The organism is Pseudomonas sp. DR 5-09 (assembly GCF_001655595.1).
In the GTDB taxonomy this organism is placed as follows: Bacteria; Pseudomonadota; Gammaproteobacteria; order Pseudomonadales; family Pseudomonadaceae; genus Aquipseudomonas; species Aquipseudomonas pharyngis.
Map to the genome: position 1 here is coordinate 3,082,058 of NZ_CP011566.1, position 55,125 is coordinate 3,137,182.

Consider the following 55,125-nt stretch of genomic DNA (forward strand, 5'->3'; position numbering starts at 1 on the left):
CAGCGTCGCCACGGCCAACAGCCCCCAAAGCCAATAGCGCTCGCTGACCAGCAGCCCGACCAGCACGGCTTCCGATTGCAGCGGCAACAGCGTCGCCGCACCGAACGCGGCCAGGAACAGCCCGAGATAACCCGCCGTCATCAATGGGCCGGGTAATCCGCCACCACCACATCGGCACCGTCTTTCTTCAGGCCGATCACTTGATACGCATCACTCATGCCGTCCATTTCCATGCCCGGCGAGCCCATCGGCATGCCCGGTGCGGCAACGCCCAGCAGGTCGTCACGCTTGCTCAGGGCCAGCACCTGTTCCGCCGGAACATGGCCTTCGACGAATTTGCCGTTGATGATTGCCGTGTGGCAGGACGCCAGACGTGGCGGTACGCCGTGTTGCTGCTTGAAGCTGCTCATGTCGCTTTCGACGTGGTCTTCGACCTTGAAGCCATTGGCTTCCAGATGACTGATCCATTTTTTGCAGCAGCCGCAGTTGGCGTCGCGGTGGACTTCGATCGGAATAAGGTCGGCTGCTTGCGCCAGGGAGGAGATGAACAGGGCGCTCAGGGCGGCCAGACGCAGATGGTTTCGCATGGAGGGCTCTCGGCTTAGAGGAGAAACGGTCAAAAAAGGAAGGCATTTTGACCGGTTTTTCCTGCCGGGCATCAACGGAGTGTTTCCAAGTGATACGAGGCAGGCCTGCCAACATGATCGTAGATCAAAGCTGACAGGCCACTGAGCGCAAGATGACAAAACGGTCAGCGAACCTTGAACCGCCCCATGATCGCGCTGACCCGGCTGTTGGCTTCCAGCAACTGGCGGGTGTTGAGTTCGCTGGCCTGACCGCTTTCCACCAGCTCATCAACCATGTGGCGGATCTGCACCATGCTGCGGTTGATCTCTTCGGTGACCGCGCTCTGCTGTTCGGCGGCGGTGGCGATCTGGGTGCTGAGGCTGTTGATGTGGCTGACCGAACCGGCCATCTCGTCGAGGCCACTGTTGACTCGCGCCGTGGCATCGGCGGCCGACTGGCAGCTGGCCTGGGTGTTTTCCATGGCGCTGACCGACGAGCTCACGCCCTGGGTCAGACGGCTCAACATCTCGTTGATTTCCGAGGTGCTGGCCTGGGTGCGGGCGGCGAGGGCACGCACTTCGTCCGCCACCACTGCAAAACCGCGACCCTGTTCACCGGCCCGCGCTGCTTCGATGGCGGCGTTGAGCGCCAGCAGGTTGGTCTGGCCGGCAATGGCGCCGATCACGCCGAGGATTTCGGTGATGCGCTGGGCGTCCTGCTGCATGCTTTCGACCTTGTGGGTGGCGCTGGCCACTTCGTCGATCAACGCCACCACGCTGCCAGACGCTTCACCGACCACGACGCGCGAACGGTCGGCGTTTTCGTTGGCGCGCTGGGTGAAGGCGGCGGTTTCAGCGGCATTTTGCGCGACGCTTTCGGCGGTCGAGCTCATTTCGTTGATCGCGGTAACCGTCTGGTCGGTTTCCGAAGCGTGGCGCAGCAGAATCTGGCTGGTGTGCGCCGAGGTGCGTTGCAGGTTGTCGAGGCTTGAGGCCATGGCGCCGGTGGCCTGGGTGACCTCGCCGATCATGTTCTGCAGGTAGGCGATGAAGGTATTGACCGAGTGCCCGATGGCGCCGAGCTCATCTTCAGCGCGGATGGTGATGCGCCGGGTCAGGTCGGCATCGCCGCTGGACAGCGAATCGATGTTGGCTTTCAGCGCTTTCATGCGCGAAACCAGTTGGCGGATCGCGTAGACCTGCAACAGCACCAGCAGGATCACCAGCGGAATCTGCAACAGGCTCAGGCTGCTGAGCACGTCGTCACGCTGGGCGGTGAGCATTTTGGTCGGCAGCGCGGTGGCGAGGAACCACGGGGTGCCTTCGATCGGACGCATGAAGAACGTGCTGGCTTCACCGTTGTTGTCGAATTCGACGCGCTGCGCTTGCTCGCGGTTTTGCAGCCCGGCCTTGACCTGGCTGGCGAAGGTCGAACCGCCGGCCAGTTCACTGATGTTCTTCAGCACGATCGGGCCACTGATGCGCGAGCTGTTGCTGATGATCTTGCCGTCGGCCTCGACGATCAGCATTTCGGCGTTGAGGTCTTTTTCCTTGCGCGCCACCAGATCGTTGAAGAAGCCCAATGTCACGTCGATGGTCGAGACGCCCCAGGCGCTGCCGTTTTTCTGAATGGCCATGGCGCAGTTGGTGCGAGGTTCGGCGCTGGCGTCATCTTTATAGGCAGCAGCCCAGGCGCATTGGCCGCGCGGGGTCTGCATGCCGCCCTTGTACCAGCTCTGATCGTAATAGTTGGGCGCCGCGTCGCTGTTCCAGAAGGTGTTCACCGCCAGTTTGCCGGAGGCGTCGCGGTGCCAGAACGTACTGAACTTGTTGCGTCCGGCCTCACGCTGGCCGGGCAACGGCCAAATGCCGCCGCCGAACACTTTGAGCTCGCCGTATTGATCCACCAGCCCCGGCAACACGGTGTCGATGGCCGCGCTGTCGAGCAGCGGGATGGTCTGGGTGATGCTGCGCTGTTGCGCCTGGACCTTGTTCAGTTCGCCCTGGATCTGCTCGGCCACTTCAGCAATGCGATTGAGCACCACCTGTTCTTCGGTATGACGCAGCTTGGGCGCGACCAGCTGGCTGATGCCAACCACGGTCAGCACCGACAACAACAGAATGAACAGAACTAGAAACAGCGTGTAGCGAGCCTGAATGGTGCGGAATGCGGGCATGGAAACCGGTCCTTGAGCAGGGATTCTTATTGTGGGCAGGGGGAAAACAGCGCAGGTTTCCAAACGTATCGTCGCGACTTCGGGAAGCTTTAGGTACTTGCGTCCTAAAAGATGCAATCCCGACCGATGGAACGTATCCGGCCTGATACACAAGAACTAACTGTCCCGAACATTAGAGCGATAAACCCACTTTCATCACATTGTCATGAACGCTCTGGTCCCGTATTTCCGAGCTGTTATCGGTTTGTATCGTGAATGTACGAAAATTGTAAAAAAGTGCAGAAAGGAGTTGGTGCCATTAGTTTGCCGGCCGATACTCCGGGCAACTCAAAAGTCGTCCAACAAGGAATTTTTCATGTTTTCCTCGCAAGGAGCCTGCACATGACTATCGGCTATACCGGTGCCTGGCAACCCAAGGCGGGTTTGCTGGTTCGAGACACAGGAAGCTCGAGCAAACCGGTTTCCCAAAGCGTGAAGGTCAAGCAGATGCTGGCTCTGGTCGGCAACGACCCCAATGCAATCAGCATCGCCGAGATGGACAAGCAGGGTCTGCACAAGAACATCAAGGGTTTCGATCCCACCAATGTTTCGGCCAAACAATTGGGCAGCCTCAGTGCAATGCTGCGCAGCCGTGGCCTGATTTCCGAAGTCACGTCCATTACGCTGCTCAACGCCGGCGACAAGTTTGATCGCTTCGGCATTCAGAAGGATCCGGACGCCAAGTTCAATGCGCTGGAGTACTTCGCGACGCAACTGGATACCATCCAGAACAACAATCTCAAGGGCAACAAGTACGCCAATACGTTGATCCCCGAGTACAAGAAAGCCATCTATGTGCTGCAGAATCTGCAGACCTACGGTCAGGGTGGGGAGCGCAAGCCTCCTACCGACAAGGGTGTCAGCGCCAAGGCGTGATCAGGCAGGCCCGCCCCGGCAACGGAGCGGGCCTCGTCGTTTACGCAGCCTTGAGTTTGCGCTGTCGCGTGTCGTCCTGCAGAACCTGCATGCGCGGGCAGTGCAATGTCAGCGGTCCTGGTTGAAATCCGCGATGAAACAACGCCAGCCATCCGGACCCTTTTTCATCGGGTGCCAGCCCGGTGAAGGTGAAGTCCATGGTCGACAACTGGCGCCAGGCACTATCGAAACCCTGCGCGAGTCTGAGCCTGATCGAAATCAGCCAATGGTCCGGCAACTGCTGCAATTGCTTGAGCAATCCGTCGTCAAGCGCCTCCAATACGCAGTCATAGCGCCCCCAACGCTGATCCAGTTGGATGGGGTCGCCGACCCAGGGTGATGGGTTGTCCCGTGTCCCGAACATGTCGACCATCTGCTGCATGAACTCGCGGCAGCCATCCGGCCATGCGAGGCTTGGCAACGGTCGCTGGTATCCGTCGATCTGGAGATAGCCGAGCACCAACGACTCCGGCACCGGTTCGCCAAAGGGCGAAGGGGCATGATCGGGTAGCAGCCCAGTGTTGTGAAACCCCAGACGGGCGGCCATCCGTTGCGTGTAGAGATGATGGGTCATCTGCTTGATCGTCACGCCGTGGCATCCGAGCGCCTGGGCATGAATCAGCAATTGCCGGCTCAGTCGGGTGGCCACGTTCTGGCCCCGGCTCTGCGGATCAACCACGCTCAATGCGAGTTCGGCAATGCGCGACCCCTTGTCGCGAATCAATGCCGCGTGTCCCAGAATCTGCCCCTCCGACACCGCCACCAATGAATGCCAGCGACCGCCGACATGGTTCTGCGTAATCATGCGCGGCAGGTAAACATGGGGCTGAGCGTATTGGTTGCCGTAGACCTTTCTGAACAGTTGGCTGACGGCACGGGCGTCGCTGTTACGGTAACTGCGCAGGATCAGGGTTTCCATCAACGGTCCTCCCGGTGCAGATTGTCGTATACCCGCAGATCGACTACACGCTGCTGTTTACCTGACCGAGGATGGCGTGACAGTGACTGAATCGTGCAGCGCCGGATCTGCAATTCGAGCAAATGCCCGGTGCTCAATTCTTCGATCAATGGATAGGCTTCGATCAACGCACGGTGCAGTAACCGGTCTGCCTGCTCAGCCATCGCAGACAGGGCATCCGGTACCCAGCGCAGGCACAGAATATCCCTTGTGCCTTCCTGTTCGATCACCAGTTGCCAGTCTTCACTGCCGGTAATCCGCTGTACGGTTTGGCCGATGGCCTGAGGCAGGAGGGTCAGTATGCCGACACGAACCCGCTGACTGTCGGCACAGCGTCCCATCAAGGCGAATTTGCGCCGGGGAACATCACCGGGCTCTCGCCAACAGGCGCGATCGCCGACCGGATAGCGAATCAACGGCATCAAGCGACGGGTCATGTTGGTCACCACCAGTCGTCCCACCCGGTTGCACCCGTCAATCACCTCTCCGGTTTCTTCGTCGAGAATTTCCAGCACGCTATGGTTGTCCGCCGCATGATGTTCGCCCAACGCGCAATCCCGTTGACTGGCGCCGATGAAACCGGCGTCGACACTGGCATAGCCGAGAGACGCAATGCGCGCACCGGGAAAGACACGCCCCAATCGTCGCAGTTGTGCCGGAAAGAGACTTTCCCCGGCGTAGAGCAGGGTTTTCACGCCCTCGAGTACCCGCCCGTGCTGTTCCAGCCAGGCCGCGAAGGTCAGCAAATGGGCGGGCAGTCCGGCCAGCACATTGATCCGGTGTCGGGCGATGGCATCGGCGAGGATGAGCGAGTCGACATGACCGGTGAACGGAAATTCGACAATGTCCGTTTCCACCTGTGCCAGCGCATCGTGGGTGAAGATGAAACTGGCGTAGAGGTCGCCGGCGAAAAACAGGTTGGCGATACGGTCGCCCGCGCTCAACTGTCCGCCGAGACTGCGACCGAAGTCCGTTACCAGTGTTTGCCATTCCTTGCGCTGAAAAACCGAAAATTTGCCGGTGCTGGTGGTTCCTCCTGTCTTGAATACCAGTGCGTTTTCCAGAGAATCGGTCAGTACAGGCCAGTGGTCGAGATCCTGGCTGCCTACCCAGTAGGCAGCGGGATCGATCACCGGCAATTCAGCCAGCGAAGTGACGTGCTCGGGCACATCAGCGAAGTGGCCTGCGTAAAAGCTTGAATGGCGACGGGCAAACGCCACGAGCTCGTTCAACTCAATCCTTGTGTTCATGTTGCATTCCTTGCAAGTCAGTGGGCGGGACCACGCTGCGGTTGTCGATCACCTGCGGCGTCTTTCCGCTGTGTTTGTTTCGGGCGAACTGATCGATCGCACAGTGTTCTGCGTCCACCGTCAGCAGTCCCGTGCGGATGAGGGTCGCCAGCGTCGGGTAATCCAGCAGGCGGTCATGAACTTCGCGGGCGGGCAGCGAACTGCGAAACCGCATCCGCTCCAGCCCGTCGGGTGCGTGTTCCAGGATCAACTGGAATTCGACCTGCAGATGCCGAGCCAGTGTTTCCAGACAGATAAAGTCCGTGCCGATGCGCAGCAGCCGGCCGTGACGTTGCAGCAGCTCGAAGCGTGGAGCCGGCAGCCCGCATGGACACCGGCCGGGTATCCAGCGGCCGCTGTCGCCAAGGTCGTATCGCTGAACGTCCTGGCCTTGTCGTTCTATCGAGGTGAACACCAGACGGCCGATTTCATCGCCATTCACCGGCTGATCGGCTTCAAACGCGACGATTTCCAGGTGTTGAATAGCGCTCATCAGATGGAATACGCCATCAGACGTTGCCGGGCAGGCATGGCCGAGTGGTCCGGCGTCGACGCTGCCGTAAATGGCCGAACGGATCAGCCTGACGCCGCAGCTGCGCATCAACGCACGGCTCTGTTCGCCGGGATGCTCACCGCCGAGAAAGACCTTTTCGATGCCGCCATAGTCACGCAATCGCGACTGCTCGTTTAGAAACAGGCGATGCAGGGTGCTCGGCATGCCGACCAGTGTGGTGACGCGTTGTTCGATGATCAAACGGGCGATTTCGCGGTAATCGTCATCGGCTGGCGCCCCCATCGGCAGATGAGCGACACCCAGTAGCTCCAGCACTTTGGAAAAGCTGAAAAAACCACCATACAGCCCACCGCTGAAGAACAGGTTCATCACCCGATCCCGGGCCGGGTCAAGGCCTGCCGCAAAGAGCCCATCGGCGGCTGCGCGCATCTGCCGTTCAAAATCACGGTAACTGAAACCCGACAACACCGGAACGCCGCTGCTGCCCCCGGAGCGGAAGTACAGGCGGGCCGCCGGATTGATCGGTCGGGTGACAAACGTTTCCTTGTTCATGATCGGGCGAGCTGCGATGCACGGCGGTGCCGGTAGCGGATCAAGCGTGGCACAGGTAGACAGCGTCGCAACCGGCAGGCTGACCGACACCCGCCGACTCAGGCGCTGCAAGGCATAGACACCGTCGTGAGGTTCGCCCTCGTAACCTTCGTGAATCGATTCAACGGGGGCGATTCGCGTGACGCCTGCTGCGATCAGCATCTGCGAAAGTTCTGCTGTCTCGTGTTCGGAGCAGATCAGGGCGCAGCTTTGCAGCATGTTTCGCCAAGGCACGAGCGCCTCGATGACTTGCGTTCGTGGCAGTGGTTTGAGCAGCACACTGCGAAACAGCGGCGAGGGCGCGAGTTGCTGGTCATGCGTCCAGATCACCCGCCAGCCCGGTGCTTTCCAGACATGTCCGGGGTGCCCGACAAAACTCTGGGTCAACTGCGCGATCGCCGTGTCTGTGGTGATTTGCGACGCCTCTTGAAGTGACGGCATCAAGGCTGGCCAGTGCTGGGCCCGACGTTCCAACGCCTTTGCCAGGCCCGCGCCGATGATGCGCAGAACAGCTTCGTCATCGCTGTCCACCAGCAGCCATTGCGGGCTGGAACAGGCCTGTTGGTCGAGACGACAGACTTCATCCGCCACCGCGTCCAGCGCCTCTGGCGAGGCGGTCTCGGGAGTCAGGTAAACAAAACTGATCCGATGACCCCAGTCGATCCAGCGACAGCCGGCCGGGATCTGTCGGCGGATGGATTGAAGCGCCGATTCGCCGCCCCAGGCTGAAATGCCGTTGGCGCGTTCGCAGAGTTGGCCGATTTGCTCGGTCGTTGCTGGTATGACCGCGACGTGTCCTGCGATCTGGCCGGTGGCGTCGCACTGAGTCAGCGCATGGAGCAAGCGAGCGGTCAGGCCCTGGTCACTGCTGCTGGGACGCAGCCAGTTGACGTTGCCGGCCAGCAGGCTTTCGATCACGGCGCAGAAGGCCAGCAGCGGCGCATTGCCAGGGGTGATGTGCACCACCAGACCCAGCGAGCTCCAGCGTTCGAAGTGCGACTCGCGATAGTCGATGCGGCGCAAGGCATCCGGTTGCTCCCCCAGCTCACGTTGCAGTTTGTGCTGCAGGGCATCAGGCTGGCAGAACTCAATCAGGGATTGACGGTGTTCAGGTTCAAGAGGCAGATCCGGATCGTGCAGTCGGGTGGAGAAAACCGCGACCGCATCGAGGACTGTCCCACGCTGGAGTGCCGTGCCCAGTCGCTGTGGCAGGTCCAGATGAAGTTGCTCCAGTGCGGCGTCGAGCCGGTAGTCGGGGTGAAGCTGTCCATTGATCAGATACATGTCAATGCCTCCCCAGCAGTTCAGCGGCGGCCAGGGCGCAGCTTCTGCCGGCCGTGGTCGCGGCGCGGCCATGCAGTTCGAACCAGTCTGCAGATAGACCGCAGCCACAGCTGGCGCCTGGATGCAGGGTGGCCAGATCGCTCATGACCACGGCGTGGGCCGGACTCGATGAAATGTAGGGCGAGACGAAACTCAGCAAGCCTTGACGGCCATACGGCAGAACCGTGAAGTCGGACGGATTGCGCACGAAGACCTGCGAATAGATGGGCACATGGAAATGATGATGAGCACATTCAAGGTAAGGCACCGGATGCTCGACCGCGCCGTAACCGTCACGGCAGCGAGAGACCTCAAGGCCCAGTTGTCGGTGCATGCGCTCGTACAGTTGCTGACGGGGAATCTCCTGCGCGGCATCGGTTTTCCAGCCACCCCCGAAGAGAGCCAGCGAGTCCGGTGCCAGTTGCAGTTCGCGAACGCCGGTGGCCCGCATGCGTTCAAGGGTCTGCCAGAGAAAGGCGGGAAAGCCGAGAATCCGTACGGGCAAGCCTTCTTCGGCGAAGGATTGCAGGGCAACAATGACGCCGAAACTGTCGAACTCGTGGCCGCCGCCGGTACGGCGCAGGGCATAGGCCACTCGATTGACGGGCGCGAACCGGCACAGGAACTGGTCGGTAAAGGAGGTTCCCAGGCTGATCGTCTCTTCCGGCTCATAGCTCAAAAGCAAGTAGTTGCACGGGGTTTGCGGGTTGCTCCAGCCATAATGGTGAAAGATGCGTTCGACCATGTACTGAGCGGCGCCCAGGCTGCGTTCGTCGTAACGCATGCGACTTTTCTGACCGCTGGTGCCTGAGGATGTCAGCTCCAACGCGTGGGTACCGGTGGGGCTGAGCAATAGGTGCTGCTTGAAAAAACTGGCGAAAATCGGCGGTAGACGCGACCAGTCGTCGAGTCTGTCCAGATTGTCCACGGTCAGCCCGTTGGCGTTCAGCCAGCGTTCGTAGCCCGGGGTATGCAGGCTGTGGAAACGGCTGATCTCGACCATGGCCTGATCGAACAGCCCGTCCGGCACGGCGTCCGGGCAATAGGGTTGCGTCAACGCGCAGAGCTTGTCGCTGTGGGGGAAATGGAACATCAGACGTCCTTATCGTTATGGTGAACGGTCGGCCTTGCCGCAGCAGGCAAAAACCGGTTGAGCAGGGGCAGGCACAGCAGGCCGCCGACCGCGGCCCACAGCGCAAAGAAATCGAGGCGAAGACCGCCGCCGATGGCGGCAATCAACGCTCCACCGGCACCCATTACGGCAATCGAAATCATGCCGATCGCGGCCGAGACCAGTCCTTTGCTGTCATCGCTGCAAAACAGCGCCAGCCGATACAGGGCTGCGTTGCTCATGCCCAGCCCTACGGCGTACAGCGCGAGGCCGGCAATCAGTGCGGTGAGGGAGAGGCCTGTCATGGCCACGGCCACCAGGGTCAGCAGACCCAGGCAGTACGGCCACAGTGCCAGGCGAATCAATTGCGGCAATTCACGTGTGGGCAGCAACCGGTCGAGAATCAGATTGCCGAGAATGACCGCCGAGAAAACCGGAATCTGCCACAGGGCATATTCCCGCGTTGTCAGCCCCAGTGACTGGATCAGCAACAGCGGTGCAAGACCGATCCAGGCGATCAGCGGCAGGCTCATCAGGCCAAGTGCAACGCAGGTCCCGAGAAAGTTCTTGTTGCGCGACAACGCAAGGTATCGAGCACCGATCTGGCGAAGGGAAAAGGCTATAGGCGCTTGCTGAGTGCCATCACGACGGACCACTCCGATGGTTTCGGGCATGCAGGCGTACAGTCCGGTCCATGCAAGTACGGCAACCAGGGCCAGGCCGAGAAACAGTTCGCGCCAGCTGAGCCATTCCAACAACAGACTGCCCAGCAGGGGACCGATCAGCGGCGAAAGCAGCGCCACATTGCCGAGCAGCGCCATCAGGCGCACCGCATCGGCTTCGCAGAATACTTCCTGAAGCGCGGGATAGCTGACAGCCACCACAAACCCCAGCCCCATGCCCTGGATCAGCCTTAATGCGTTGAAAACTTCAATACCGGGCGTAAAGACTGTCGCTGCACACGTTGCACCGAACAGTGCGCAACCGGCCAGCAACAACGGGCGTCGACCGAACCGGTCGGCAAGCGGTCCGATCAGCCATTGCAGGCACACTCCGCCGATCAGGTAGAGATTGAAGGCGTTGGGGATATGACGGGCATCGGCTTCAAGATCCCGAGTGACGGTGAGCATCGCCGGCATGACCATGTCGCTGGCCATGTAGATCAGCCATTCGAACAGCATGATGGCGAGGCAGAAACCGAGCGCCTGCCGCGGCGAGAGATTGATGAGAGTCCTTTGCATACGCTTCCACGAGATTCGAGAGAGAGCGCAAAGGGTAGAGGCGGGGTAGGACTGTTCCTACGTCATTGCTGTGACGCTCTATGACGGGGGGTTGCGTGATGTTGCAGAAGTCGGGATGCCTACTCGCAAGAGCGAATTGCCTGACAAGATAATGGGGAGAGTCTTAAGAAAAATGCCCACATTCCTGTGGGCATTTCGGCTGACACTAAATCAGTTGTTGCATTTGAATGAATGGACGCTGGCATCCTTCTCGCGGCATGACTTAACGATGGTCGTAGTAGCCCGGACCTTGCGGCGTGTAGTGGCGATGATCGCCATGCCAGCCGCCGTGGGGGAAAATGATGCAGCCGCTCAGGGTGAGCAGTGCAAGGACAGGAATCAGCCAGGTGATTCGACGCAGCATTTCAAAGATCCTCATGGTTAAAGCCGCCTGAAGCCAAAGCTCTTCATCGGCTGTAACATGAGACCCCGTTTGCAGCGGCATATCCCCGTGAAAGGGTATGTGCATGGCATCGACGCCGATACAAACCCGATACATTCCAACGGTTCAGGAACCTGTAATGACCCAGAAGCAACGCTTGAAATATTCGATTCTGATCGCCCTCGCCGTACTGCTGATCATGCTTGGCCTGTCCTGGCTGCAAAACGCCGGCAAGCTCAGCGAGCAAACATTTCAGTACATAGCCATCGGTGTGGCGGTGGTGGTTGTGGTGATCAACGGCGTGATGCGCCGCAAGGTCAAGCCCTGACGGCATCTGCCGGGCGCTTCAATCGTGGTTGAGCACGGCGGCAGCCTGGGGATGGAGGCTGTAGCTCTTGTCGTCGTTGAACGTGATGACACCTTCGGCGCACAGGCGTTTGAGGACTTCGCGCACGCTGAGAAAGGACAAGGGAATGTCCAGATCCAGCAACTGGCTGTGAACACCACGCACACCCAGACGACGGTCGTCCTCGGCGGCGACCAGCAGGGTGTCGATGACTTTGAGGCGAATCAGGCTGGTGCGCAGGCCGAAGCTTTTAAGCAGCATACGGATGCGATCATTGCCGTGACGCTCGACCCGTTGCCCGAATACGTCGGCGTGTGAACCCATGGGCGCTCCTTGTGGGGTCTGGCTACCTTCCGATGGTAGTAGTGGGTTGTACATGCGATTACTCCTTTCAGAGCCTGATCAGGAAAGGTTTTTCGTGCTCTCTCTAAACAAGACGTTTCAGCCCGACAAATCATGAAGCGGAAAATGTAGAAAATTTGTCGTGGTTTTGTCTTTTCCCCGTGATTGCGGCACGAAACGGGTGTGTGACCGACTAAATTTTTTTCCCACGGCTTCGTTTTCTGGACAGGCTCATTGCGCGTGACGCGTGGGTGATTTCAGAGCGAGCCGGGTCCGACGTGTTCACGGAGGCGGGCGGTTCGCTCTTCGGCATTTCGATCAGGAGCGAGCGTGACTATTTCCAGGCAATTCACCGGACTGACCCTTGCCGGCCTGTTTCTCGGGCTGAGTCTGTCGGCGCAGGCGTTCAGCCCTTCCGGCCAGACCGGCGCCGATATCCGCCGCACCGGTTTTGGCGTACCGCACATCCGCGCGGAAAACGAACGTGGTCTCGGGTTCGGCATCGGTTATGCCTATGCGCAGGACAACCTGTGCCTGCTGGCCAACGAAGTCGTGACGGTCAATGGCGAGCGGTCGCGGTACTTCGGGCCGGAGCAACTGACAGTCGAAGAGCGCGAGAACCGCATCAGTGACGTGTTCTTCCAGTGGCTCAACACGCCGCAGGCAGTGAACGCTTTCTGGCAGGCCCAGCCGGTCGAAGTGCGTGATCTGGTGGAAGGTTATGCCGCCGGCTACAACCGTTATCTGGCCGAACGCCGTCAGCAGGGCTTGCCACAACAGTGCCAGGGTGAATGGGTGCGCGATATCGCCGCCGAGGACCTGGTGAAGCTGACCCGTCGTCTGCTGGTCGAGGGCGGGGTGGGCCAGTTCGCCGAAGCGCTGGCGGGTGCTACTCCGCCGCAGGCCACTGCGAAGATTGAAAACGATGCGCGGGCCTATCAACTGGCGGACACGCGCCTGCAACGCTTCGCACTGGACCGTGGCAGCAACGCGGTGGCGGTGGGCAGCGAGCGTTCGTTCAATGGCCGTGGGATGCTGTTGGCCAACCCGCATTTCCCGTGGGTCGGCGGCATGCGCTTCTATCAGATGCACCTGACCATTCCTGGCAAACTCGACGTGATGGGCGCGGCGCTGCCGGGCCTGCCGATGATCAACATCGGCTTCAATCAGCATCTGGCCTGGACCCACACCGTCGATTCGTCAAAGCATTTCACCCTGTATCGCCTGCAACTCGATCCGAAGGATCCGACCCGTTACCTGCTCGACGGCCAGTCCTTGCCGATGAACAAGCAGACGGTCACGGTGCAGGTCAAACAGGCGGACGGTCAGGTGGTGCCGGTCTCGCGGGATGTCTACAGTTCGCAGTTCGGCCCGATTGTGCAATGGCCCGGCAAGCTCGATTGGGACAATCAGTTCGCCTATAGCCTTCGCGATGCGAACCTCGACAACGATCGGGTGTTGAAGCAGTGGTACGCCATGAACCGCGCCGGCAATCTCAAGGATCTGCAGGATTCGGTGCACACGATTCAGGGCATCCCGTGGGTCAACACCCTGGCCGTGGATGACAAGGGCCAGACGCTGTACATGAACCTGTCGGTGGTGCCGAACGTCAGCGCCGACAAACTGGCCAGGTGCAGCGACCCGCGCGCCGGTCTGAAAATGATCGTGCTCGACGGCTCCAACAGCGCCTGCGCCTGGGACATCGACCCGCAAGCCGCACAGAAGGGCATTTACGCCTCCAGCCAGTTGCCGCAGCTGCTGCGCAAGGACTTTGTCCAGCACTCCAACGACTCGGCGTGGCTGGCCAACCCGGCGCAACCGCTGACCGGCTTCTCGCCGCTGATCAGTCAGGACGGCCAGCAATTGGGCCTGCGCTCGCGCTTTGCGCTGGCTCGTCTGGCGACGCTGAGCAAGAAAGGCTCGGTGTCGGTGCAGGATCTGCAACACATGGTGATGGACGATCAGGTATTCCTGGCGACTCAGGTGGTGCCGGACCTGCGAAAGTTCTGTGCTTCGCAGTCTGAGGCCGCGTTGAAATCGGTATGCAGCAGCCTGAAGGCGTGGGATGGTCGGGCGAATCTGGAGTCGGGCGTCGGCCTGGTGCATTTCCAGAACATCATGCAAGCGATGCAGGAATCGCCGCAGGCCTGGCGCGTGGCGTTCGATCCCAAGGATGCTCAGCACACCCCGCGCGGGCTGGCCGTTGAAAAACCGGAAGTGGCCAAGGCACTGCGCGAGGCCATGCTGGCGTCGGCCGAATCGGCGGTAAAAATGGGCCTGAACGCCAGCACCCGCTGGGGGGATGTGCAGGTGGTCAGCAGTGGTGGCCAGCAAACGCCGATTCACGGTGGCCCGGGCACGCTCGGCATCTACAACGCCATCCAGAGCGTGCCCCGTGAAGACGGCAAGCTGGAAGTGGTCAGCGGCACCAGTTACCTGCAAGTCGTGACGTTCGATGACAAGGGACCGCATGCCCAGGGCCTGCTGGCATTCTCGTTATCCAGTGATCCGGCGTCGAAGTATTCCCGGGATCAGACCGAGGCCTTCTCGAAGAAACAGTGGAGTGTGTTGCCGTTCACCGAACAGCAGATCGAGGCCGATCCGCAATATCAGGTGCAGACCGTGCGCGATGACCTGGAAAAAACGGGGAAAGTCGCGGCGCAGTAATCAGCTGTTCAACCTGCGGACAACCGCAAAAGCACAAGGCCGCTCCCTCACGGGAACGGCCTTCAGTTTTTTGGCGGTTGCTGCGGCATCGGGTTGATCACCGGGTTGCCGTCCTTGTTGCGGGTCAGGAAGACCGGCAACACTTTCGGCAAAGAACTGGCGAAGCTGTTCAGCTCCTTGATGTTGTAAATGCCGCCGACCCGGATCGAACCGGTGGCGTTGTCGGCCAGCATCAGGGGCTTGTCCAGGTAACGGTTGATCTGCGGCAACGCTTCGTTCAGCGGCAGGTTGTCGAGCACCAGTTTGCCGCTGCGCCAGGCCAGTGCGTTGTCGTTGGCATAGGTCTGGCTGATCTGCGGAGTGAAATCGCCATGCCTGTAGCGTGCCTGCATCGAAGGCCCCAGGCGCAGACCATCGCCGGGCAATTGAGTGTTGCTGGTGACCAGCACGGAACCCTCGATCAGGTTGACCTTTACCTGATCCTCATACATCCAGACGTTGAAGCGTGTGCCGGTGACGCGAATCCTGCCTTCGGCGGCCCTGACGACGAACGGGTGGCTCAGGTCGTGGCTGACTTCAAAGAACGCCTCGCCCTTTTTCAGGGTGACGCGACGCTCGTCCTTGTAATTGCTGTAGGTCAGTTCGGTGTTGAGATTCAGCTCGACCTGGCTGCCATCGCCCAGGGTGACATGGCGGACATTGTCGGTGGCCGCGAAATGCTGATAGCTGTCAGGCAGCCAGCCGAGGTTCCATCCGGTCCAGGCCGCCAGCGGCAAAGCCAGTGCGCAGACGCACGCCGCTACGGCGTACTGGCGCCATGACCGGGTCGCCGTCGGGTGAATCGGCAGGGCCGGTGCCGTTGCCGGCCGGGGCAGGTGTTCAGCGACGTCCCAGATTTCCAGCATCGCCTCATACTCGAACGCGTGAAGCGGGTGCGCATCGCGCCATTGTTCGAACGCCATGCGCTCTTCAGCGGTGCAGTCAACGGCGTGCAGGCGCATGCACCAATGCGCGGCGGCATCGGTGATTGCATCGTATTCGGCTTCCGAGAGAGGGTTCTGGGTCATTGACTCATCCTGATTTCGCGCATTCTAACCTTGGGCGGAAGGCGCCGAGAACAGCCGTCATGGCATTTACCCATCAAACGTGGAACTTTTTTTCGCTGCAGCGCCCCAAAAAACAGGACATCCCGCGAACATTAACCATAAATGGAGTGAAAACATGATCAAAAGAACCTTGGCCGCTGTGATTGCAACCGCCAGTCTTCTGAGCGCAGGCGCGGCACTGGCCGACCGCCCGGGCGCGGGCTGGATCACCATCGAGAAGGCCATCGAGATCGTGAAAACCAAGGCCGGTTATGTCGAGGTCTACGAGATCGAGGCCGTCAACAATGGTTATTGGAAAGGCGAAGGACGCAAGGCCGACGGGGTGGTGTACGAATTCCGTATCGACGGCGCCTCCGGCAATGTCCTTCGCGATCAGAAAGACTGACCCCCACGGTTGTGGAGCGATGCGCAGGTGTCGAGCCTGCGCATTTTTTATGCGTGAATCAAACGCTCGGATCGGCTCCAACTGGCCGACCCTTTCTACCCGGTGCTCTGGGCGACATTGATGTGATCGAGGGCAAATTCGACGAGGTTTCTGGCGGGGCCCGCCAGTGTCAGATTGGGATTGATCTGAATGTGAAGGGTATTGAGCCCGCTGTCTGGAAATCGGCTGTCCATTGCGGGGTTGACAGGCCACCGGCCAGCCGTGGTTAATCCTCTGGCGGGTTGTCCGTTCGCTGTTGTTCCCTCCAATAATTACTCTGGAGCTTCAGATGTCTGCGCCACACGATCATTCGCTCTCGTCCACGGTGTCCCTGGACGAGCTGACTCAACTGCTGGAAACGATTTTCACCCGTCACGGCACCTCGGCCGAAGTCGCCAGAACCCTGGCCGCCAATTGCGCCAGTGCCGAGCGGGACGGTGCTCACAGTCACGGCGTATTCCGGATTCCCGGTTATGTCTCGACGCTCAACAGCGGCTGGGTCAACGGCAAGGCCGTGCCGAAAGTCGAGGACGTGGCTTCAGGGTTTGTCAGCGTCGATGCCGGCAACGGTTTTGCCCAGCCTGCGCTGGCGGCGGCACGTCCACTGCTGATGGAAAAGGCCCGCAGTGCCGGGATTGCGGTGTTGGCGATCCGCAACTCCCACCACTTTGCCGCGCTGTGGCCGGACGTCGAGCCTTTTGCCGACGAAGGCCTGGTGGCGCTGAGCGTGGTCAACAGCATGACTTGCGTGGTGCCGCACGGCGCCGACCGGCCATTGTTCGGCACCAACCCGATCGCTTTCGCCGCACCCCGGGCCGATGGCGCGCCAATCGTGTTTGATCTGGCCACCAGCGCCATTGCCCATGGCGACGTACAGATCGCCGCGCGCAAGTTCGAGAAACTGCCGGCGGGCATGGGTGTCGACAGCCTCGGCCAGCCGACCTGCGATCCGAAAGCGATTCTGGAAGGCGGCGCGTTGCTGCCGTTTGGCGGGCACAAAGGTTCGGCGCTGTCGATGATGGTCGAGCTGCTCGCCGCTGCGCTGACCGGCGGCAACTTTTCGTTCGAATTCGACTGGAAGAATCACCCCGGTGCCAAGACCCCGTGGACCGGCCAGTTACTGATAGTGATCGACCCGAGCAAGACCGCCGGGCAAAGCTTTGCCGAGCGCAGTCAGGAACTGGTGCGGCAGATGCACGGGGTAGGGCTCAAGCGCTTGCCGGGGGATCGGCGGCATTTGCAGCGGGCCAAGTCACTGGCCAAAGGGATCGAACTGGATCAGCAGACCCTGGCGCAGTTGCGTGAACTGGCCGGCGAATGAGTTTTTGCCGGGCATGAAAAAGGCGAGCCCGAGGGCTCGCCTTTTTTGTTCGCGCTCAGCGGCGACCGAGCAACAATCCGACTACCAGGCCGAACCCGGCGGAAATCGCCACGGTCTGCCACGGGTGCCCGCCGATGTAGCTCTCGGTGGCGTCCACCGCCGGTTTGGTGCGGTCACGCACGCTGGTAACCGAATCCAGCGCCTGCTGCAATTTCTGGGCGATTTGCCCGCGCAGGGTCTCCGCTTCCTCGCCGACCAGGGATGCACTGCTCTTGAGCAGTTTTTCCGACTCTTCGATCAGCGCCTGAAGTTCGCTGAAGGCCTGGTCCTTGATTTGGTCTTCGGCGGCTTGAACGGCGGTTTTCCGGGCCATTGGGTGACTCCTTGCAGGTGAATGGACAGTGAACAATGGAGTGTGGCGCGCCTTGAAAAGTTGCAGCGATTTTCCATCCGGAACAAAAACCAGCGTCAGAGGTTTCCGTCCAGCGTGTAAGATGTCGCCATTTCATGCAGCAGGTAATTCCCGATGAGTTTCAATCTGGCCGACAAATCCCTCGCAGAGCGCGCCGCGCTGGAAGATGAGAAATCCCGACTGTTCGAACTCTGGCAGAACAATCTGGGCAAAGCCAAGGGCGAGGCCGCGCGGTTGTTCGGCGAGCGCTCCAAGCGCAAGGGCAAATGGGCCGAGTTCGTGCGCGCGGAACTGGACGGCATGTCGCCGCCGGAATTCGCCAACATGGTGCGCAGTGAAGTCAATCGCCTGATGGCGGCCAACAAGTAATCACTCGGTTCTGAAGCTGGCGCCAATCGCTTCGCGCACCGTCAGCACCACCGGATCGATCTGGGTGCTGGTGCGCCAGCCCAGTTCGATCGGGTAGCGCGGCAGCGCCAGCGGGCAGGGCAGCAGCACCAGCCCGCTCAGTGAGGCAATGGCCTGCGCCGCGTGGGTGGGAATGGTCGCCACCGCCTCGCTGCCCTTGAGCAGATGCGGCAACGCGGCGAAATGCGTGGTCGAGGCGCAGACCCGGCGAGTCCGGCCCAGCGCCGCCAGCCCTTCATCGGTGATCCCGATAAAGCCGCCCGACGACACCAGAAGGTGCTCGCGGGTGACGAATTCCTCCAGATCGATCTGTTGCTGGCCGGGCGCAAGGCTCGCCGGATCCACCAGACACGCGTAACCCCCTTCACCCAACACCTGACGACTGAGCAGCCGCTCTGCAAATCCGCCGGCGGTGATCGCCAGATCGATGCTGCGCTCCATCAGCGCCCGGGCGACGATCTGGCTGTGGGTCTGGCGGAAGATCAGCCGCAGTTTCGGCGCGCGGCGGGCGATTTCCTCGATCAGCCGCCGGCCGTAAGCGATCTCGAAGTCATCCGAAAGGCCCAAGGTGACGGAGCGTCCTTCGTAATGATTGGCGTTCGGGTCGACCATCGCCAGGCTTTGCCGGCATTTGTTCAGGGCATCGCTGACCACCGGTTTCAATTGGTTGGCCTTGAGCGTCGGCGCCAGGCCGCGGCCGGTGCGCACGAACAGTTGATCGCCATACACTTCGCGCAACCGGCGCAAGGCCGCGCTGACCGCCGATTGGGTCACGCCCAGGCGCAACGCCGCGCGGCTGGCGCTGGACTCTTCATGCAGGGCTTCGAAGACTTTCAGCAGGTTGAGGTCGACGGTCGCGATATTCATCTGGCTCATATCATTCAGCAGTGGATCGGTCTTTATTCATGATCCCGTGGCGCCGGAGAATGAGCAACACCTGAACTTAACGGAGTGACCACCATGCCCAAATCAATCGTTGCCGCCCTGCAGATCGGCGCCTTGCCCGGCGGCAAGACTGAAACCCTGGAACAGATCCTGAGCTGGGAAACCGCGATCATCGAATCCGGCGCCGCGCTGGTGGTGATGCCCGAAGCTTTGCTCGGCGGTTACCCGAAAGGCGAGGGGTTCGGCACGCAGCTGGGTTATCGCTTGCCGGAAGGCCGGGAGGCCTACGCCCGTTACTTCGCCAACGCTATCGATGTGCCGGGGGCGGAAACCGAAGCGCTGGCCGGGCTGTCGGCACGTACCGGGGCCAACCTGGTGATCGGCGTGATCGAGCGGGCCGGCAGCACCTTGCATTGCACGGCGCTGTATTTCGACCCTCAGGCAGGCCTTGTAGCCAAGCACCGCAAACTGATGCCCACCGGCACCGAACGGCTGATCTGGGGCAAGGGCGACGGCTCGACGCTGCCGGTGCTCGACACTCAGGTCGGCAAGCTCGGCGCAGTGATCTGCTGGGAAAACATGATGCCGCTGATGCGCACGGCGATGTACGCCAAGGGCATTGAGGTCTGGTGTGCGCCGACCGTGGATGAGCGCGAGATGTGGCAGGTCAGCATGCGCCACATCGCTCATGAAGGGCGCTGTTTTGTGGTCAGCGCCTGTCAAGTCCAGGCCTCGCCGAATGAGCTGGGCGTGGAAGTTGCCAACTGGCCGGGGGATCGACCGCTGATCGCCGGCGGCAGCGTGATCGTCGGGCCGATGGGCGATGTGCTGGCCGGGCCGTTGCGCGGCGAGGCCGGCTTGCTCACCGCCGAGATCGACACCGCCGAACTGGTGCGCGCCCGCTACGACTACGACGTGGTTGGCCACTATGCGCGGCCGGATGTGTTCGAGTTGAGCGTCGATGAGCGGGCTAAACCGGGCGTGCGTTTCACGGTTTGACGGTTTGTCGGCGCCGCCATTCTTCGCGGGTGATTTCCCAGATTTCCCGTGGGAAGCGGCCGCCGACAAAGTCATCCTCGTCCGTGCGAATCAAGCGCATGCCGCTACGCTCCGATAGCTTTCGCGAACCGAGGTTCGGTGCGGCTTTCGGTACGCGCATCAACGGTTGATCGAGGGTTTCGAACCAATACCGGGTCACGGCTTCGCTGGCTTCGGTCATCAGGCCCTGACCCTGCCACGCCGGGGCGAGCCAGAACCCACGGTGGTTGTCCGGCTCGTCCATCAGGCTGATGTTGCCGATCAATTGCTCTGGCGCCGATCTGAGGCGAATCGTCCAGTGCCACTCTTTGCCGGCTGCAACGGCAGGCAGCGCAATGTCGCGCAGATAGGTGAGGGCGCCGTCGTCCGGATACGGCCAGGGCACGAAGACATTCAGATAACGCACCACTTCCCAGTGGGGAAATTGCTGCTGGATGGCCTCGGCATCCGCGAGTTCAAGCGGACGCAAAATCAGCCGTTCGGTGTACAGCGTGGGCGTGTCTTGCATAAACCACAACTTCCATGTTCTGACAGTGGGCCGTGCAGACTACCGCATCTTTACCAGGTTGCGGCACTGGCCCTGGGCAGACTGAGCTTGCCGGTATCGACAAAGCGCATCGTGCCAAACAGCCCGCCCGCCAGTTTGCCGCGCAGCACATAGGGCAGGTTGTCGAGGGTTTGCGTCTGGCTCAGGCCGAGGGTCTGGCGCAGCACCGAGAACGCGGAAATGCTCACCGGGACGCTGACAATGGTTTCGGAAAACCGTGGAATCGAGCCGCTCTGATCGCTCACACCCGACGCCAGCGAGTGGCCGTTGACCTCCAGATCCAGCGCGATGCCGTTGTAGTCGATGGGCGTTTCGTTCGGGTTCTGCACGCGCAGCTTGATCGCGAAGCGCACTTCCAGATCCTGGCTCGGCAGCGGTTCGAGGCCGACCACGTTGATGTTCACCGGGTCGCGGTTGGGGAACAGCGCGCAGGCGCTGAGGGAGAGCAGAAGCAGGGACAGGATGACGGCTTGGAGGCGGCGCATTGATGCTCTCTCATTGAAAAAGGGCTGAACCGTTGCCGGTATCAGCCCTTTTTGATGGAGCGGACAGGATCAACGGTTCAACTGTGCGACAGCGGCGTTTGTTGCGGGTTCAGCTTTGGCCGGCAGGTCGGGGTTTTCCATGACCTGAAGGATAGAGGCTTCCGGATCGAAGTCATCTTCTTCCAGTTCGATGAATTCTTCCGGCAGGAAGATATTCAGCACGATGGCACACAGCGCGCCGACGGTGATCGGCGACTCGAAAATATTGCGCAGCGCCTGCGGCAGTTCGCGCAGCACTTCCGGCACGGCGGCGATGCCCAGGCCCATGCCTACGGAAATCGCCACAATCAGCATGTTGCGCCGATGCAGACCGGCCTCGGCGAGGATCTTGATCCCGGCCACCGCCACAGTGCCGAACATCACCAGTTCTGCGCCGCCGAGCACCGGTTTCGGCATCAGTTGCAGCACCGCGCCGATCATCGGGAACAGTCCCAGCAGCACCAACAGCCCGGCAATGAAGAACGCCACGTAGCGGCTGGCCACACCAGTCAGCTGAATCACCCCGTTGTTCTGGGCGAAGGTCACCATCGGCATGCTGTTGAACACCGCCGCCATGGCCGAGTTGAGGCCGTCGGCGAGCAGGCCGGACTTGATCCGGCGGATGTACAGCGGGCCTTTGACCGGTTGCCGCGAGATCATCGAGTTGGCAGTCAGGTCACCGGCGGCTTCCAGCGGCGACACCAGGAAAATCACCGCCACCGGCACGAACGCCACCCAATCAAAGTTGAAACCATACTTGAACGGCACCGGCACGCTGACCACCGGCACTTCGGGCAGGTTGGCGAAATCCACGGTGCCCATCAGCCACGCCACCACGTAGCCGAGGGTCAGGCCGATGACGATTGCGCCCAACCGCAGGAACGGCACGTCGACCCGGTTCAACACCACGATGGTGCCCAGTACCAGCGCTGCCAGGAACACGTGACTGGCCGCGCCCATATCAGCCGCGCCGAAGCCGCCGGCAATGTCGGTCATCGCCACTTTGATCAGCGACAGGCCCATCAGCGTGATGATGGTGCCGGTCACCACCGGGGTGATCAGCATGCGCAACTTGCCGATGAACTGGCTCAGCACCACTTCGATGAACGCGGCAAAGAAGCACACGCCGAAGATCGTCGACAGGATTTCATCGGTGCCGCCGCCCCGGGCCTTGACCATGAAGCCGGCACTGAGAATCACGCTGATAAAGGAAAAACTGGTGCCTTGCAGGCACAGCAGCCCCGAACCGACCGGGCCGAAGCGCTTGGCCTGAACGAAGGTGCCGAGGCCGGAAACGAACAGCGCCATGCTGATCAGGTACGGGATTTCGCTCTGCAGACCAAGAGCGCCGCCCATGATCAGGGTCGGGGTAATGATGCCGACGAAGCTGGCCAGCACGTGTTGCAGGGCGGCAAACACCGTTGCGGTGAAGTGCGGACGGTCGTTGAGGCCGTAGATCAGATCGTTGTTGCGCGGGGCTTTTTCAGAGACGGTCATGGTGGTTTGCGTGCCGCAATGCGGGGCCGGGTCGGAAAATGGGTGCGCAGGATGCCGTAAGCGGGAGACGAGGGCAACGCATTAAAACTGCCCAAAAGGTCAGGTTCGACCAAAGGCGCAGAGCAGATCCTGCTCAAAGGCTTTCTGCGCATCGCCGGGTACTTGCGCCCGATGCCGGGCCAGATGGAACGCCACGTCAAAGCTCAACTCGCCTTCGCGCACTGGCCGCAACAGGCCCTTGTCCTGCCATTGGCGGGCGTAATGGTTGGGCAGATAACCGACGTGTTTGCCGGACAGAATGAAGGCGAGGGTGCCTTCGACCTGTTCCGAGCGTGCCGAGCAGACCTTGCCCTGAAATGGCTCGTCACTGCGCAAAAACCGATACGGGTGATCGACCCGGTCGCAGGCATGCAACGCCGCGTCATCAGGGGCCTCGTCGGTAAACAGCGGATGGCCGGGCGCGCAATACAGATGCTGGGTTTCGCTGAACAGCTCGCGGTAGTCGAACGCGCTCTGCACCTGGGAGAAGTAACCGATGGCCAGGTCCAGCCGCTGTTGCAGCAGCAGGCGCTCCATTTCGCCGGGCATGGCGCTGATCAACTCGATGCGCACCGATTCGTCCCGCTCGCGAAACCGGCGGATCGCATCCGCCACCCGTTGCAGCACCGATTGATCGACCGCTTCCGACAGGCCCAGGCGCACTTCACCAATCAAGCGCCCGGCGACGCCGTTGGATTGATGGCGGAAGGTTTCAATCGAGTCGAACAGCGCCCGCGCCGCAATCAACAGTTGCTCGCCCTTGGGCGTCAGGCTGAAACCGCCCTTGCCCCGGTTGCACACCCGATAGCCGAGACGGGTTTCAAGCTTGGCCATTTGCTGGCTGATGCTCGACTGGCTCAGCCCCAGTTCACCCTGGGCTGCGCTGAAACCATTGGATTCGACCACGCCGAGAAACAGCCGTAGAAGCTGAAGATCGACATCGTGGAGCTGACCGAGCATCACATTACTCCTGGATAAAGTCAGGTTAACAAACTTGATATTTTTCGAATGTATCCGACGGCGCATCCTGCCACCACTTCCTTCGGTCAGGTGTTCGTCATGGCTCCCGTCTTCAAGCTGTGTTTGCCCGCGTTGTTGCTTACCGTCTCCATCGCCGCCCAGGCCGAAGAGAAGACGCTCAATCTCTACAGCTGGGCCGATTACGTGGCGCCGGAAACCTTGCAGCGCTTCGAAAAGGAAACCGGCATTCACGTGCGCTACGACACCTTCGATACCTCAGAGGTGTTGGAAACCAAATTGCTCACCGGTGGCAGCGGTTACGACGTGGTGGTGCCTTCGTCCAGCGTGCTGGCCCGTGGGTTGGCCGCCGGCGCGTTGAAGGAGATCCCCCACGAAGGGCTCAAGGGTTACCCCAATCTCGATCCGGATCTGCTGGAAAAACTGGCGGCGGTCGATCCCGGTAACCGTTACGGCGTGCCTTACACTTGGGGCACGCTCGGCCTGGGCATGAACGTCGAAGCCGTGAAGCAGCGGCTGCCCGACGTGCCGCTCAACAGCCTCGATCTGCTGTTCAAGCCCGAATACGCCAGCAAGCTCAAGGATTGCGGGATCGCGATTCTCGATTCGCCACAGGAAGTGATCGGCCTGGCGCTGCACTATCTCGGGAAAGATCCCTACAGCACCGACAAGAAAGATCTGGCCGCCGCCGAAGCCTTGTTACAGCAGTTGCAGCCCTCGGTGCTGTACGTCGCCACCGGTCGGCAGATCAATGATCTGGCCAACGGCAGCGTCTGCCTGGCGCTGACCTACAACGGTGACGCGAGCATGGCCGCCGATCAGGCGCGCAAGGCCAACAAGCCGTTCGAAGTCGCTTACCGGATTCCCAAGGAAGGCACACTGGTGTGGCAGGACAACCTCGCCATCCCGAAAGACGCGCCCCACCCCGAAGCCGCAAGGACTTTCATCGAGTTCATGTTGCGCCCCGAATCCGTGGCGGCGCTGACCAATACGCTGTTCTTCGCCACCGCCAACCAGGCCGCCACGCCGCTGGTGGATGAGGCGGTGCGCAGCGATCCGGACATTTTCCCAAAACCCGAAGTGCGCGAGCGGCTGTACGCCGACCACAGCATGAGCCTCAAGGACATGCGCCAACGCACACGCCTGTGGACCACTTTCCGTAGCCGCCAATAGCCTTTCATAACAACAGGAGCACACCGATGGACGTGCCAGTGCAAAACGATCAGGCCCTGACCCGTGACAGCCTTTACGGCACTGCTGCCGAAAGCACTTACGCCGGGATCACCAGTTTCATGCGCCGACGCTACAGCCGCGACCTGCGCGGCGTGGACGTGGCGGTCAGCGGTGTGCCGTTCGACACCGCCACCAGCAACCGTCCTGGCGCTCGTTTCGGGCCGCGCGGGATTCGCGCAGCGTCCACCGGAATTGCCTGGGAACGGCACTGGCCATGGACGTTCGACCCGTTCGATCATCTGGCGGTGATCGATTACGGCGATTGCGACTTCGATTACGGCTCGCCGCACACCATCCCGGAAAGCATCGAAGCCCACGCCGAGCACATCCTCAGCTCCGGCAGCGCCATGCTCACCTTCGGCGGCGATCATTTCATCAGCTATCCGCTGCTCAAGGCCCATGCGCGCAAGCACGGCACGTTGTCGCTGATCCACTTCGATGCCCACAGCGACACCTGGCCGGACGAGGGAGGCAAACGGGTCGATCACGGCACCATGTTCTGGCACGCAGCGCGGGAAGGGTTGGTGGATCCGGCGCGTTCGGTGCAGATCGGTTTGCGCACCACCAACGACGATCATCAGGGCTTTCAGGTGCTCGATGCGCGGCAGGTGCATCGCCGTGGTTGCGAAGCCATTGTCGAAGTGATCCGCGCGCGGGTCGGCGATCACCCGGTGTACCTGACGTTCGACATCGATTGTCTGGATCCGGCCTTTGCGCCGGGCACCGGTACGCCGGTGTGCGGCGGGTTGAGCACGGTACAGGCGCTGGAGATCCTCGGCGGCCTGCGCGGGATCAATCTGGTGGGCATGGACGTGGTGGAAGTGGCGCCGGCCTATGACCATGCGGATGTGACGTCGCTGGCGGCGGCAACCCTGGCCATGGAGATGCTTTGCCTGTACGCGGCCCGGCACAAAGTCGACGCGTGATCCCCTCCGAGCCTGGTGAAAGCTCCTGACAATTTCTGACACCAGGCTCTGCTAAGCTCCGGCAAATTTCTGCCCAGAGCCTCACACCGTGTCGCGAACCACTCGACTGTTGACCCTGTTGCAAGTGCTGCGTGGCAAGAAACGCCCGGTCACCGCAGCAACGCTGGCGTCCGAACTGGAAATCTCCGAACGCACCCTCTATCGCGATATCGCCGAACTGACCGCCCTCGGCGCGCCGATCCATGGCGAGGCGGGCATCGGGTATGTGCTGCGCAGCGGTCTGTTTCTGCCGCCGCTGATGCTCAACGCCGACGAGACCGAAGCCATCGTGCTGGGCCTGCGTTATGTCGATCAGCGCGGCGACGAAGTGCTGAGCAAGGCTGCGGCGGATGCACTGGCGAAAATCGCTGCGGTGCTGGACCCGCAGGCCCAGGAGGCGCTGCGCAATCCGACTGTCATGCCCGGGCCGCCGGGTTACGGTTTTCCGCAAAACGCCGTGCCGTTGAACGTGTTCCGCCACGCCATCCGCGATCAGGCCAAGCTGCACATCGATTACGCCGATGCGCAGCAGGTGCAGAGCCAGCGGTTGATCTGGCCGCTGGCGCTGGGTTTTCTCAACGAGGTGCGGATCATCGTCGCGTGGTGCGAATTGCGCGGCGCCTATCGTACGTTTCGCACCGACCGGATTGCCGCCGCCAGCCTGCAGGGCGAGCGCTATCCGGGGCGTCGCAGCGACCTGCTGCGCACCTGGCAGCGGCTGATGCAACTGGACGAAAACGGCCGTTTCACTCCTGACAGGAATTGACGCAGGGCTGTTCTAGGATGGCGACAGAACCCGAAAAAAGGAGCTGCACTCATGTTCCATCCCACCTCGATACTCGCCCCGGCCATCGTTGAGTACATCAATGCTGCCAATGCTCGCGATACCTCCCGGGTCGGCAGTTTTTTTGCCGAGGATGCCCATGTGTTCGATGAGGGCCATCATCAGGTCGGCCCGCAGGCCATCGCCGACTGGATGCAAGACACTGCCCAGCGCTATCAGCCACGGGTCGAAGTGCTCGGCGTCCAGCAGCGCACCGGCAAAGTACTGGTGCAAGGGCTGATCTCCGGAACGTTTCCCGGCAGCCCGCTGGAGCTGCGCTACACGTTCCGCCTCAACGAACAGGGCAAAATCGCTCGGCTGGATATTTCCTTGTAGCCGTCGTGGCATACTGCCGCGCATGACTTTCGACTCCCCCCTGAGCGCCTGGCAATATGCCGTCGACCACAAGGGCTTCATCCAGGATGAAGCCCAGGAACACGCGGTCTGGGCCTTGCAAAAATGCCATGAAGCCTTGCACGCCGGTGCCCGTTCGGTTACCGGCGTTTACCTGTGGGGCCCGGTCGGGCGCGGCAAGACCTGGCTGATGGATCAGTTTCATCAGAGCTTGCGGGTGCCGGCGCGGCGGCAGCACTTTCACCACTTCATGGGCTGGGTGCACCAGCGTTCCTTTCAGTTGACCGGGATCGCCGATCCATTGCGGGCCCTGGCCCGTGAGCTGGCGGCTGAAGTGCGAGTGCTGTGTTTCGACGAGCTGTTCGTCAATGACATCGGCGACGCAATCATTCTCGGGCGCTTGTTTCAAGTGATGTTCGACGAGGGCGTGGTGGTGGTCTGCACTTCCAACCTGCCACCGGATCAGCTGTATGCCGACGGCTTCAACCGCGACCGCTTCCTGCCGGCGATCACCGCGATCAAGCAGCACATGCAAGTGGTCGCGGTAAACGGCGCCGAAGATCATCGATTGCATCCCGGCGCCATCGAGCAGCGCTACTGGGTCACTCAGCCGGGGCAGGGTAGCGCGCTAAGCCAGGTGTTCGACGCCTTGGCGGCCGGGCAAACCGTCAGTGGCGAACCGGTGCCGGTCGGTTACCGTGCCCTGAACGTGGTGCAGGCCAGCGATTCGGTGCTGTGGTGCCGTTACGCCGACCTGTGCGAGCAACCGTTCGCCGCCATGGATTTCATCGCGCTGTGCGACACCTACCGGGCTATCCTGTTGAGCGAGGTGCCGAACCTCAGCGCGAAAAAACGCGAAGGGCGGATCGCCCGTGGCACCGAGGATGGCGCGGAGCGGGTGGTGGCCGGCGATCGCGAATTGCCGCAACTGTCGGTGCACGACGACGGCGTGCGCCGCTTTATCGCGCTGGTCGACGAGTGCTACGACCGCAAGGTGCCGCTGTTCATCGAGGCTGAAGTGCCGATGGACGCGCTGTATACCGAGGGCTATCTGGAATTCCCGTTCCGCCGGACCCTCAGCCGCTTGCAGGAGATGCAGCTGCAACGCTTCGCCGAGACCTGAAACACGGAGGCGCCACATGACTCAGCCCCTGTCCCATCATTTGCTGACCATGGCTTATCAGAATGCCTGGGCCAACCATCGACTGGCCAAGGCCTGGAGCCAGCTCGACGACACGGAGCTGGCGGCGCCACGGGCCAGTTTCTTCCCGAGCATCCGCCTGACCCTCAACCATATCCTCACCTGCGACTGGTTCTACGTCGACGCGCTGGAGCGGGAGTTGCGCGGTGACGAACCGCATCCCGATTGCTACGTGTTCTTCAACGCTGACGAACCCTTCACCGAGTCACAGGCCTTGCGCCGGGAACAGGCCCATGTCGACCGCAGGCTGATCGCCTATTGCGAGCAACTGCGCGATGCCGATCTGGGGCGCATTGTCACCATCGCCCGCGACACGCCACAGCACGACAGCCGTCTGCGGATGATCTCGCACCTGTTCGAACATCAGATCCACCATCGCGGCCAGGTTCACGCCATGCTCAGCGGCACCTCGGTAAAACCGCCGCAACTGGACGAGTTTTTCTGTGCCGGCGAATCCGGTATGCGAGCCGAGGATTTTGCCGAGCTGGGCTGGACCGAAGGGCTTATCTGGGGGCACTGATGTCTTGGATTCTGCCGACCCAGGATCAGCAGGCATAAAAAAAGGCGCCCGGAAAGGGCGCCCAACTGTCATCTGCGAGGCCAGAGCCGGGCCAGCGCAGGTCCATCGATAAAGCGTTCGCTCAAGGGCGATAGGACTCGGTGACCTGGGCGGTCTGGTCGTCCGGAACCTTGAGTTCATTGGTCTTCGCGTCAGCCTGCTGGCTCTGTGCGGAATGAACCGGGAAGTTTGCCCAGTAATGTCTCATGCGCTCGGCGCCGCCTTCGGCGAATGCGCTGGCGGATGCCAGGGTGAGTAGACCGGCAAGGATTGCAGTCGTGGTTTTCATGGTGCCTCCTACGAAAAATGTCGGAGCCGTTCATCCATGAATCTAAGCCTCGGGGCGCAGTGTCCGTCGAGGGCATTAACAAGAGGTTAACGCTCGTTCAGTCTAGGTTTTACAGCGTATTTCCACGGCGTATCGGACGAACGCTGCACGCGTGAATGACGCGTGCAGGTTGCAAGGGAAGGGGGCGGTACGATTGTAAATGTTGAAAAGGGCCGGTTCCGGCCCTTTCTGTTACTCCTGCAACACCACTTCCGTGGTCGTGGCCGCGGGTTTTTTCGGCTTCATCAGGCTGAAGTCGATCAGGGCCCGCTGCTCGCGTTCGTAAGGGTTGCCGATCAACAGTGGACGTGGCTTGAAGCTGTCGCTGACCAGGCTCTTGCTGCGATCCAGTTCATCGAAACTCAAACCGGCCAGGTCCGCCCAGGTGTGGATCAGGTGCGAGCTGCTGTAAGGGCGGCTCAGATCCCCGGCGAAACTCCAGTCGTGGTTTTCACGCCACTTCGGCGACGCCCAGGCCATGAACGGAATGGTGTACATCGGCGCCGTCGGCTTGTTTTCGTTGCGACCCAGCGTGCTGTGGCCCACCGAGTCGAACACGTCTTCACCGTGGTCGGAGAGGTAGAGCAGGAAGCCGTTCGGATCGGACTTGGCGTAGTCCTTGATCAGGCTCGAGACCACGAAGTCGTTGTACAGCACCGCGTTGTCGTAGCTGTTATAGGTCGGCACCTGATCGTCACGCACACCGGCCGGAACGCCGTTGCGATCCTGGAACTTGTCGAAGCTCGGCGGATAACGGTACTGGTAGCTCATGTGCGTACCGAGCAGGTGCACGACGATCAACTTGCGCGGCGCCGCGTCGGCCAGGGCCTTGTTGAACGGCTCGATCACGTCGCCGTCGTACTGCGCGGCGTTCTGGTTGCGGTTGTTGTTCAGGTACACCTGCTCATCGGCCTGTTCGGAGAAGGTCGTGAGCATGGTATTGCGTTTGGTCATGGTCTGCTGGTTGGTGATCCAGAACGTCTTGTAGCCGGCCTGTTTCATCATGCTGACCAGCGACGGCGTGGACAGGTACAGGTCCGGGTTTTCTTCGTCGGCGAAGGTCAGCACCTGTTGCAGCGCTTCAATGGTGTAAGGACGCGGGGTAATGACGTTGTCGAAAACCGTCAGCTGATCCTTGAGCTTGTCCAGTTCCGGCGTGGTTTTGCGCGGGTAACCGTAGAGGCTCATGCGCTGGCGATTGGTGGACTCGCCGATGACCAGCACCAGAGTCGCCGGCTGATTGGCGCCCGAGTCCTTGAGGTTTTTCAGCGGCGGGATCTTGCTCGCGCTGTGCAGCATGCCCTGCATGTCGGCCAGGGTTTCCTGATAACGGTGATAAGCCACGGCCATCTGCCACGGCACGGCGGGTTCGATGCGGGTTTCGAATTTCTCGAAGCCTTGCTCGAAGCTGCCGGTACGCATTGTCTGCTTGACCAGCGGATAACCGATCACGGCCACCAGGATTGCCATGGCGGCGACGAATGCCCGGCCACGGGGCAGGTACACCGGACGCAAGCGGGTCCACAGGAAATAGGCGAACGCGGTGTGCGCGAGGAACGCCGGGACCATCCACCAGGCGAAGTACTGGGTCATGTACTCGCCAGCTTCGGACACGTTCGACTCGAACATGATGAAGATCACGCTCTGGGAGAATTCCTGCTGGTAGATGAAGAAGTAACCCAGGCTGGCCATCGAGCAGGCCCACAACACCACGCCGATCAGCGCGGCGAGCAGACGGGTGCGTTTGGGGAACAGCAGCATCGGCGCGAGCCACACGGCGCTCATCACGAAGGCCTGGCGGAACCCGGTGAACCCTGAGGTGCCCGTCAACTGGATCAGCAGTTGGGTGATACCGGAGAAGTACCAGAAGAACACGAACAGCCAGATAAAACCGGCCCAGTCGAAACCTGTCGCAGTCGTATTGCTGCGTTTGAACACCGCCATTCAGCACTCCAGCTCAGTCGTTACATCCACCACCGGGCGTTTCATGCAAAGGACGCATGAGCCCGACGAACGGAGGCCATGCGCACAGACGCACGGCCAGAATGCGCGGGAGTATCAACAAGCGAATGTGAAAACTTTGTTAGTTGCCGAAAAGGGCAGGAGGTGCAGCATGTCGGGAACAGCAATGGCTGCTCCCGAAGCGGGCGGGGATCAGGCGTGGGGCGAGCGCTGTACGCGTGGCAAGGGCTGCGGCTCGGCGCCTTGGGTCAGCAGGCGCAATTGCGCGAGTTCCTGCTTGAGCTGGTCGCGTTCATCTTTCAACTGACGCAATTCATCACGACGGATGGTGACGTACAGGGTTTGTGGCGGCATTGCTGTGTGTACTGTGCCCATTGCTCACCTCGCAAATGGCGTGTCTCAACTGTAGTTCAGCCCCGAATTCGGTTGCTGACATACTATCGGCGCCGATTTTGATTTCTTTTGCTCGTGAATGGAACTTTTTTATTTTTCATGGTCGTTGTGTCTTCGGCACGTTTCCCGACGTTATCAGTCTGGATCGGGCACAATGCCCGGAAACTTCACACCGACGCTCTGGACTAAGCTCCATGATTCACGTTGGGCTATAACCTTTGACACACTTTTATTTGTAGTAAGGAGCATCAGCACATGCAACTCGGGATTATTGGACTGGGCCGCATGGGCGGCAATATTGCGCGACGTCTGATGCTCAACGGTCACACCACCGTTGTTTACGACCGCAATACCGCCTTTGTCGACACCCTGGCCGCCGAGGGCTCTACCGGCGTCGCCGATCTGCCTGCACTGGTCGCAGGCCTGGCCAAGCCGCGTGCCGTGTGGGTCATGCTGCCGGCCGGCGCACCGACTGAAGACACCATCGAAACCCTGAGCACGCTGCTCGAAGCGGGCGACACCATCATCGATGGCGGCAACACCAACTACAAGGACGACATCCGCCGGGCCAAAACCCTGGCCGAGAAGGGCCTGCACTACATCGACGTCGGCACCTCCGGCGGCGTCTGGGGCCTGGAGCGCGGCTACTGCATGATGATCGGCGGCGATGCCGAGACCGTTAAGCGTCTGGATCCGCTGTTCGCCGCGCTGGCGCCGGGCATGGGCGACATCCCGCGCACCAGGGACCGCAAGTCCGATGACCACCGTGCCGAGCACGGCTACATCCACGCCGGTCCCGCCGGTGCCGGTCACTTCGTCAAGATGATCCACAACGGGATTGAGTACGGGATGATGGCGGCTTTCGCCGAAGGCTTCGACATCCTCAAGACCAAATCCAGCGAGCTCCTGCCGGAAGATCAGCGTTTCGACCTGAACGTGGCCGACATCGCCGAAGTCTGGCGTCGCGGCAGCGTGGTGTCGTCGTGGCTGCTCGACCTGACCGCCGATGCCCTGGCGGTCGATCCGAAACTCGACGGTTTCTCCGGTTCCGTGGCCGACAGCGGCGAAGGTCAATGGACCATCGAAGCGGCCATGGAACAAAAGGTGCCGGTACCGGTGCTGTCCAACTCGCTGTTCTCGCGCTACCGCTCCCGCGGCCAGGGCACTTTCGGCGACAAGATTCTTTCGGCCCAGCGCTTCGGCTTCGGCGGCCATGTGGAGACTCCGAAGAAATGACCCATACGATCCGCAGGAAATCCAAGGCAGAACCCGCGCCACCGACCACGCTGTTTCTGTTCGGCGCCCACGGTGATCTGGTCAAGCGCCTGCTCATGCCGGCGCTGTACAACCTGAGTCGCGACGGCCTGCTGGATGATGGCCTGCGGATCGTTGGCGTTGACCATAACGCCATTACCGATGAAGCCTTCGCGCAGAAGCTCGAAGATTTCATCCGCACCGAAGTGGCAGCCAAGGTCGGCAAGGGCGATCAGATGCTTGATCCGGCCTTGTGGGCCAAACTCGCCAAAGGCATCAGCTACGTCCAGGGCGACTTCCTGGACGACAGCACCTATTCAGCTCTGGCGGCAAAAATCGCCGACAGCGGCACTGGCAATGCGGTGTTCTACCTGGCCACCGCGCCACGTTTCTTCAGCGAAGTGGTGCGCCGTCTCGGCAGCGCCGGGTTGCTCGAAGAAACCCCGGAAGCCTTCAGAAGGGTGGTGATCGAGAAACCGTTCGGCTCCGACCTGCAAACCGCCGAGGCGTTGAACGCCTGCCTGCTCAAGGTCATGTCGGAAAAGCAGATCTACCGGATCGATCACTATCTGGGCAAGGAAACCGTGCAGAACATTCTGGTCAGCCGGTTCTCCAACAGCCTGTTCGAAGCGTTCTGGAACAACCACTACATCGACCACGTGCAAATCACCGCCGCCGAAACCGTCGGCGTCGAAACCCGTGGCAGTTTTTACGAACACACCGGCGCCCTGCGGGACATGGTGCCCAACCACCTGTTCCAGTTGCTGGCCATGGTTGCGATGGAGCCGCCGGCCGCGTTCGGCGCCGATGCGGTGCGGGGCGAGAAGGCCAAGGTGGTCGGCGCGATCCGCCCCTGGACTATCGAAGAAGCACGGGAAAACTCGGTACGCGGCCAATACAGCGCCGGTGAAGTCGCTGGCAAACCGGTGGCCGGTTATCGCGATGAAAACAACGTCTCGCCCGAAAGCACCACGGAAACCTACGTGGCGCTGAAAGTGATGATCGACAACTGGCGCTGGGTCGGCGTGCCGTTCTACCTGCGCACCGGCAAACGCATGAGCGTGCGTGACACCGAGATCGTCATCTGCTTCAAACCGGCGCCGTATGCGCAGTTCCGGGATACCGAGGTCGACGAATTGCAGCCGACCTACCTGCGTATCCAGATCCAGCCCAACGAAGGCATGTGGTTCGACCTGCTGGCCAAACGGCCGGGGCCGGCGCTGAACATGGCCAACATCGAGCTGGGTTTCGCCTACAAGGACTTCTTCGAAATGCAGCCGTCCACCGGCTACGAAACCCTGATCTACGACTGCCTGACCGGCGATCAGACGCTGTTCCAGCGCGCCGACAACATCGAGAACGGCTGGCGAGCGGTACAGCCGTTCCTCGACGCCTGGCAACAGGACGCCAGCGTACAAACCTACGCCGCCGGCGAAGACGGGCCGAAAGCCGCCGATGACCTGCTGACTCGCGATGGTCGCGTCTGGCATGGTCTCGGATGAGCGAGCCGATCCGTTTTCTGTTGAGTGACATGGACGGCACGCTGTTGCTGCCCGACCACAGCCTGAGTCAGCGCACGATTGACGCGGTTCGTTCGCTGCGCGAAGCGGGCGTGCTGTTCAGTCTCGCCACGGGGCGGCCGCCCAAAGCCATGCTGCAGCAGATCGAAGCGCTGGGTGTCGATCTGCCGACCGCCGCGTTCAACGGCGGCACGATCGTCAACCCGGATGGCAGCATTCTGGTCGCGCATTACCTGCCGGCCACGGCCGCGCTGACGGCGCTGGCGCTGTTTGCCGATCAGCCGGATGTCGAAATCTGGGTGTTCAGCGGTGGTGACTGGCTGCTCAAGGATCCGCACGGGCCGATGGTGCCGCGCGAGCAGCACGGGCTGGGTTATCCGCCGGTGGTGGTGGAGAGTTTCGAGCCGTATCTGGAGCGCATCGACAAGATCGTGGCCACCAGCAACAACACCGAACTGCTGATCGAGCTGGAGGCGCGTTTGCTGCCGAAGGTCGAGGGCCTCGCGCAGGTGTCGCGCTCGCAACCGGTGTACCTGGACGTGACGGCAGTCGAGGCGAACAAGGGCTCGGCGCTGGTCACGCTGGCTGAACACCTCGGTGTGCCGCTGGCGCAGACGGCTGCGATTGGCGATGGCGGCAATGATCCGGCGATGTTCCATGTTGCCGGGTTGTCGATAGCCATGGGGCAGGCAGAAGACGCGGTGAAGCGTCAGGCCGACGTGGTGACGGGGCCGAACACCGAGGATGGTGTGGCGCAAGCCATCGAAAAGTACATCTTGCCGCATTGATCGAGGCATAAAAAAACGGGAGCCTTTTCGGCTCCCGTTGTTGTTTTTACAGCCAGTAACTCACGGCATACCAGCCAAGCAATCCCATCACCACGGTGTAAGGCAACGCCATCCACACCATCCGCCCGTAAGACAACCGCACCAGCGGCGCAATCGCCGACGTCAGCAGAAACAGAAACGCCGCCTGACCATTGGGCGTCGCCACGCTGGGCAGGTTGGTGCCGGTGTTGATCGCAATCGCCAGCGTCTCGAAATGTTCGCGGCTCATGTGTCCGGACAGGAACGCCTGTTTCACTTCGGTGATGTAGATCGTGGCGACGAACACGTTGTCGCTGATTGCAGACAGCAGACCGTTGGCGATGAACAGCATCCCCGGTTGCTGCTCCGCCGGCAGTGCCAGCACCCATTGAATCAGTGGCGCAAACAGTTGCTGGTCGTGAATCACCGCCACCACGGCGAAGAACACCACCAGCAGCGCGGTGAACGGCATGGCGTCCTTGAATGCGCTGCCCAGTCGGTGCTCGTCGGTGATCCCGGTGAATGCAGTGATCAACACAATCACCATCAGGCCGATCAACCCGACTTCCGCAATATGGAACGCCAGCCCGGCAATCAGGATCAGCGCAGCGCAGCCTTGTACCAGCAGGGCGGCGCGTTGGCGTGGCGTGCGTTCGGCGTTGTCTTCGGCGGCGTAGTTGGCGAGCACTGCACGTACGTTGTCCGGCAGCAGCGTGCCGTAGCCGAACCAGCGCAGTTTCTCCAGCAACAGGCAGGTCACCAGTCCCGCGACCAGCACCGGCAGCGACACCGGCGCGACCTTCTGGAAAAACTCGGCGAAGTGCCAACCCATTTCGTGGCCGATCAACAGATTCTGCGGTTCGCCGACCAACGTGCAGACACCGCCCAGTGCGGTGCCGACCGCGCCGTGCATCAGCAGGCTGCGCAGAAAGGCGCGAAACTGTTCCAGATCCTCGTGATGCAGTTGGGGCAGATGCCGGTCATCGCTGAATTCGCTGTCCTCGCGCGGGTCGTTGCCGGAGGCCACCCGGTGATAAACCGAATAGAAGCCGACGGCGGCGCTGATGATCACTGCGGTGACGGTCAGCGCGTCGAGAAACGCCGAAAGAAATGCCGACAGAAAACAGAACATCAGGGCCAGCAGTGCCTTTGAACGCACGCCCAGCAGCAGGCGCGAGAACAGGAACAGCAGCAGGTCTTTCATGAAGTAGATGCCGGCGACCATGAACATCAGCAGCAGAATCACCGGGAAATTGTGCTGCAGCTCTTCGTACAGCGCCTGGGGCGTGGTCATCTTCAGCAGCAGCGCTTCGATCAGCAACAAGCCGCCGGGCATCAGCGGGTAGCACTTGAGCGCCATGGCCAAGGTGAAAATGAACTCGATCACCAGCAACCAGCCGGCGGCGACCGGACCTGCGGCCCACAGCACCAGCGCATTGAGCAGCAGAAACCCGACGATACACGCCTTGTACCAGCGGGGTGAATGCCCGAGAAAGTTGTGCGCGAACGCCTGGGCCATCGAACCGGACATTGGTTGCTCCTTGTATTAAGAAGCGCGCAAGTTGCCGTAAGCGATGGGCAAGATCAAGTGCAGTCGGATTCGCATCAGTGATTCAGATACCGCGCCACCATCGCACGGTAGTTGCCATCCAGCGAATAGCCGCCCACCAGAATTCCCCCGTCAGGCTGTATCGCCACCGAGGTGGCCGTATCGAGGCTGCGCCCCAGTCGCGTGCGCAACCAGCCATTACCGGAACCGAAGCTTCGATCAAGGCTGCCGTTGGCCAGATAGCGGGCGACGATGAAATCGGCTTCAACACCGCCGATCGTCGCGCCAACCGCGATCATGCGTCCGTCCGGCATTACCTGCGCCGCGCTCCACTGGCAGCCGCTGGAGCCGATTGCCAGCAAATGCGGTTGACCACCGTTGCAGTGCAGGTCAGGGCGGCCGTTGCCATGGACAGACTGCGCCATGCATCGAATCGGATCGCGGCTGCTGCCAAAACAATGCAAATGCTCCGCCGACTGGATGACCTGATTGACCAGGGCACTGTGCCCTTGGACTTTGAAGGCCATGAAGCCGTCCACCGCAAAACGTTCATCGAGCTGGCCGTCCGGCAGGTAGCGGGCGAGCAGACCTTCCTGTGGGAAATCGATGGAGCCGGCCACCACAATTCTTCCGTCTCCTTGCAGCAGCACGCTGCCGAGCCAGGTATTGAGCAGCAAGTGGCGAACCATGACGAAGCCGCGACCGTTGAACGACGGGTCGAGTCTGCCATCGGGTGTGAGGCGGATCAGCATGCCGACGTGATCGGCCAGTTCGAAGTGATGGTTGGCGATCAACAGGATACGTCCGTCCGGTTGCACCGCAAAATCGCAGGCTTCGGCGCCCGGAACGCCCGGCGGGAGCCAGGCGTCGCGGGTGCCCATGGACAGGTCGCCGGGCAAGCGAACGATTTGTCGGCCGTTGTCGCCGAAGTCCGGGTCAGGCCGGCCTTGGGCGTCGAACAGGGCCAGGGCGGGAAGGGTGCAGTGTTCCGATTCATAGTGCAGGCCTGCCAGCAGAATCCGCCCGTCGGGCAAGACCTGAACCTTGCTGCCCGTCGCTTCGAATCCGCTGGCGAACCGGCCGATCACGCTGCCTTGATTGCCGAAACCAAGGTCCGCCGATCCGTCCCCGAGCAAGCGGGCCAGACCGAAGCAGTTGCCCTGAGCCGTGCCGACTTTGGCGGCGACCAGAATCCGACCTTGCGCATCAAGTGCCACGCTCTGGGTCAGGCTGGACGTGCTGCCGGCGAAGTAAACCTGCGCCACGCCATTACTGGAAAAAGTTTTGTCGAGTTGTCCGGCGTTTTTCGCTAGCGTCGGCAACGCGATGGCGGTCTGGGTTGACATGCATGCTTCTCCTTGCGAGTCGACCGATTTCCGGGAGGCGGAACGGGTAACTGCATGAGCGAGACATTCAATCCCTGAATACGCGCAAGTACAACTGACAGAACTAACAGGTGGAGAGTCGCACTGTGCCAGAACAGTGTCTTTTTGAACCAGTCGCAAGCCTGCCAAGTATTCAGGCGCGAAAGTATTGAGGAAAGTTGTACAAAAAGACTGAAGTTGGAAAAAGATTGGCAACTAACAGAAGAGGGCGGATGACTTGAGCGTCATCCGCATTACCCGCAACTATCAGTGTGGCATCGACCAGGACTGCAATGCATAGCCTTCTTCGCTCAGTTCGGCGCGGGCTTGTTGCAACAGGTGTTCAAGTTGCGCTGGATCAGAGTAGGCACTGCTTGGGATCTGGGTGCGACCGATGTGGGAGTTGGTGCGGTCGATCACGGTGAGGCAAAGTTCGCCATTGCCATCTTGTGGGGCCCAGGCGACGCATTGAAACGGTTCAAATGCGCGGTTGGCAATCAAAAGAGCTTCGTTGATACGGAGCGGGGCGGTCATGGGGTCTTCTCTCTTTAAGTGCCCAGTCAAGTGATGTGCCGTCGGTTGGGCTTACCGTTCGGCGAGTTACTTGTACTGATGCACGCAACCCGTTGGCAGGTCACACCGGATTTGAAGAAATTTCGAATTTCTTTCATACCTTCAATATTTCGACCTGTTTTTGAAAGCTTGGCGAAAGAATCAAGTCGATAGCTAACTAATAAAGCGCTTTCTTATAACTGCTTCACTTGTACACCTATAAGCAATCGATACAAGGCCCCGTCAAATTCTTGCTAATGTAACAGTCAGGTTCGCCAAATGACTGTTTTTACGATCATTTCCTAAAATTTGGCGCCAAGGAACAGTCATGAACGAAGCGCCTGCATTACGACGTTTACTGGTCGTCGACCCGTGCGACGACTGTCACCGATTGTTGCCGGGTTTGCGTGCCGTGGGTTGGGACGTCGACAGTTGCAGCCTGGAAAATGCCGCCGATCGAAGTTGCGATGTCGGCTTGCTGCGTTTACAGCCCTTCCACCTGGAACGTCCCGAAGCCGTCAAAGAACTGATCAGCCGCAGCGGCACCGAATGGATCGCCGTGCTGAATCAGGAGGTGCTGCGCTTGCAGAACGTCGGCGACTTCGTCTGCGAATGGTTTTTCGATTTCCATACCTTGCCGTTCGACGTCTCCCGGGTGCAGGTCACCCTCGGCCGGGCGTTCGGCATGGCGCGCCTGCGTGGCCAGGGCACGATTCATGTCGATCAGCCGGAGCACGAGCTGCTGGGCGACAGCAAACCGATCCGCGAGCTGCGCAAACTGTTGAGTAAACTGGCTCCCACCGAGTCGCCAGTGCTTATTCGCGGAGAAAGCGGGACCGGTAAAGAACTCGTCGCCCGGACCCTGCACCGGCAGTCGCAGCGCCACAGCAAACCTTTCGTGGCGATCAACTGTGGGGCAATTCCCGAACATTTGATCCAGTCCGAGCTGTTCGGCCACGAGAAAGGCGCGTTCACCGGCGCCCATCAGCGCAAGGTCGGACGTATCGAAGCAGCCAACGGCGGCACCTTGTTTCTCGATGAAATCGGCGATCTGCCACTGGAACTGCAAGCCAATCTGTTGCGCTTTCTTCAGGAAAAACACATTGAACGGGTCGGCGGCAGTCAACCGATCCCGGTTGATGTGCGGGTGTTGGCAGCGACTCACGTCGACCTTGAGGCCGCCATCGAGAAGAAGCGCTTTCGTGAGGATTTGTACTACCGGCTCAATGTGCTGCAAGTAGTGACCGCGCCGTTACGCGAGCGCCACGGCGATCTGTCGATGCTGGCCAACCATTTTTCCCATTTCTACAGTCACGAAACCGGCCGTCGTCCGCGCAGCTTCAGTGAAGATGCGCTGATTGCCATGGGCAAGCACGACTGGCCGGGCAATGTCCGCGAACTGGCCAACCGCGTGCGTCGGGGGCTGGTGCTGGCCGAAGGACGGCAGATCGAGGCCCGTGACCTGGGGCTGATCAGCCAGCAGTCGATCGCGGCACCCATGGGCACCCTTGAAGACTACAAGACCCGCGCCGAACGCCAGGCCCTTTGCGATGTATTGAACCGCCACAGTGACAACCTCAGTGTTGCCGCCAAAGTGCTGGGGGTTTCCCGGCCGACTTTCTACCGTTTGCTGCACAAGCACCAGATCCGCTAGGGCGCGGCGCTTCCCTGGCCCGGGAAGCTGAAAAGGCCCGCTGCGATGCAAGTCGCAGCGGGCCTTTTCATGATGTTGCGGTTTAGAAGTAGTACGGGAATTTCAGGCTGAAGGAGAAGTCCGGGGCATCGTCCGTCATGCCGATGGACAGGTTGGGCACGATGGTCAGGTTGTCGGTGGCCGCGATGGTCATGCCGACGTTGAAGTAACCGGCGTTGGCGTCGCTGGACACCACCGATTCCCAATCTCCGCCATCCTGTTTCAGCTTGCTCTTGCGTTGCACCAGGTCCGAGACAGAGAACGACATACTCATCTTCTCGTTCAGTGCGAAGGCAACACCCGCGCCGATCTGGAAGCTGTCGCCGATGCGGACCTTGCCCGGGTTTTTCTGGTTGACGGTCGAACTGATGTCGTCGAACGATTCCTCGAAGTTATGGGTGTAGGACAGGCTGCCGAACAGCACGGCCGGGTCAAACGTCTTGACCAGCGAGATGCCCGGGGTGATCGACCAGACGCCGTTGCCGGTGGGCAGGGTGTCAGGCACAAACAGGTTCGAGTTGGCATCGGTCTGGCGCAGCTTGATCCCGAACGGGTCCTTGCCGGTAGGCGCCTTGACCCGCAAGGAAACCACGGCGTCCGGGGTATTGACCGACTCGTCCAGGAACTTGTACGCAATGCCGAAGTTGACGTCGCCCAGAGTCGGGTCGCGGCTGACGTCCTGTTCGGTGGTGACGTTGGAGGCGCCGCCGTTGCCGCCGCCGGACTGATAGGTCGATTCACGGTAGACCACCGGCACGTTCAGGTCGAACTGCCAGCGATTGTCGAAGTTGTAGCGCCCCGTCAGGTCCAGCGTCCAGGTATCGGCCTTGATCCGGTCGAGGTTGATGTTGCCGAGAAAAATCGAGTCCAGGGCGAGGAAGCCGTTGAGAATCAGCTGGCGGGTGTCATATCGCGAATAGGTCACGCCGGTTTCAAAGCTGAATTTGCCGCCGCCGAAGAAACCGCTGGCTTCGTCGTACAGGTTGGACACACTCTGTGCCGGTTGCGAATCGTCGGCCAGCGACTGGCCGTAGGATGCGCCACTGCCCCCGGCGGCGCCCCCCGACGCTGCTGCAGCCCCGGTCCCCGCAGCCACCCGGTTGCCTTTCATGTCCGAAGGCGATTTGGCCAAGCGTTTTGGGGGTGGAGAAGCGGGTTGCTCTTCGACCTGGCGGACTCGCTGTTCGAGCACCGCCAGGGCTTTCTGTTGTACTTCGTATCGTTGCTTAAGCTCCAGAAGTTCCTGTTTCAGGGCTTCTACATCGGCGTCGGGTGCAGCTTGCAACATTGCCGCGGGTAGAAGAGTACTCAAACATACAGCAGCACGCAGTGATACTGATCGATACATGAATAAGCCGTCCCTTTAAGCCCAATGATCGAGACTCAGCGTAGTTCAATATCCGATATTGCGTAGCGCCCCGAGTTGAGTCAGGTTGCAGTCCAGTGCGCCGGCACTTCTGCCGTTATTGTTCAGGACAACGTTGAGTTGTGTCAGGTTGTTGACTACGTTTGCATTGCCCAGCAAACGGGTGTTTTGCAGCAGCCCGCTCTGAGCGACCTGTTGCAGTGCTGTGCCCTGGTTGCCGCTGGCCTGAATGGCCATTTGAACGCCGCCGCCGGTGGCAGAGACTGCAACACTCCCGGCGGCGTTGCTGCCGGTGATGGTCTGACCGGCTGTAAGAGCTTGCCCTTGGGCAGGCACCAGGGCGGGGGCCTGACTGGCCTCTTTGACGTTGATCGCAACGTTGTTGTAAGCGGTATTGCTGTCGCCCGCCGCGCGTACGCTTTGCGTGACGCCTTGCGAGGTGTTCAGGGCTGCGCCACCAATGACATTGCCAGTCCCCAGTTCCGGGGTACTGCCATTGCCGTGTTCCTTGATGGTCGAGACGTAGAATTCAGGTTTGACCGAAGCGGCCTGCAATTGCATCGAGGCCGATGCCCCGATCAGATCTCCACTGGCGTTGCGCCAGGTACTGCTCATGACGACACCGAAGCTGATGATCCGCCCCGGCATGACATAACGACCGCGCAGCTCTGCGAGCTCCTGGTCCTTGATTTCGATGGGTTTGAATCCTGCATTGGCATAGCCTGACGCGCTTGCTGCCAGGCAGGCGGCGGCCAGCCAGTATGAGGTTTTCATCTGCTGCTCCCGGGACATCCAGCCCCACTCTTGTAATCGGCGATTAAAAGAAGTCGCTCTGTATGAACCCGAAGTCCATCAATTCAGCATCTTTGACCGGGTTGAAGGCATCCAGCTTGTTTTTGGCCGTCACCGGTACCGGAGGGCTGCGCAAGGCATTGGCCTTGTCATATCCGGGGCCGACGATGGCAAAGACAATGCCGTTCCAACCTTTGACAAAGTCATCATGGGAGTAGCGTTTGTGTCCTAAAACCGGGTCTCCGATGTAAACCCAATCCTTGTCCGCCCGCTGCATCACCACGAAATGCTTGTAGCCGCGAATTTCCATCAGTACCACCACCGGGATCGTGACTGCGTCGAGTTTTTCCGGTGGAATCTTGTAGCCCCTGGCGCGCATGCCGATGCTTTCTATGTAGCGCTTCATGTCGAGCATGGAGAAACCTTGAGTACGGACAAGGTCCTGGTCAGCGTTGACCAGCATGCCTTTGATGATGTGCTCTTCATCGACGTCGAGCCAATAGGCCTGGCGCAATACCGTCGCCAGAGCGGCGGCGCCGCAACTGAAGTCGGTTTTCTGTTCGACGATGTCGGCAAACTTGCGCTCACGAATGCTTTGCACGTTCTTGTAGACGAGTGTGCCGCCAGGCAGGGCGGCAACGGGCATCTGGGCAGCCTGGGTCAGGCCGCAGAAGCAAAGCAGAGCGAGGAGGGCAGTCTTACGCATGATCGATACGCCTTTGGGACTGAGGAAAAGCCCCGTTTCCGGGGCTTTCGTTTCGATCGCGATTACATGCAGGCTTTGCAACCTGCAGCGATGGACAGCGAGTTGCTTTGTTGGTTGCCCACACCCGCCGAGACGTTGGCTCCGCCGTTGCCGGAGAAGTTGTTCATCGAATTGGTCATGTTGGCATTGTTCACAACAGGTGCTTTCCAGCCATCTTTGGTCAGCACTTGCTGAGTGGTGACGCCAGCGAGGCCAAAGGTACCCACGGCTTCGAACTTGGCTTTCTGGTCATCGTTGCCGCCGTGGCCGCCGCCACGATTGCCATAACCACCGTGGTGGTCATCGTCTTCGATGGTCGCAGTGCCTTTGGCCTTGAACACGCCAGCGGCTGCGAAGGTACCGGTAAGGGTGTCTTTTTTGTAGGTCTGCACGCCTTTGTTGTCGACGACCAGGCCAGTGGAGGACTGGTTGGCAGCAGCAGCGGCAGTGGCTACACGACCACCCGATACGGCGATTGCCAGATTGTTTTTCTGTTGGTTGAAGTTGCCGGAAGTCACGTTGATACCGATGTTGCCGGAACCATTGTTGCCTGCATTGTTGAGCGTGGCGTTATTGAAGGTGGACGAGTTTTTCACATAGTTGTTGTTGTTGACTTGAGTGGCACTCGAGGCAGCAACAGCGGTGCCGAAGATGAAGCTTTCGTCGGCGGTAGCCAGGGCCGCGGCGTTGTCTTGCTGGTTGCCGTCACCGGCTGCAACGTTGGCGCCCATGTTGCCGTTGGAGCCATTGAGCGAGTCACTGGCGTTGGCATTGTTGACGGTGCCCTGGTTTTTCACCACGTTGCCATCGCTGTTTTGTGCATCGAGCACTGCAGCGCCGGCGCCGGCGGTAATTTGCAGCAGTTGTTCCAGGGTTGGGCCTTTCGGACCATGGTTGCCATGACCGTTGCCGTGCCCGTTACCATGACCGTGATCATCATCACGACCGCCTGCCTGTGCTGCGATTGCCATCACTGCTGCAAGTGCGAAAACCAGTGGTTTGAGGGCCATTGTAGGTTTCATGGTGTTTCTCCGTGCTTATTAGTTGGTTAAGTGTTGGTACTTTCTAATTGCACTGCTTTTGTTGTTTGGGTCAGTCAGCGACCCGGATGCTCAGGGTGTTAGCCATTCGGTTCCCCACCCCGGCACTCTGGTTCACCTGGATTACCCCTCGGCTGCCGGTGAAGGCCTGATCACTTGTCGTGACCTGGCGACTGCCGGGTGAGGTGCCAGTTGCTCCTGAGCTCGGTAACAACGCCACGTTCTGTTGGGAAAGGGCGCTATCGTCAACGGCCTGCGGGCCAGCACTGATGCTGACGCGCGTGACGTTGGCCATCTGGTTGTTGGCCCCGGCGCCTTGGTTCACGCCAAGGATCCCGTTGCCGTTACTGAAAGAGGTGCCGCCGATGTTGGCGCTCGCGTTGATCGAGCGGTCGGCGGGGGTGTCGATTTTCTGCTGCACGCTGGTCCTGGCGTGGGACTCGGTGCCAATGGCAATCGCCTTGACGTTGGCCTGCTGCATCTGATCGCCAGCGGCCTGGTTGACGTTGAAGTTGCCGCGGTACTGAGCACCGGAGTCTTGAATGTTCGCGTTGTTCACAGCGCTGGGATCGGCCATCACACTGGAGCAGCCGAGCAGGGCAAGCAGGAGCAGGGAACGATTCATGTCACTGGCCTCCAGCCATGCGGGTCAACGGAGCGAGACCGGAACTCATCGCGCGGTTTACGGTATTGGAAATCGAGCTGCCGGCACCGCCGCCATGACCGCCGCTCATGCCGGGCAGGCCGTTCTGGTTGGTCAGGTTGTTCATGCCGGGCAGGTTTGAGCTGGGGGTGTTGATGTTGCCGCGGATGGAAGAGCCGCTGGCTACACGGGCAAAGTCACCATCACTGAGTTCGGTATTGCTGAGCGTCGAATTGATGCGGGCAGACGGGTTGGCATTGACGGTGGTGGGATAGGGGTCTTTGCCACCGCTGCGACCGATCGGGATCGGCTGGACATCACGATTGAGCACGATCACGCCATTGCCTTCGGCCTGAACGTTGAAACTGAGAAAGGGGCTGGCGGCTGATCCGATCAGCAGAAGGCAGGTAAAGGCTTTTTTGATATTCCCCACGGCGGCAATTCCTTCTTCAGTGGGCTGGGCCTGGTCAGCGTTGTGAAGGAGAGAGCGAAAGCTGTGCCGCTTTTAAAATGTCTTTGAGTTTCAATGTGTTGAGTGGATTGAGCGTCGGGCTGATACAACAGCTGTTTCATCGATGAAACAAAACACTGCCTGCGCAACCCGTTAAAGACAGTGCAAAGCTCTGGACCAAGGGTTTGCGCGCAGGTGTTTCAGTGGCGTAACAAGTCGGATGACAAAGGGATGAAGGGCCTTGAGACGGGCACTTTGCACCTGAAGGAGTGTTTCAGGAATGGACACTTTTCCCCCAAAGCAGGGGGATACTGCGGGTCAAACGCCCCGCAAATCGGGTCAGTCCGCGAGCAGGGTGTGCACCGCATCGAAGGCCCGCTGCTGGCGTTCGGCCCAGTCGCCCTTGATGATCTGCAAGGGTTGGTGATGGTTTTCCAGCCATGTCCGGGTCACCTGATAGAACGCGAGCCGTTCGCTCAAGTCGGGCTGGCAGCGCTGGCCATCGTCCGTCCACTCGATCTGCTCCGGGGACAGGAGCAGGTGCAGGTCGTAATGCCGCGCCAGCAACTCGGTTTCCAGCCAGGGCGGGCAGTCGCTGAACAAGGTCTGGCTCCACAGCATGTTGCTCAGCAGATGCGTGTCGAGAATCAACAGGCGCGGCTGCTGCGCGCGCGCTGCGTCTTCCCATTGCAACTGGCCGCGCGCGATCTCGGGGATGTCGGCCAGGCAGGTGTCCCGTGGATTCTGTTCGATGAACCAGCGCACGTATTCGTCCACCCGCAGGCCGCCGAACCGTTGCTGAAGCCCGGCCGCCAGCCAGCTCTTGCCCGTAGACTCGGGACCGGTCAGGACAATCACTTTCATCGTTGCAACGCCGGATCGGCACGCCATTCGCGCCAGCCTTGCACCGCGATCAGGGTGAACAGGGCATACAGCGCCGCCGTGAGGTACAGCCCTTTATAGAGGAAGAGGCCAACGAAGATCACATCCAGCACACACCACAGCGCCCAGCATTGCAGGCGTTTGTGGGCCATCCAGAATTGCGCGACCAGGCTGAAACCGGTCAGCGCTGCGTCGAGCCACGGTTGCGCCGCGTCGGTCCAATGGGCCATGGCCGCGCCCAGCAGCAGACTGCCCACCGCACCGATGGCCAGGCCCTGCGCAATCGAGCGATTGTCGAGCCGGCTGACTTCACGCCCGTCATGCATCGTCCCGGCGCGCGTCCATTGCCACCAGCCATAGATTTGCAGCCCGGCATACACGACCTGCAGCAGCATGTCCGAATACAGTTTCACCTCGAGGAAAACCCAGGTGTAGAGCGACACCATGACCAGTCCGATCGGCCAGCACCACGGATTCTGTTTGACCGTGAGCCACACGGCGATCACGCCGAGGGCGGCGGCAAACAGTTCTAGCCCGGACATGCAGGATCCTTGGGGGAGTTGGGAAGGGAGCGGATTGTACCGAAAAACAGGTGGGAAACGAGTTCCCACCTGTTGCAGGGATCAGACGCGGAACTGGCGCAGCAGCCCGTTCAGTTGTTCGCTGAGCTGGCCGAGTTTCACACTCGCCACGCTCGACTGCTCGGCCGCCAGTGCCGTGCTGTGAGACAAACCCGCCGCCTGGGTAACGTTCTGGTTGATGTCTTCGACCACGTGCGCCTGCTGCAGCGTTGCGCTGGCAATCGAGGCGTTCAAGCCGTTGAGGTTACGCAGGGCCTGGCCGATCGCGTTCAGGCTGGCGCTGGCCAGACCGGCCTGTTCGATGGTCAGTTGCGAAGCTTTGCTGCTGTCACCGATCACCTTCACGGCGGCTTCGGAATGATTTTGCAGACGTTCGATCATGGTCTGGATTTCTGCCGTGGACTTCTGCGTGCGCTGCGCCAGCAAACGCACTTCGTCGGCCACCACTGCAAACCCGCGACCCTGTTCGCCGGCCCGAGCCGCTTCAATGGCGGCGTTGAGGGCGAGCAGGTTGGTCTGCTCGGCGATCGAGCGGATCACCTCCAGCACGCTGCCGATCTGCGTGCTTTCAGTCGCCAGCGTGCGGATGACTTCCACCGCTTGATCGATGGTGCCGGAGAGCTTGTCGATCTGTTGCAGGCTGCCGTCGATGTTGATCTGGCCCTGCTGGGCCTGGGCTTCGGCGTCACGCATTTCGCTGGCGGCGTGTTCGGCGTTCTTCGCCACGTCCTGTACGCCGTAGGTCACTTCGTTGACGGCAGTGGCTACCAGCTCCATCTGCTGCGACTGCTGCTGGCTGCGTTGCTGGGCCTGCGCAGCATCGTTGCCCAGCTCGCTGGACGATTGGCCCAATGCACTGGCGGATAGCTGCAAGTCCCCGATCACCCGGCGCAGTTTGGCGGTGAAGGCATTGAAGTGATGCGCCAACTGAGTGACTTCGTCCTGGCCGTGGGTGTCGAGGCTGCGGGTCAGATCGCTTTCGCCGCTGGCGATGTTGGCCATGGCGTTCACGGTTTCCTGCAACGGACGAACGATGCTGCGGGCAATCAGAATCACCAGCAGCGCCATGATCACCGCGATGACCAGTCCGACCACGGATGCCTTGATCACCTGGTCCTGGAACTCGGCCTGCACGTCGTCGACGTACACGCCCGAACCGATGACCCAGCCCCATGGCTCGAACAATTTCACGTAAGAGGTCTTGGCCACCGGTTCACTGGCACCGGGCTTGGGCCAGCGATAGTCGACCATGCCGGCGCCCTTGGCCTTGGCGATGGCGACCATTTCATTGAACACCGCAAAGCCGTCCGGGTCGCGGATCGCCGAGAGGTTCTGGCCTTCGAGCTTGGGATTGGTCGGGTGCATGACCATCACGGGCGTGAGGTCGTTGATCCAGAAATAGTCGTTCTGGTCATAGCGCAGGCCACGGATCGCGGTCAGCGCCTGTTTCTGTGCCACATCGCGGGTCAGGGTTCCTGCGGCTTCGAGGCCTTGGTAGTAAGTCAGCAAACCGCTGGCGGTCTGCACCACATGCTGGGTTTTCTGGGCCTTGGCGTGGTAGAGGTCATCATGGATCTGCTTGAGCATCAACACGCCCAACGTCAACAGCATGACCACGGCCACAATCAAGATGAGCCACAAGCGTCGGCTGATCGACACACTGCGCAAGCTGTTCATAACGCTGTCACTCCGGATTCTTTTTCTTGTAATAAACCACCGCCAGCATCCAACCACGTTTCGGTGACCGGGCATACGCGACCCAAGTCGTAGAACGCGGCAGCGCTATTACGGCTTGTCTGTTAGGATTTCGGCCCCGCGCGTGAAAACCTGAATCGAAAATGATTTTTCACGGAATTTTGACTGTTTCGTGTGGATCCTGTGCGCGCGGAATCGGTACAGCTTTAACCAGCTACGCTGAACGCAGTGAACGTAAAAAATACTATCGGGGCATGCCTCTGTGCATCGCTCTCTGGGGGATTGATGGATCTTTGGACGGCCTTGCAGGCACTGATTCTAGGAGTTGTAGAGGGGCTGACGGAGTTTTTGCCCATTTCCAGTACCGGACACCAGATCATTGTTGCCGACTTGCTCGATTTCGGAGGCGAGCGGGCCATGGCGTTCAACATCATCATCCAGCTTGGTGCGATTCTCGCGGTGGTCTGGGAATTCCGACGCAAGATTCTCGACGTGGTCATTGGCCTGCCGACCCAGCCGAGTGCGCGGCGCTTCACCGCCAACCTGCTGATCGCCTTCCTGCCCGCCGTGGTGCTGGGAGTGGTCTTCGCCGACTTGATTCACCACTACCTGTTCAATCCGATCACCGTGGCCGCCGCGCTGGTGGTGGGCGGCATCGTGATGTTGTGGGCCGAGCAGCGTCAGCATGAAGTGCACGCCGAAACGGTCGACGAGATTCGCTGGACGGATGCGCTGAAGATCGGCTTCGCCCAGTGCCTGGCGATGATCCCCGGCACTTCGCGCTCCGGCTCGACCATCATCGGCGGCCTGTTGTTCGGCCTGTCGCGCAAGACCGCCACCGAGTTCTCGTTCTTCCTGGCGATGCCGACCATGGTCGGTGCGGCGGTGTATTCGGGCTACAAGTATCGCGACCTGTTCGTACCGGCGGACTTCCCGGTATTCGCCATCGGTTTCGTCACCGCGTTTATCTTCGCCATGATCGCGGTGCGCGGCCTGCTCAAGTTCATCGGCAGCCATAGCTACGCGGCGTTTGCCTGGTACCGGATCGTCTTCGGTCTGGTGATTCTGGCAACGTGGCAGTTCGGCTGGGTCGACTGGACGGCAGCCAAGCCATGAGCGACTCCCGCGCACGCCGCCCGGATCGCGGTCCTTCCGGTGGCAATATCCAGCACTTGAAATTGAAACTGGTGGTGCTGCTGATCGTCTGCGCGTTGCCACTGTTCGGCTCATTGTCGATGTGGCTGCGCGGGATTTCCCTGGTACCGCTGACGGCCTACGGGCTGGTCAGCGTGCTGGCGTTTTTCCTGTACTGGGCGGACAAGCGCAAGGCCCGCGCCGACGCCTGGCGCACACCGGAAAACATCCTGCACGCGGTGGAACTGGCCGGTGGCTGGCCGGGCGCATTGATCGCCCAGCAGGTCTTCCGACACAAGACGCGCAAGGTGTCGTTTCAGGTGTTGTTCTGGATGATTGTGGCTTTACATCAGGTGTTCTGGATCGATCAGTTGTTTCTCGGTTCGAACCTCCTGGCGTTGTTCTAAAGCAGCAGCCCGACCTGCACGCGCTTGGGCAGCTTGCTGACCACCAGTTGGTGGGAACGCTGCAGCAAGCCTTGCAGTTCCTCGGCGCCCAGCGGGTAGGGCGGGTGCATGATGATCCATTGCGCCCGGGCAAGGTACGGCGCCGGGTGAATGCCCGGCCGGTCGCAATGACCGAGAAACAGGTCCTTGTCGACCTTGAACGCCAGCGAATCACCGCGCAGTCCCTGCAAGGCGAACATCTTGTTGCCGGCAATCGAAAACACTCGCACGCCACCCCATTTGTAGTCTTCCCTGGCACCGGGCAGGGCCAGGCAGAAGTCCGCGACCTCCTGTTCGCTCATCTTTCCTTGTTTCATAACAGCCGTTCTCCACAGGCATTGAACGATTCGACCAGATGATCGATCCACGCGCGCACCGCCGGCATCACCCCGCGCCGATGCGGATACACCGCTTGCAGCCAGCCGCCGGGCAGTGACCAATCAGGCAACAACTGCACCAGCGTGCCGTTGTTCAGTTCCGTTTCGCAATACATCATCGGCAGCAGGGTGAAACCCTGGCCGGCCAGCACACAGGCCTTGCGCACGATGAAATCGTCGATGCCCAGCCGGGCTTCCAGCGCCAGATCGCAACTCTTGCCGTGCTGATCGAGCAGGCGCACATGCACCATGCGATCGGCTTCCAGAGCGCCCAGCACCGGCAGGTTCTTCAGGTCCTGCGGATGATTGATTTCCACGCCCTGCATAAAGGAAGGGCTTGCGACCACCACCATCTGCGCCTGACGCAGGCGGCGGGTCACCAGCATCGGTTCTTCATCGCCGTGTTCGCGCACGCGCAGGGCCACGTCGATGCCTTCGGTGATCAGGTCGACCCGTCGATTGATCAGGGTGACTTCCAGCTGCACCTGAGGGTATTTGCCAAGGAAATTGCTGATCACCACCGGGAGCATTTCATGGGCCAGCCCCGTGGGACTGGAAACCCGCAAGCGTCCGCGAGGCTCGCTGGACATGCTGGCCACTGTTTCATCGGCCATTTCCGCTTCCAGCAGCATGGCCTGACAGTGACGCAGATAGCGTTCGCCGACCGCCGTCAGCTTCAATTGGCGGGTGGTGCGTTGCAGCAAACGTGCGCCAAGGCGTTCTTCCAGCTCGGCGATGCGCCGCGACAGGCGTGACTTGGGAATGCCGAGCAAGCGGCCGGCGGCGGCGAAACCGCCAGCCTCGACCACTTTGGCGAAATAGTAGAGATCGTTGAGGTCTTGCATGGGGAAACCCGACTGTTCTATCAGTGGGACAAACTATCGCATTGTTGCCGTCTAATCAGCTATTGGTTTCGTCGGTAGGATTGTCTCCATTCCGTCGCCACCGGCGATTCATTCCAGGAGATTCCACATGAAACTGCTGCACATCGATTCGAGCATTCTGGGCGACAACTCCGCTTCCCGTCAGCTGAGCAGTCAAGTCACTAAAGCCTGGCAAGCCGCCGAGCCAAGCGCTGTTGTGACCTACCGCGATCTGGCCGCTGATGCCATCAGCCACTTCTCGTCGACCACCCTGGTTGCCGCCGGCACCACCGCTGAACTGCGCAACGCCGCACAACAGCACGAAGCCGAACTGAGCGCCACCACCCTGGCCGAATTCATCGCCGCTGACGCCATCGTCGTCGCTGCACCGATGTACAACTTCACCGTGCCGACCCAGCTCAAAGCCTGGATCGACCGCATCGCCGTCGCCGGCCAGACCTTCCGTTACACCGAAGCCGGCCCTGAAGGCCTGTGCGGCGGCAAGAAAGTAGTGATCGTTTCCACCGCTGGCGGCATCCACGCCGGTCAAGCTTCGGGCGTGGCACACGAAGACTACCTGAAACTGGTCTTTGGCTTCCTCGGCATCACCGACATCGAAGTCGTGCGTGCCGAAGGCCTGGCCTACGGTGAAGAAGTGCGCAACAACGCCATGAGCGCCGCTCAGGCGAAGATCAGCGAGCAGCTGTTCGCCGCCGCGTAAGGCTTGCGTAAAGAACAGCTCCTGTTCAGGCAAATCTCCAAAAACTCTGTATTCTGGTTCCGCAAGGGCCAGATACGGAGTTTTTTGTTTCTGACTGTTACATAATCTGGCCCGGGTTATGCAGTCTGATGATCAACGTCTGAGTGCAACGCCGCACCGGGTTACCGAATTTCGGAATTTCGGGCGTCGAACACAACGGATCTTTCGATTGAGTAACAACAGGGTGGGGCATCCCATGATGCGTCTTTGTGCAGCGTTACTGATTTGCCTGCTCGGCAGCCTGAATTCAGTGCACGCTGCGCCCGGGCAGCACCCGCGCTGGAGCGTCGGCTATCACGAGATGACGTTCCTCGACCCGCTCGACCTGCAACCGATGCGCGCCATCGCGTTCTATCCCTCCAGCGACCGCGAACACCTGAGCCTGCTCGAAGGTTATTCGGTCGAGGCCGGCGAAGACACCAAAGTCGCCATCGGCCGTTTCCCGATGCTTATGCTCTCTCACGGCAACACCGGCACGCCGCTGGCGCTGCACGACCTGGCTACGTCACTGGCACGCAAGGGGTTCGTGGTGGTGGCGGTGATTCACCCCGGCGATAACTCCAAGGATCACAGCCGCCTCGGTACGTTGAGCAATCTCTATGGCCGGCCGATCCAGATTTCCGAAGCCATTACCGCGACGTTGGGCGATCGCATGCTCGCGCCGTACGTGAACGCCGAGCAGGTCGGCGTGATCGGCTATTCGGCGGGCGGCGAAACAGCGTTGATTCTGTCCGGCGCGCAGCCGGATCTGGATCGCCTGCGCCGTTACTGCCAGGAGCGCCCGGACGACCGCGACGCCTGCAACACCCAGGGCGAATTGATTGTCGACCGCGACGATCTGCAACCGGTGGCCGATCCGCGCGTGCATGCGTTGCTGCTGATGGCGCCGCTGAGCCTGAAGTTTGGTCGTCACACTTTGGCTGATGTGCATGTGCCGGTTCTGCTCTACAGCGGCGACGGCGACAAGCTGGTGGCCTTCGATAAAAACGCTGCGGCCCTGGCGCGCAAGCTGCCGACCGCACCCGACTTCAAATTGCTGGCCGGGGCAGGGCACTTCGTGTTCATGGCGCCATGCAATGATGAGCAGATCCGGGCGATGCCGGCGCTGTGCACCGACGCGGACGGGGTCGATCGAGAAGACATCCACCGCAACCTGATTTCCGAGGCCGGACGGTTCTTCTCCCATGCCTTGGGCAGGCCGACCCGCGCGGGGATGCAGACGGCGGATCAGTGAGCGTTTACGCCATGGCCCGGCGCTTGAGCAGCAAGGTCAACGCCAGTCCGGTCACGGACAGCACGGCCGCACTGAAGAAAATCCACGAATAGCCCAGGTTCAACGCCACCGCGCCCATCAACGGGCCGGCAATCGCCAGCGCCAGATCGAAAAACACCGCATAAGCACTCAACCCGGCACCACGACTGGAGTTGGGCACCTGCTTGATCGCCTCGACGCCCAGCGCGGGGTATACCAGCGACAGGCCGAACCCGGCCAGACCGGCGCCGACCAAGGCATACGCGGTCGAGGGCGCCAGCCACAGCATGACCAGGCCGACAGTTTCGATGGTCATGCAGGCAATCGCCGAGGTGAATCCGCCAAAACGGCCGATGGCGGAAATGAACAGCAGCCGCGAAAGGATGAAACACACACCGAACACCGTCAGGCAATACGCAGCGCCGCTCCAGCCGCGATTGAGGTAATACAGGGTGATGAAGGTGGTCAGCGTGCCATAGCCAATCGACGCCAGGCTCAGACTGGCGCCGAACGGCGCAATCCGTCCGAACACCGCCCAGAACGGCAGGCGTTCACCGCGTACCACCGGCACCGAGGGCTTATTGCGGATCAGCAGCAAGGCGCCGGCCGCGAGTAGCGACAGCGCAATGCCAAGGCTTTCGAAGCCATAGTCGGCGACCATCACCACGCCCAACGGCGCGCCAATGGCAATCGCGCCATAGGACGCGATGCCGTTCCACGAAATCGAGCGCGCGGTGTGTTCGGCACCGACCTGGCCCATGCACCAACTGATGGTGCCGACGCCGATCAAACCCTGGGCGATCCCCAGCAGCAGGCGACCGACGATCAGGATCGACAGGCTCAACAACGGCAAGCTCTGCAGCAGCGTCGAAACCAGCGTCAGCACACCGCTGAGCACAATCCCCGACAAACCATAAACAATCGCCCGTTTGGTGCCGATGGTGTCCGACATGCGCCCGGCCATTGGCCGGCTGAGCAGGGTGGCCAGGTATTGCGAACCGATCACCAGCCCCGCGATCACGGCACTGAAACCCAGCTGTTCATGCACATAGCCGGGCAGCACCGCAATCGGCAGGCCGATGCAGAGGAAGGCAATAAAGGTATAGAAAACGATGGAGACGATCTGCAGGGTGATCGCCATGGAGCTTTGCGGTGGCTGTTGCTGCGCAGACATGAGGACTCGTTCGCGGGCGGCGGTGGGAGAGTCCGCATCATGGCGTGACGTTGGATTAAAAGGAAGCAGGCTAACGATCTTTTCCTCGACGAAAAAAAAGCCCTGTCACAAGGACAGGGCTTTCTGTTTACCGCTCGATTCGACTTAGAACACCACGCCTTGGCTGCGCAGGTAGTCGTCGTAGGTGCCGCTGAAGTCGGTCACACCGTTCGGGCTCAGCTCGATGATGCGGGTGGCCAGGGACGATACGAACTCACGGTCGTGGCTGACGAAAATCAACGTGCCCGGGTAGTTTTCCAGCGCCAGGTTCAGCGCCTCGATCGATTCCATGTCCAGGTGGTTGGTCGGTTCGTCCATTACCAGCACGTTCGGCTTTTGCAGGATCAGCTTGCCGAACAGCATGCGACCTTGCTCACCACCGGAAATCACCTTCACCGACTTGAGGATCTCGTCGTTGGAGAACAGCATGCGACCCAGGGTGCCACGGATCACTTGCTCGCCCTGAGTCCACTGACCCATCCAGTCGAACAGGCTGACGTCGTCTTCGAAATCGTGGGCGTGGTCCTGAGCGTAGTAGCCCAGCTCCGCGCTTTCGGTCCACTTCACGGAACCTGCGTCCGGGGTCAGTTCGCCCATCAGCGTGCGCAGCAGGGTGGTCTTGCCGATACCGTTCGGGCCGATGATGGCTA

At 60.7% G+C, this 55,125-nt stretch carries 57 protein-coding genes (2 of these 57 only partly in view); 21 read left to right on the forward strand and 36 right to left on the reverse strand.

Annotated features, from left to right (window positions below; translation table 11 throughout):
- The 3 genes from PDR5_RS13775 to PDR5_RS13785 all read right to left on the reverse strand — a co-directional run.
- Positions 1 to 141, reverse strand: the 5' portion of a protein-coding gene (locus PDR5_RS13775; protein ID WP_064596313.1) for a YqaA family protein. It extends 294 nt beyond the left edge of the window; only the first 141 of its 435 coding nucleotides appear in the window; its start codon is at positions 139 to 141; its stop codon lies beyond the left edge, outside the window.
- Positions 141 to 587: a DUF411 domain-containing protein gene (locus PDR5_RS13780; protein ID WP_007957572.1), complete on the reverse strand. Its 447-nt coding sequence runs from the start codon at positions 585 to 587 to the stop codon at positions 141 to 143. The genes PDR5_RS13775 and PDR5_RS13780 overlap by 1 nt, the downstream gene beginning before the upstream one ends.
- A 164-nt stretch (positions 588 to 751) precedes the next feature.
- Positions 752 to 2,743, reverse strand: coding sequence for a methyl-accepting chemotaxis protein (locus tag PDR5_RS13785; protein WP_064596315.1), 1,992 nt, complete (start codon positions 2,741 to 2,743; stop codon positions 752 to 754).
- A gap of 381 nt (positions 2,744 to 3,124) precedes the next feature.
- Between PDR5_RS13785 and PDR5_RS13790 the strand changes: the two genes are divergently transcribed.
- Positions 3,125 to 3,658, forward strand: coding sequence for a hypothetical protein (locus PDR5_RS13790; RefSeq protein ID WP_064596317.1), 534 nt, complete (start codon positions 3,125 to 3,127; stop codon positions 3,656 to 3,658).
- Between the two features lie 40 nt (positions 3,659 to 3,698).
- On the opposite strand, the gene PDR5_RS13795 is transcribed toward PDR5_RS13790, so the two are convergent.
- The 6 genes from PDR5_RS13795 to PDR5_RS29870 all read right to left on the reverse strand — a co-directional run bounded on the left by PDR5_RS13795 (position 3,699) and on the right by PDR5_RS29870 (position 11,127).
- Entirely contained in the window at positions 3,699 to 4,616 is a 918-nt protein-coding gene (locus PDR5_RS13795) for a GNAT family N-acetyltransferase (protein WP_064596319.1), read from the reverse strand.
- The gene (locus PDR5_RS13800) at positions 4,616 to 5,905 is read right to left on the reverse strand and encodes a phenylacetate--CoA ligase family protein (RefSeq protein ID WP_064596322.1); all 1,290 of its coding nucleotides are present in this window, start codon (positions 5,903 to 5,905) and stop codon (positions 4,616 to 4,618) included. Before PDR5_RS13800 ends, PDR5_RS13795 begins: the two co-directional genes overlap by 1 nt.
- Positions 5,889 to 8,333 carry an aldehyde dehydrogenase family protein gene (locus tag PDR5_RS13805; protein ID WP_064596324.1) on the reverse strand — a complete coding sequence of 815 codons (2,445 nt, stop codon included), beginning with the start codon at positions 8,331 to 8,333 and terminating at the stop codon, positions 5,889 to 5,891. Before PDR5_RS13805 ends, PDR5_RS13800 begins: the two co-directional genes overlap by 17 nt.
- A gap of 1 nt (position 8,334) precedes the next feature.
- A complete protein-coding gene (locus tag PDR5_RS13810; RefSeq protein WP_064596326.1) occupies positions 8,335 to 9,465 on the reverse strand; it encodes a LuxE/PaaK family acyltransferase in 1,131 nt (376 codons plus the stop codon).
- The gene (locus PDR5_RS13815; protein ID WP_064596327.1) at positions 9,465 to 10,724 is read right to left on the reverse strand and encodes an MFS transporter; all 1,260 of its coding nucleotides are present in this window, start codon (positions 10,722 to 10,724) and stop codon (positions 9,465 to 9,467) included. Before PDR5_RS13815 ends, PDR5_RS13810 begins: the two co-directional genes overlap by 1 nt.
- A 262-nt stretch (positions 10,725 to 10,986) precedes the next feature.
- On the reverse strand, positions 10,987 to 11,127 hold the full coding sequence (locus tag PDR5_RS29870) for a hypothetical protein (protein ID WP_172829482.1): 141 nt from the start codon (positions 11,125 to 11,127) through the stop codon (positions 10,987 to 10,989).
- A 157-nt stretch (positions 11,128 to 11,284) separates the two neighbouring features.
- Between PDR5_RS29870 and PDR5_RS13820 the strand changes: the two genes are divergently transcribed.
- The gene (locus PDR5_RS13820; RefSeq protein ID WP_039768149.1) at positions 11,285 to 11,473 is read left to right on the forward strand and encodes a hypothetical protein; all 189 of its coding nucleotides are present in this window, start codon (positions 11,285 to 11,287) and stop codon (positions 11,471 to 11,473) included.
- An 18-nt stretch (positions 11,474 to 11,491) separates the two neighbouring features.
- Here PDR5_RS13820 and PDR5_RS13825 read toward each other — a convergent pair whose 3' ends face one another.
- Positions 11,492 to 11,869, reverse strand: coding sequence for a hypothetical protein (locus PDR5_RS13825; protein WP_064596329.1), 378 nt, complete (start codon positions 11,867 to 11,869; stop codon positions 11,492 to 11,494).
- Positions 11,870 to 12,163: 294 nt separating this feature from the next.
- On the opposite strand from PDR5_RS13825, the gene pvdQ reads away from it, so the two are divergent.
- A complete protein-coding gene (pvdQ, locus tag PDR5_RS13830; RefSeq protein WP_064596331.1) occupies positions 12,164 to 14,500 on the forward strand; it encodes a bifunctional acylase PvdQ in 2,337 nt (778 codons plus the stop codon).
- Positions 14,501 to 14,562: 62 nt separating this feature from the next.
- Here the strand turns inward: pvdQ and PDR5_RS13835 are convergent, their stop codons facing one another.
- Positions 14,563 to 15,567 carry a FecR family protein gene (locus PDR5_RS13835; protein WP_064596334.1) on the reverse strand — a complete coding sequence of 335 codons (1,005 nt, stop codon included), beginning with the start codon at positions 15,565 to 15,567 and terminating at the stop codon, positions 14,563 to 14,565.
- A gap of 154 nt (positions 15,568 to 15,721) precedes the next feature.
- Between PDR5_RS13835 and PDR5_RS13840 the strand changes: the two genes are divergently transcribed.
- Complete coding sequence (locus PDR5_RS13840) at positions 15,722 to 15,991, forward strand: PepSY domain-containing protein (protein ID WP_064596336.1); 270 nt, start codon at positions 15,722 to 15,724, stop codon at positions 15,989 to 15,991.
- Between the two features lie 328 nt (positions 15,992 to 16,319).
- Positions 16,320 to 17,351, forward strand: a complete 1,032-nt coding sequence (locus PDR5_RS13845; RefSeq protein WP_064596338.1) for an Ldh family oxidoreductase — start codon at positions 16,320 to 16,322, stop codon at positions 17,349 to 17,351.
- Positions 17,352 to 17,406: 55 nt separating this feature from the next.
- Here the strand turns inward: PDR5_RS13845 and PDR5_RS13850 are convergent, their stop codons facing one another.
- On the reverse strand, positions 17,407 to 17,724 hold the full coding sequence (locus tag PDR5_RS13850; protein ID WP_007957537.1) for a DUF883 family protein: 318 nt from the start codon (positions 17,722 to 17,724) through the stop codon (positions 17,407 to 17,409).
- Between the two features lie 153 nt (positions 17,725 to 17,877).
- Here PDR5_RS13850 and PDR5_RS13855 point away from each other — a divergent pair, with 153 nt between their 5' ends.
- Complete coding sequence (locus PDR5_RS13855; RefSeq protein ID WP_007957535.1) at positions 17,878 to 18,132, forward strand: hypothetical protein; 255 nt, start codon at positions 17,878 to 17,880, stop codon at positions 18,130 to 18,132.
- Here PDR5_RS13855 and PDR5_RS13860 read toward each other — a convergent pair whose 3' ends face one another.
- Positions 18,133 to 19,047: a LysR family transcriptional regulator gene (locus PDR5_RS13860; protein WP_064596340.1), complete on the reverse strand. Its 915-nt coding sequence runs from the start codon at positions 19,045 to 19,047 to the stop codon at positions 18,133 to 18,135.
- An 84-nt stretch (positions 19,048 to 19,131) separates the two neighbouring features.
- On the opposite strand from PDR5_RS13860, the gene PDR5_RS13865 reads away from it, so the two are divergent.
- Positions 19,132 to 20,055: a carbon-nitrogen hydrolase family protein gene (locus PDR5_RS13865; protein ID WP_064596342.1), complete on the forward strand. Its 924-nt coding sequence runs from the start codon at positions 19,132 to 19,134 to the stop codon at positions 20,053 to 20,055.
- Here the strand turns inward: PDR5_RS13865 and PDR5_RS13870 are convergent.
- From PDR5_RS13870 to PDR5_RS13885, 4 genes are all read right to left on the reverse strand, one after another.
- Positions 20,045 to 20,602, reverse strand: a complete 558-nt coding sequence (locus PDR5_RS13870) for a GNAT family N-acetyltransferase (protein ID WP_064596344.1) — start codon at positions 20,600 to 20,602, stop codon at positions 20,045 to 20,047. The genes PDR5_RS13865 and PDR5_RS13870 overlap by 11 nt on opposite strands.
- Positions 20,603 to 20,652: 50 nt before the next feature.
- Entirely contained in the window at positions 20,653 to 21,126 is a 474-nt protein-coding gene (locus PDR5_RS13875) for an LEA type 2 family protein (protein WP_007957522.1), read from the reverse strand.
- Positions 21,127 to 21,195: 69 nt separating this feature from the next.
- Complete coding sequence (locus PDR5_RS13880) at positions 21,196 to 22,662, reverse strand: nucleobase:cation symporter-2 family protein (RefSeq protein WP_064596346.1); 1,467 nt, start codon at positions 22,660 to 22,662, stop codon at positions 21,196 to 21,198.
- A gap of 99 nt (positions 22,663 to 22,761) precedes the next feature.
- On the reverse strand, positions 22,762 to 23,661 hold the full coding sequence (locus PDR5_RS13885) for a LysR family transcriptional regulator (RefSeq protein WP_064596348.1): 900 nt from the start codon (positions 23,659 to 23,661) through the stop codon (positions 22,762 to 22,764).
- Between the two features lie 99 nt (positions 23,662 to 23,760).
- Here PDR5_RS13885 and PDR5_RS13890 point away from each other — a divergent pair, with 99 nt between their 5' ends.
- From PDR5_RS13890 to PDR5_RS13915, 6 genes are all read left to right on the forward strand, one after another.
- Positions 23,761 to 24,852, forward strand: a complete 1,092-nt coding sequence (locus PDR5_RS13890; RefSeq protein WP_064600804.1) for a polyamine ABC transporter substrate-binding protein — start codon at positions 23,761 to 23,763, stop codon at positions 24,850 to 24,852.
- 26 nt (positions 24,853 to 24,878) lie between these two features.
- Entirely contained in the window at positions 24,879 to 25,838 is a 960-nt protein-coding gene (gene speB / locus PDR5_RS13895) for an agmatinase (RefSeq protein ID WP_064596351.1), read from the forward strand.
- A gap of 88 nt (positions 25,839 to 25,926) precedes the next feature.
- Positions 25,927 to 26,643: a helix-turn-helix transcriptional regulator gene (locus PDR5_RS13900; RefSeq protein WP_064381780.1), complete on the forward strand. Its 717-nt coding sequence runs from the start codon at positions 25,927 to 25,929 to the stop codon at positions 26,641 to 26,643.
- A 51-nt stretch (positions 26,644 to 26,694) separates the two neighbouring features.
- Positions 26,695 to 27,036 (forward strand): nuclear transport factor 2 family protein, encoded by a 342-nt coding sequence (locus PDR5_RS13905; protein ID WP_064596354.1) that lies wholly within the window; start codon positions 26,695 to 26,697, stop codon positions 27,034 to 27,036.
- 22 nt (positions 27,037 to 27,058) lie between these two features.
- Positions 27,059 to 28,177, forward strand: coding sequence for a cell division protein ZapE (gene zapE, locus PDR5_RS13910; protein ID WP_064596356.1), 1,119 nt, complete (start codon positions 27,059 to 27,061; stop codon positions 28,175 to 28,177).
- 16 nt (positions 28,178 to 28,193) lie between these two features.
- Positions 28,194 to 28,775: a DinB family protein gene (locus PDR5_RS13915; RefSeq protein WP_064596359.1), complete on the forward strand. Its 582-nt coding sequence runs from the start codon at positions 28,194 to 28,196 to the stop codon at positions 28,773 to 28,775.
- Positions 28,776 to 28,896: 121 nt separating this feature from the next.
- On the opposite strand, the gene PDR5_RS13920 is transcribed toward PDR5_RS13915, so the two are convergent.
- The 3 genes from PDR5_RS13920 to PDR5_RS13930 all read right to left on the reverse strand — a co-directional run bounded on the left by PDR5_RS13920 (position 28,897) and on the right by PDR5_RS13930 (position 31,479).
- Positions 28,897 to 29,103 carry a hypothetical protein gene (locus PDR5_RS13920; protein WP_007957512.1) on the reverse strand — a complete coding sequence of 69 codons (207 nt, stop codon included), beginning with the start codon at positions 29,101 to 29,103 and terminating at the stop codon, positions 28,897 to 28,899.
- Positions 29,104 to 29,334: 231 nt separating this feature from the next.
- Positions 29,335 to 31,086 (reverse strand): phosphoethanolamine transferase CptA, encoded by a 1,752-nt coding sequence (locus PDR5_RS13925; RefSeq protein ID WP_064596361.1) that lies wholly within the window; start codon positions 31,084 to 31,086, stop codon positions 29,335 to 29,337.
- A gap of 210 nt (positions 31,087 to 31,296) precedes the next feature.
- A complete protein-coding gene (locus PDR5_RS13930; protein WP_007957508.1) occupies positions 31,297 to 31,479 on the reverse strand; it encodes a DUF6026 family protein in 183 nt (60 codons plus the stop codon).
- 273 nt (positions 31,480 to 31,752) lie between these two features.
- Between PDR5_RS13930 and gnd the strand changes: the two genes are divergently transcribed.
- From gnd to PDR5_RS13945, 3 genes are read left to right on the forward strand one after another with little or no spacing between them, the layout of a single operon-like run.
- On the forward strand, positions 31,753 to 32,733 hold the full coding sequence (gene gnd, locus PDR5_RS13935) for a phosphogluconate dehydrogenase (NAD(+)-dependent, decarboxylating) (protein WP_064596363.1): 981 nt from the start codon (positions 31,753 to 31,755) through the stop codon (positions 32,731 to 32,733).
- The gene (zwf, locus tag PDR5_RS13940; RefSeq protein ID WP_064596365.1) at positions 32,730 to 34,253 is read left to right on the forward strand and encodes a glucose-6-phosphate dehydrogenase; all 1,524 of its coding nucleotides are present in this window, start codon (positions 32,730 to 32,732) and stop codon (positions 34,251 to 34,253) included. Before gnd ends, zwf begins: the two co-directional genes overlap by 4 nt.
- On the forward strand, positions 34,250 to 35,059 hold the full coding sequence (locus PDR5_RS13945; protein WP_064596367.1) for a Cof-type HAD-IIB family hydrolase: 810 nt from the start codon (positions 34,250 to 34,252) through the stop codon (positions 35,057 to 35,059). Before zwf ends, PDR5_RS13945 begins: the two co-directional genes overlap by 4 nt.
- A 46-nt stretch (positions 35,060 to 35,105) precedes the next feature.
- On the opposite strand, the gene nhaB is transcribed toward PDR5_RS13945, so the two are convergent.
- The 3 genes from nhaB to PDR5_RS13960 all read right to left on the reverse strand — a co-directional run bounded on the left by nhaB (position 35,106) and on the right by PDR5_RS13960 (position 38,524).
- Positions 35,106 to 36,608: a sodium/proton antiporter NhaB gene (gene nhaB, locus PDR5_RS13950; protein WP_064596370.1), complete on the reverse strand. Its 1,503-nt coding sequence runs from the start codon at positions 36,606 to 36,608 to the stop codon at positions 35,106 to 35,108.
- A gap of 74 nt (positions 36,609 to 36,682) precedes the next feature.
- Complete coding sequence (locus tag PDR5_RS13955; protein ID WP_064596372.1) at positions 36,683 to 37,972, reverse strand: hypothetical protein; 1,290 nt, start codon at positions 37,970 to 37,972, stop codon at positions 36,683 to 36,685.
- 285 nt (positions 37,973 to 38,257) lie between these two features.
- Positions 38,258 to 38,524 carry a hypothetical protein gene (locus PDR5_RS13960; RefSeq protein WP_039768183.1) on the reverse strand — a complete coding sequence of 89 codons (267 nt, stop codon included), beginning with the start codon at positions 38,522 to 38,524 and terminating at the stop codon, positions 38,258 to 38,260.
- Positions 38,525 to 38,870: 346 nt separating this feature from the next.
- On the opposite strand from PDR5_RS13960, the gene PDR5_RS13965 reads away from it, so the two are divergent.
- On the forward strand, positions 38,871 to 40,196 hold the full coding sequence (locus PDR5_RS13965) for a sigma-54 dependent transcriptional regulator (protein ID WP_039768186.1): 1,326 nt from the start codon (positions 38,871 to 38,873) through the stop codon (positions 40,194 to 40,196).
- An 82-nt stretch (positions 40,197 to 40,278) separates the two neighbouring features.
- Here the strand turns inward: PDR5_RS13965 and PDR5_RS13970 are convergent, their stop codons facing one another.
- From PDR5_RS13970 to PDR5_RS14010, 9 genes are all read right to left on the reverse strand, one after another.
- A complete protein-coding gene (locus PDR5_RS13970; protein ID WP_011334008.1) occupies positions 40,279 to 41,583 on the reverse strand; it encodes a transporter in 1,305 nt (434 codons plus the stop codon).
- A 45-nt stretch (positions 41,584 to 41,628) separates the two neighbouring features.
- Positions 41,629 to 42,375, reverse strand: coding sequence for a hypothetical protein (locus PDR5_RS13975; RefSeq protein WP_064596374.1), 747 nt, complete (start codon positions 42,373 to 42,375; stop codon positions 41,629 to 41,631).
- A gap of 43 nt (positions 42,376 to 42,418) precedes the next feature.
- Positions 42,419 to 43,099: a C39 family peptidase gene (locus PDR5_RS13980; protein WP_007957477.1), complete on the reverse strand. Its 681-nt coding sequence runs from the start codon at positions 43,097 to 43,099 to the stop codon at positions 42,419 to 42,421.
- 62 nt (positions 43,100 to 43,161) lie between these two features.
- Complete coding sequence (locus PDR5_RS13985; RefSeq protein WP_064596376.1) at positions 43,162 to 44,160, reverse strand: hypothetical protein; 999 nt, start codon at positions 44,158 to 44,160, stop codon at positions 43,162 to 43,164.
- A gap of 70 nt (positions 44,161 to 44,230) precedes the next feature.
- Complete coding sequence (locus tag PDR5_RS13990; protein WP_039768194.1) at positions 44,231 to 44,803, reverse strand: hypothetical protein; 573 nt, start codon at positions 44,801 to 44,803, stop codon at positions 44,231 to 44,233.
- A gap of 1 nt (position 44,804) precedes the next feature.
- Positions 44,805 to 45,254, reverse strand: coding sequence for a hypothetical protein (locus PDR5_RS13995; RefSeq protein ID WP_064596378.1), 450 nt, complete (start codon positions 45,252 to 45,254; stop codon positions 44,805 to 44,807).
- 357 nt (positions 45,255 to 45,611) lie between these two features.
- Positions 45,612 to 46,136, reverse strand: coding sequence for an AAA family ATPase (locus PDR5_RS14000; protein WP_064596380.1), 525 nt, complete (start codon positions 46,134 to 46,136; stop codon positions 45,612 to 45,614).
- Positions 46,133 to 46,696, reverse strand: coding sequence for a nicotinamide riboside transporter PnuC (gene pnuC / locus PDR5_RS14005; protein WP_064596382.1), 564 nt, complete (start codon positions 46,694 to 46,696; stop codon positions 46,133 to 46,135). The genes PDR5_RS14000 and pnuC overlap by 4 nt, the downstream gene beginning before the upstream one ends.
- 81 nt (positions 46,697 to 46,777) lie before the next feature.
- Positions 46,778 to 48,412, reverse strand: coding sequence for a methyl-accepting chemotaxis protein (locus tag PDR5_RS14010; RefSeq protein ID WP_064596384.1), 1,635 nt, complete (start codon positions 48,410 to 48,412; stop codon positions 46,778 to 46,780).
- 303 nt (positions 48,413 to 48,715) lie between these two features.
- Here PDR5_RS14010 and PDR5_RS14015 point away from each other — a divergent pair, with 303 nt between their 5' ends.
- A complete protein-coding gene (locus PDR5_RS14015) occupies positions 48,716 to 49,546 on the forward strand; it encodes an undecaprenyl-diphosphate phosphatase (protein ID WP_039768199.1) in 831 nt (276 codons plus the stop codon).
- On the forward strand, positions 49,543 to 49,971 hold the full coding sequence (locus PDR5_RS14020; protein WP_039768201.1) for a DUF1294 domain-containing protein: 429 nt from the start codon (positions 49,543 to 49,545) through the stop codon (positions 49,969 to 49,971). The genes PDR5_RS14015 and PDR5_RS14020 overlap by 4 nt, the downstream gene beginning before the upstream one ends.
- On the opposite strand, the gene PDR5_RS14025 is transcribed toward PDR5_RS14020, so the two are convergent.
- Positions 49,968 to 50,327, reverse strand: coding sequence for an MmcQ/YjbR family DNA-binding protein (locus PDR5_RS14025; protein WP_064596386.1), 360 nt, complete (start codon positions 50,325 to 50,327; stop codon positions 49,968 to 49,970). The genes PDR5_RS14020 and PDR5_RS14025 overlap by 4 nt on opposite strands.
- Entirely contained in the window at positions 50,324 to 51,232 is a 909-nt protein-coding gene (locus tag PDR5_RS14030) for a LysR substrate-binding domain-containing protein (protein WP_064596388.1), read from the reverse strand. The genes PDR5_RS14025 and PDR5_RS14030 overlap by 4 nt, the downstream gene beginning before the upstream one ends.
- Positions 51,233 to 51,359: 127 nt before the next feature.
- Here PDR5_RS14030 and PDR5_RS14035 point away from each other — a divergent pair, with 127 nt between their 5' ends.
- Positions 51,360 to 51,971: an FMN-dependent NADH-azoreductase gene (locus PDR5_RS14035; RefSeq protein ID WP_039768205.1), complete on the forward strand. Its 612-nt coding sequence runs from the start codon at positions 51,360 to 51,362 to the stop codon at positions 51,969 to 51,971.
- A gap of 235 nt (positions 51,972 to 52,206) precedes the next feature.
- Positions 52,207 to 53,244 (forward strand): alpha/beta hydrolase family protein, encoded by a 1,038-nt coding sequence (locus PDR5_RS14040; protein WP_064596390.1) that lies wholly within the window; start codon positions 52,207 to 52,209, stop codon positions 53,242 to 53,244.
- 4 nt (positions 53,245 to 53,248) lie between these two features.
- On the opposite strand, the gene PDR5_RS14045 is transcribed toward PDR5_RS14040, so the two are convergent.
- Both PDR5_RS14045 and PDR5_RS14050 read right to left on the reverse strand, forming a co-directional pair.
- A complete protein-coding gene (locus tag PDR5_RS14045) occupies positions 53,249 to 54,436 on the reverse strand; it encodes an MFS transporter (RefSeq protein WP_064596392.1) in 1,188 nt (395 codons plus the stop codon).
- A gap of 144 nt (positions 54,437 to 54,580) precedes the next feature.
- A protein-coding gene (locus tag PDR5_RS14050; protein WP_039768209.1) for an ABC-F family ATPase crosses the window boundary here: on the reverse strand, positions 54,581 to 55,125 show its 3' portion. 1,042 nt of this gene lie beyond the right edge of the window; only the last 545 of its 1,587 coding nucleotides appear in the window; its start codon lies off the right edge, out of view; the stop codon is at positions 54,581 to 54,583.

Excerpts from the sequence above, each read along its gene's own strand:
- PDR5_RS13780 (WP_007957572.1), bottom strand. The coding sequence starts at position 587 with ATGCGAAACCATCTGCGTCTGGCCGCCCTGAGCGCCCTGTTCATCTCC.
- PDR5_RS13785 (WP_064596315.1), bottom strand. The coding sequence starts at position 2,743 with ATGCCCGCATTCCGCACCATTCAGGCTCGCTACACGCTGTTTCTAGTT.
- PDR5_RS13790 (WP_064596317.1), top strand. The coding sequence starts at position 3,125 with ATGACTATCGGCTATACCGGTGCCTGGCAACCCAAGGCGGGTTTGCTG.
- PDR5_RS13795 (WP_064596319.1), bottom strand. The coding sequence starts at position 4,616 with ATGGAAACCCTGATCCTGCGCAGTTACCGTAACAGCGACGCCCGTGCC.
- PDR5_RS13800 (WP_064596322.1), bottom strand. The coding sequence starts at position 5,905 with ATGAACACAAGGATTGAGTTGAACGAGCTCGTGGCGTTTGCCCGTCGC.
- PDR5_RS13805 (WP_064596324.1), bottom strand. The coding sequence starts at position 8,333 with ATGTATCTGATCAATGGACAGCTTCACCCCGACTACCGGCTCGACGCC.
- PDR5_RS13810 (WP_064596326.1), bottom strand. The coding sequence starts at position 9,465 with ATGTTCCATTTCCCCCACAGCGACAAGCTCTGCGCGTTGACGCAACCC.
- PDR5_RS13815 (WP_064596327.1), bottom strand. The coding sequence starts at position 10,724 with ATGCAAAGGACTCTCATCAATCTCTCGCCGCGGCAGGCGCTCGGTTTC.
- PDR5_RS29870 (WP_172829482.1), bottom strand. The coding sequence starts at position 11,127 with ATGCTGCGTCGAATCACCTGGCTGATTCCTGTCCTTGCACTGCTCACC.
- PDR5_RS13820 (WP_039768149.1), top strand. The coding sequence starts at position 11,285 with ATGACCCAGAAGCAACGCTTGAAATATTCGATTCTGATCGCCCTCGCC.
- PDR5_RS13825 (WP_064596329.1), bottom strand. The coding sequence starts at position 11,869 with ATGTACAACCCACTACTACCATCGGAAGGTAGCCAGACCCCACAAGGA.
- PDR5_RS13835 (WP_064596334.1), bottom strand. The coding sequence starts at position 15,567 with ATGACCCAGAACCCTCTCTCGGAAGCCGAATACGATGCAATCACCGAT.
- PDR5_RS13840 (WP_064596336.1), top strand. The coding sequence starts at position 15,722 with ATGATCAAAAGAACCTTGGCCGCTGTGATTGCAACCGCCAGTCTTCTG.
- PDR5_RS13845 (WP_064596338.1), top strand. The coding sequence starts at position 16,320 with ATGTCTGCGCCACACGATCATTCGCTCTCGTCCACGGTGTCCCTGGAC.
- PDR5_RS13850 (WP_007957537.1), bottom strand. The coding sequence starts at position 17,724 with ATGGCCCGGAAAACCGCCGTTCAAGCCGCCGAAGACCAAATCAAGGAC.
- PDR5_RS13855 (WP_007957535.1), top strand. The coding sequence starts at position 17,878 with ATGAGTTTCAATCTGGCCGACAAATCCCTCGCAGAGCGCGCCGCGCTG.
- PDR5_RS13860 (WP_064596340.1), bottom strand. The coding sequence starts at position 19,047 with ATGAGCCAGATGAATATCGCGACCGTCGACCTCAACCTGCTGAAAGTC.
- PDR5_RS13865 (WP_064596342.1), top strand. The coding sequence starts at position 19,132 with ATGCCCAAATCAATCGTTGCCGCCCTGCAGATCGGCGCCTTGCCCGGC.
- PDR5_RS13870 (WP_064596344.1), bottom strand. The coding sequence starts at position 20,602 with ATGCAAGACACGCCCACGCTGTACACCGAACGGCTGATTTTGCGTCCG.
- PDR5_RS13875 (WP_007957522.1), bottom strand. The coding sequence starts at position 21,126 with ATGCGCCGCCTCCAAGCCGTCATCCTGTCCCTGCTTCTGCTCTCCCTC.
- PDR5_RS13880 (WP_064596346.1), bottom strand. The coding sequence starts at position 22,662 with ATGACCGTCTCTGAAAAAGCCCCGCGCAACAACGATCTGATCTACGGC.
- PDR5_RS13885 (WP_064596348.1), bottom strand. The coding sequence starts at position 23,661 with ATGCTCGGTCAGCTCCACGATGTCGATCTTCAGCTTCTACGGCTGTTT.
- PDR5_RS13890 (WP_064600804.1), top strand. The coding sequence starts at position 23,761 with ATGGCTCCCGTCTTCAAGCTGTGTTTGCCCGCGTTGTTGCTTACCGTC.
- speB (WP_064596351.1), top strand. The coding sequence starts at position 24,879 with ATGGACGTGCCAGTGCAAAACGATCAGGCCCTGACCCGTGACAGCCTT.
- PDR5_RS13905 (WP_064596354.1), top strand. The coding sequence starts at position 26,695 with ATGTTCCATCCCACCTCGATACTCGCCCCGGCCATCGTTGAGTACATC.
- zapE (WP_064596356.1), top strand. The coding sequence starts at position 27,059 with ATGACTTTCGACTCCCCCCTGAGCGCCTGGCAATATGCCGTCGACCAC.
- PDR5_RS13915 (WP_064596359.1), top strand. The coding sequence starts at position 28,194 with ATGACTCAGCCCCTGTCCCATCATTTGCTGACCATGGCTTATCAGAAT.
- PDR5_RS13920 (WP_007957512.1), bottom strand. The coding sequence starts at position 29,103 with ATGAAAACCACGACTGCAATCCTTGCCGGTCTACTCACCCTGGCATCC.
- PDR5_RS13925 (WP_064596361.1), bottom strand. The coding sequence starts at position 31,086 with ATGGCGGTGTTCAAACGCAGCAATACGACTGCGACAGGTTTCGACTGG.
- PDR5_RS13930 (WP_007957508.1), bottom strand. The coding sequence starts at position 31,479 with ATGGGCACAGTACACACAGCAATGCCGCCACAAACCCTGTACGTCACC.
- gnd (WP_064596363.1), top strand. The coding sequence starts at position 31,753 with ATGCAACTCGGGATTATTGGACTGGGCCGCATGGGCGGCAATATTGCG.
- zwf (WP_064596365.1), top strand. The coding sequence starts at position 32,730 with ATGACCCATACGATCCGCAGGAAATCCAAGGCAGAACCCGCGCCACCG.
- PDR5_RS13945 (WP_064596367.1), top strand. The coding sequence starts at position 34,250 with ATGAGCGAGCCGATCCGTTTTCTGTTGAGTGACATGGACGGCACGCTG.
- nhaB (WP_064596370.1), bottom strand. The coding sequence starts at position 36,608 with ATGTCCGGTTCGATGGCCCAGGCGTTCGCGCACAACTTTCTCGGGCAT.
- PDR5_RS13955 (WP_064596372.1), bottom strand. The coding sequence starts at position 37,972 with ATGTCAACCCAGACCGCCATCGCGTTGCCGACGCTAGCGAAAAACGCC.
- PDR5_RS13960 (WP_039768183.1), bottom strand. The coding sequence starts at position 38,524 with ATGACCGCCCCGCTCCGTATCAACGAAGCTCTTTTGATTGCCAACCGC.
- PDR5_RS13965 (WP_039768186.1), top strand. The coding sequence starts at position 38,871 with ATGAACGAAGCGCCTGCATTACGACGTTTACTGGTCGTCGACCCGTGC.
- PDR5_RS13970 (WP_011334008.1), bottom strand. The coding sequence starts at position 41,583 with ATGTATCGATCAGTATCACTGCGTGCTGCTGTATGTTTGAGTACTCTT.
- PDR5_RS13975 (WP_064596374.1), bottom strand. The coding sequence starts at position 42,375 with ATGAAAACCTCATACTGGCTGGCCGCCGCCTGCCTGGCAGCAAGCGCG.
- PDR5_RS13980 (WP_007957477.1), bottom strand. The coding sequence starts at position 43,099 with ATGCGTAAGACTGCCCTCCTCGCTCTGCTTTGCTTCTGCGGCCTGACC.
- PDR5_RS13985 (WP_064596376.1), bottom strand. The coding sequence starts at position 44,160 with ATGAAACCTACAATGGCCCTCAAACCACTGGTTTTCGCACTTGCAGCA.
- PDR5_RS13990 (WP_039768194.1), bottom strand. The coding sequence starts at position 44,803 with ATGAATCGTTCCCTGCTCCTGCTTGCCCTGCTCGGCTGCTCCAGTGTG.
- PDR5_RS14000 (WP_064596380.1), bottom strand. The coding sequence starts at position 46,136 with ATGAAAGTGATTGTCCTGACCGGTCCCGAGTCTACGGGCAAGAGCTGG.
- pnuC (WP_064596382.1), bottom strand. The coding sequence starts at position 46,696 with ATGTCCGGGCTAGAACTGTTTGCCGCCGCCCTCGGCGTGATCGCCGTG.
- PDR5_RS14010 (WP_064596384.1), bottom strand. The coding sequence starts at position 48,412 with ATGAACAGCTTGCGCAGTGTGTCGATCAGCCGACGCTTGTGGCTCATC.
- PDR5_RS14015 (WP_039768199.1), top strand. The coding sequence starts at position 48,716 with ATGGATCTTTGGACGGCCTTGCAGGCACTGATTCTAGGAGTTGTAGAG.
- PDR5_RS14020 (WP_039768201.1), top strand. The coding sequence starts at position 49,543 with ATGAGCGACTCCCGCGCACGCCGCCCGGATCGCGGTCCTTCCGGTGGC.
- PDR5_RS14025 (WP_064596386.1), bottom strand. The coding sequence starts at position 50,327 with ATGAAACAAGGAAAGATGAGCGAACAGGAGGTCGCGGACTTCTGCCTG.
- PDR5_RS14030 (WP_064596388.1), bottom strand. The coding sequence starts at position 51,232 with ATGCAAGACCTCAACGATCTCTACTATTTCGCCAAAGTGGTCGAGGCT.
- PDR5_RS14035 (WP_039768205.1), top strand. The coding sequence starts at position 51,360 with ATGAAACTGCTGCACATCGATTCGAGCATTCTGGGCGACAACTCCGCT.
- PDR5_RS14040 (WP_064596390.1), top strand. The coding sequence starts at position 52,207 with ATGATGCGTCTTTGTGCAGCGTTACTGATTTGCCTGCTCGGCAGCCTG.
- PDR5_RS14045 (WP_064596392.1), bottom strand. The coding sequence starts at position 54,436 with ATGTCTGCGCAGCAACAGCCACCGCAAAGCTCCATGGCGATCACCCTG.